This window comes from Pseudomonas sp. 22082 (genome assembly GCF_052046055.1).
Classification (GTDB): Bacteria; Pseudomonadota; Gammaproteobacteria; order Pseudomonadales; family Pseudomonadaceae; genus Aquipseudomonas; species Aquipseudomonas pharyngis.
Genome location: NZ_JBQEQB010000013.1, coordinates 1 through 54,936, shown reverse-complemented (window position 1 = coordinate 54,936; position 54,936 = coordinate 1). Strand labels below are relative to the sequence as shown.

The 54,936-nt window shown below is 61.9% G+C and carries 55 protein-coding genes and 1 pseudogene (1 of these 56 only partly in view); 29 read left to right on the top strand and 27 right to left on the bottom strand.

Annotation, left to right across the window (positions count from 1 at the left end):
* Positions 1-353, top strand: the end of a protein-coding gene (locus tag ACTJK9_RS16550; protein ID WP_440814894.1) for a CAP domain-containing protein. The gene continues 514 nt to the left of window position 1, outside the view; only the last 353 of its 867 coding nucleotides appear in the window; its start codon lies beyond the left edge, outside the window; it ends in the stop codon at positions 351-353.
* A gap of 403 nt (positions 354-756) precedes the next feature.
* Complete coding sequence (locus ACTJK9_RS16545; RefSeq protein WP_440814892.1) at positions 757-1,185, top strand: nuclear transport factor 2 family protein; 429 nt, start codon at positions 757-759, stop codon at positions 1,183-1,185.
* A 66-nt stretch (positions 1,186-1,251) separates the two neighbouring features.
* Here the strand turns inward: ACTJK9_RS16545 and mqo are convergent, their stop codons facing one another.
* Positions 1,252-2,901 (bottom strand): malate dehydrogenase (quinone), encoded by a 1,650-nt coding sequence (gene mqo, locus ACTJK9_RS16540; protein WP_064595368.1) that lies wholly within the window; start codon positions 2,899-2,901, stop codon positions 1,252-1,254.
* A 432-nt stretch (positions 2,902-3,333) separates the two neighbouring features.
* On the opposite strand from mqo, the gene ACTJK9_RS16535 reads away from it, so the two are divergent.
* Complete coding sequence (locus tag ACTJK9_RS16535; protein ID WP_085613009.1) at positions 3,334-3,759, top strand: nuclear transport factor 2 family protein; 426 nt, start codon at positions 3,334-3,336, stop codon at positions 3,757-3,759.
* 40 nt (positions 3,760-3,799) lie between these two features.
* Here ACTJK9_RS16535 and ACTJK9_RS16530 read toward each other — a convergent pair whose 3' ends face one another.
* Both ACTJK9_RS16530 and ACTJK9_RS16525 read right to left on the bottom strand, forming a co-directional pair.
* A complete protein-coding gene (locus ACTJK9_RS16530) occupies positions 3,800-4,525 on the bottom strand; it encodes a methyl-accepting chemotaxis protein (RefSeq protein ID WP_408980477.1) in 726 nt (241 codons plus the stop codon).
* Between the two features lie 129 nt (positions 4,526-4,654).
* Positions 4,655-5,413 (bottom strand): annotated as a pseudogene (locus tag ACTJK9_RS16525) (MCP four helix bundle domain-containing protein); the annotation flags it as partial.
* Between the two features lie 247 nt (positions 5,414-5,660).
* Here ACTJK9_RS16525 and ACTJK9_RS16520 point away from each other — a divergent pair.
* Both ACTJK9_RS16520 and ACTJK9_RS16515 read left to right on the top strand, forming a co-directional pair.
* Complete coding sequence (locus tag ACTJK9_RS16520; protein WP_011333537.1) at positions 5,661-5,975, top strand: DUF2388 domain-containing protein; 315 nt, start codon at positions 5,661-5,663, stop codon at positions 5,973-5,975.
* A gap of 102 nt (positions 5,976-6,077) precedes the next feature.
* Positions 6,078-6,494 carry a hypothetical protein gene (locus tag ACTJK9_RS16515; protein WP_440814889.1) on the top strand — a complete coding sequence of 139 codons (417 nt, stop codon included), beginning with the start codon at positions 6,078-6,080 and terminating at the stop codon, positions 6,492-6,494.
* Here the strand turns inward: ACTJK9_RS16515 and ligD are convergent, their stop codons facing one another.
* The 4 genes from ligD to ACTJK9_RS16495 all read right to left on the bottom strand — a co-directional run bounded on the left by ligD (position 6,495) and on the right by ACTJK9_RS16495 (position 12,293).
* Positions 6,495-9,041, bottom strand: coding sequence for a DNA ligase D (gene ligD / locus ACTJK9_RS16510; protein WP_440814887.1), 2,547 nt, complete (start codon positions 9,039-9,041; stop codon positions 6,495-6,497).
* A 17-nt stretch (positions 9,042-9,058) separates the two neighbouring features.
* Entirely contained in the window at positions 9,059-10,012 is a 954-nt protein-coding gene (locus ACTJK9_RS16505; protein ID WP_039770963.1) for a methyltransferase, read from the bottom strand.
* A gap of 11 nt (positions 10,013-10,023) precedes the next feature.
* Entirely contained in the window at positions 10,024-11,400 is a 1,377-nt protein-coding gene (locus tag ACTJK9_RS16500) for an iron-containing redox enzyme family protein (RefSeq protein WP_085613004.1), read from the bottom strand.
* A 167-nt stretch (positions 11,401-11,567) separates the two neighbouring features.
* Positions 11,568-12,293 (bottom strand): tellurite resistance TerB family protein, encoded by a 726-nt coding sequence (locus tag ACTJK9_RS16495; RefSeq protein WP_414881184.1) that lies wholly within the window; start codon positions 12,291-12,293, stop codon positions 11,568-11,570.
* 259 nt (positions 12,294-12,552) lie between these two features.
* On the opposite strand from ACTJK9_RS16495, the gene pcsA reads away from it, so the two are divergent.
* Positions 12,553-13,275 carry a phosphatidylcholine synthase gene (gene pcsA, locus ACTJK9_RS16490; RefSeq protein WP_039767868.1) on the top strand — a complete coding sequence of 241 codons (723 nt, stop codon included), beginning with the start codon at positions 12,553-12,555 and terminating at the stop codon, positions 13,273-13,275.
* 63 nt (positions 13,276-13,338) lie between these two features.
* Here pcsA and ACTJK9_RS16485 read toward each other — a convergent pair whose 3' ends face one another.
* Positions 13,339-14,151: a class I SAM-dependent methyltransferase gene (locus ACTJK9_RS16485; RefSeq protein ID WP_103387128.1), complete on the bottom strand. Its 813-nt coding sequence runs from the start codon at positions 14,149-14,151 to the stop codon at positions 13,339-13,341.
* 32 nt (positions 14,152-14,183) lie between these two features.
* Complete coding sequence (locus ACTJK9_RS16480) at positions 14,184-14,456, bottom strand: DUF4242 domain-containing protein (RefSeq protein ID WP_064595343.1); 273 nt, start codon at positions 14,454-14,456, stop codon at positions 14,184-14,186.
* Between the two features lie 229 nt (positions 14,457-14,685).
* On the opposite strand from ACTJK9_RS16480, the gene ACTJK9_RS16475 reads away from it, so the two are divergent.
* Positions 14,686-15,147: a GNAT family N-acetyltransferase gene (locus ACTJK9_RS16475; RefSeq protein ID WP_085613546.1), complete on the top strand. Its 462-nt coding sequence runs from the start codon at positions 14,686-14,688 to the stop codon at positions 15,145-15,147.
* Positions 15,148-15,165: 18 nt separating this feature from the next.
* On the opposite strand, the gene ACTJK9_RS16470 is transcribed toward ACTJK9_RS16475, so the two are convergent.
* From ACTJK9_RS16470 to ACTJK9_RS16460, 3 genes are all read right to left on the bottom strand, one after another.
* Positions 15,166-16,380 (bottom strand): cytochrome c biogenesis protein DipZ, encoded by a 1,215-nt coding sequence (locus ACTJK9_RS16470; RefSeq protein ID WP_085613545.1) that lies wholly within the window; start codon positions 16,378-16,380, stop codon positions 15,166-15,168.
* Between the two features lie 76 nt (positions 16,381-16,456).
* Positions 16,457-16,795 carry a hypothetical protein gene (locus tag ACTJK9_RS16465; RefSeq protein WP_085648852.1) on the bottom strand — a complete coding sequence of 113 codons (339 nt, stop codon included), beginning with the start codon at positions 16,793-16,795 and terminating at the stop codon, positions 16,457-16,459.
* A 29-nt stretch (positions 16,796-16,824) separates the two neighbouring features.
* A complete protein-coding gene (locus ACTJK9_RS16460) occupies positions 16,825-17,094 on the bottom strand; it encodes a DUF2790 domain-containing protein (protein WP_039767844.1) in 270 nt (89 codons plus the stop codon).
* Between the two features lie 306 nt (positions 17,095-17,400).
* On the opposite strand from ACTJK9_RS16460, the gene ACTJK9_RS16455 reads away from it, so the two are divergent.
* Together ACTJK9_RS16455 and ACTJK9_RS16450 are read left to right on the top strand one after the other, a co-directional pair.
* Positions 17,401-18,141: a response regulator gene (locus ACTJK9_RS16455; RefSeq protein ID WP_007956289.1), complete on the top strand. Its 741-nt coding sequence runs from the start codon at positions 17,401-17,403 to the stop codon at positions 18,139-18,141.
* The gene (locus ACTJK9_RS16450) at positions 18,138-19,445 is read left to right on the top strand and encodes an ATP-binding protein (protein WP_440814882.1); all 1,308 of its coding nucleotides are present in this window, start codon (positions 18,138-18,140) and stop codon (positions 19,443-19,445) included. Before ACTJK9_RS16455 ends, ACTJK9_RS16450 begins: the two co-directional genes overlap by 4 nt.
* A gap of 141 nt (positions 19,446-19,586) precedes the next feature.
* Here ACTJK9_RS16450 and ACTJK9_RS16445 read toward each other — a convergent pair whose 3' ends face one another.
* From ACTJK9_RS16445 to ACTJK9_RS16435, 3 genes are all read right to left on the bottom strand, one after another.
* Positions 19,587-20,336 carry an HvfC family RiPP maturation protein gene (locus ACTJK9_RS16445; protein WP_221399360.1) on the bottom strand — a complete coding sequence of 250 codons (750 nt, stop codon included), beginning with the start codon at positions 20,334-20,336 and terminating at the stop codon, positions 19,587-19,589.
* Positions 20,329-21,168: an HvfB family MNIO-type RiPP peptide maturase gene (locus tag ACTJK9_RS16440; RefSeq protein ID WP_064595331.1), complete on the bottom strand. Its 840-nt coding sequence runs from the start codon at positions 21,166-21,168 to the stop codon at positions 20,329-20,331. The genes ACTJK9_RS16445 and ACTJK9_RS16440 overlap by 8 nt, the downstream gene beginning before the upstream one ends.
* 171 nt (positions 21,169-21,339) lie before the next feature.
* On the bottom strand, positions 21,340-22,656 hold the full coding sequence (locus ACTJK9_RS16435) for an acetamidase/formamidase family protein (protein ID WP_440814879.1): 1,317 nt from the start codon (positions 22,654-22,656) through the stop codon (positions 21,340-21,342).
* A gap of 308 nt (positions 22,657-22,964) precedes the next feature.
* Here ACTJK9_RS16435 and ACTJK9_RS16430 point away from each other — a divergent pair, with 308 nt between their 5' ends.
* Positions 22,965-24,011, top strand: a complete 1,047-nt coding sequence (locus tag ACTJK9_RS16430) for a class I SAM-dependent methyltransferase (protein WP_085613541.1) — start codon at positions 22,965-22,967, stop codon at positions 24,009-24,011.
* Positions 24,012-24,092: 81 nt separating this feature from the next.
* A complete protein-coding gene (locus tag ACTJK9_RS16425) occupies positions 24,093-24,932 on the top strand; it encodes an NAD-dependent protein deacetylase (RefSeq protein WP_440814876.1) in 840 nt (279 codons plus the stop codon).
* Between the two features lie 13 nt (positions 24,933-24,945).
* Here the strand turns inward: ACTJK9_RS16425 and ACTJK9_RS16420 are convergent, their stop codons facing one another.
* On the bottom strand, positions 24,946-25,824 hold the full coding sequence (locus tag ACTJK9_RS16420) for a LysR substrate-binding domain-containing protein (protein ID WP_440814874.1): 879 nt from the start codon (positions 25,822-25,824) through the stop codon (positions 24,946-24,948).
* Between the two features lie 173 nt (positions 25,825-25,997).
* Between ACTJK9_RS16420 and ACTJK9_RS16415 the strand changes: the two genes are divergently transcribed.
* The 3 genes from ACTJK9_RS16415 to ACTJK9_RS16405 are packed head-to-tail and all read left to right on the top strand — an operon-like array spanning position 25,998 to position 28,579.
* Positions 25,998-26,696 (top strand): CoA transferase subunit A, encoded by a 699-nt coding sequence (locus ACTJK9_RS16415; protein WP_007956274.1) that lies wholly within the window; start codon positions 25,998-26,000, stop codon positions 26,694-26,696.
* A 24-nt stretch (positions 26,697-26,720) separates the two neighbouring features.
* The gene (locus tag ACTJK9_RS16410) at positions 26,721-27,386 is read left to right on the top strand and encodes a CoA transferase subunit B (protein ID WP_011333516.1); all 666 of its coding nucleotides are present in this window, start codon (positions 26,721-26,723) and stop codon (positions 27,384-27,386) included.
* 11 nt (positions 27,387-27,397) lie between these two features.
* Complete coding sequence (locus tag ACTJK9_RS16405; protein ID WP_440814872.1) at positions 27,398-28,579, top strand: acetyl-CoA C-acetyltransferase; 1,182 nt, start codon at positions 27,398-27,400, stop codon at positions 28,577-28,579.
* A gap of 104 nt (positions 28,580-28,683) precedes the next feature.
* Here ACTJK9_RS16405 and ACTJK9_RS16400 read toward each other — a convergent pair whose 3' ends face one another.
* Positions 28,684-29,286 carry an NADPH-dependent F420 reductase gene (locus ACTJK9_RS16400; RefSeq protein WP_011333514.1) on the bottom strand — a complete coding sequence of 201 codons (603 nt, stop codon included), beginning with the start codon at positions 29,284-29,286 and terminating at the stop codon, positions 28,684-28,686.
* A 115-nt stretch (positions 29,287-29,401) separates the two neighbouring features.
* On the opposite strand from ACTJK9_RS16400, the gene ACTJK9_RS16395 reads away from it, so the two are divergent.
* Positions 29,402-30,295 (top strand): LysR family transcriptional regulator, encoded by an 894-nt coding sequence (locus tag ACTJK9_RS16395; protein WP_440814870.1) that lies wholly within the window; start codon positions 29,402-29,404, stop codon positions 30,293-30,295.
* Here the strand turns inward: ACTJK9_RS16395 and ACTJK9_RS16390 are convergent.
* Both ACTJK9_RS16390 and ACTJK9_RS16385 read right to left on the bottom strand, forming a co-directional pair.
* Positions 30,292-31,611 (bottom strand): Nramp family divalent metal transporter, encoded by a 1,320-nt coding sequence (locus ACTJK9_RS16390; protein WP_007956264.1) that lies wholly within the window; start codon positions 31,609-31,611, stop codon positions 30,292-30,294. The two genes, ACTJK9_RS16395 and ACTJK9_RS16390, sit on opposite strands and share 4 nt — an antisense overlap.
* 76 nt (positions 31,612-31,687) lie before the next feature.
* Complete coding sequence (locus tag ACTJK9_RS16385) at positions 31,688-32,227, bottom strand: chalcone isomerase family protein (protein WP_085613536.1); 540 nt, start codon at positions 32,225-32,227, stop codon at positions 31,688-31,690.
* Positions 32,228-32,374: 147 nt separating this feature from the next.
* Here ACTJK9_RS16385 and ACTJK9_RS16380 point away from each other — a divergent pair, with 147 nt between their 5' ends.
* Both ACTJK9_RS16380 and ACTJK9_RS16375 read left to right on the top strand, forming a co-directional pair.
* On the top strand, positions 32,375-33,148 hold the full coding sequence (locus tag ACTJK9_RS16380) for a hypothetical protein (RefSeq protein WP_440814867.1): 774 nt from the start codon (positions 32,375-32,377) through the stop codon (positions 33,146-33,148).
* 87 nt (positions 33,149-33,235) lie between these two features.
* On the top strand, positions 33,236-33,802 hold the full coding sequence (locus tag ACTJK9_RS16375; protein WP_221399352.1) for a hypothetical protein: 567 nt from the start codon (positions 33,236-33,238) through the stop codon (positions 33,800-33,802).
* Positions 33,803-33,805: 3 nt separating this feature from the next.
* Here ACTJK9_RS16375 and ACTJK9_RS16370 read toward each other — a convergent pair whose 3' ends face one another.
* The 4 genes from ACTJK9_RS16370 to ACTJK9_RS16355 form a co-directional block, all read right to left on the bottom strand.
* Entirely contained in the window at positions 33,806-34,522 is a 717-nt protein-coding gene (locus ACTJK9_RS16370; RefSeq protein WP_440814865.1) for an alpha/beta hydrolase, read from the bottom strand.
* Positions 34,523-34,588: 66 nt separating this feature from the next.
* Complete coding sequence (locus ACTJK9_RS16365; protein WP_440814863.1) at positions 34,589-35,701, bottom strand: succinylglutamate desuccinylase/aspartoacylase family protein; 1,113 nt, start codon at positions 35,699-35,701, stop codon at positions 34,589-34,591.
* Positions 35,702-35,829: 128 nt separating this feature from the next.
* Entirely contained in the window at positions 35,830-36,609 is a 780-nt protein-coding gene (locus ACTJK9_RS16360; RefSeq protein ID WP_085613532.1) for an ABC transporter substrate-binding protein, read from the bottom strand.
* A gap of 254 nt (positions 36,610-36,863) precedes the next feature.
* A complete protein-coding gene (locus ACTJK9_RS16355; RefSeq protein ID WP_085613531.1) occupies positions 36,864-37,298 on the bottom strand; it encodes a rhodanese-like domain-containing protein in 435 nt (144 codons plus the stop codon).
* A 100-nt stretch (positions 37,299-37,398) separates the two neighbouring features.
* Between ACTJK9_RS16355 and ftrA the strand changes: the two genes are divergently transcribed.
* Positions 37,399-38,388, top strand: a complete 990-nt coding sequence (gene ftrA, locus ACTJK9_RS16350; protein WP_085613530.1) for a transcriptional regulator FtrA — start codon at positions 37,399-37,401, stop codon at positions 38,386-38,388.
* On the opposite strand, the gene cobF is transcribed toward ftrA, so the two are convergent.
* Entirely contained in the window at positions 38,357-39,112 is a 756-nt protein-coding gene (cobF, locus tag ACTJK9_RS16345; protein WP_440814860.1) for a precorrin-6A synthase (deacetylating), read from the bottom strand. The two genes, ftrA and cobF, sit on opposite strands and share 32 nt — an antisense overlap.
* The gene (locus ACTJK9_RS16340; protein ID WP_440814858.1) at positions 39,109-39,681 is read right to left on the bottom strand and encodes a histidine phosphatase family protein; all 573 of its coding nucleotides are present in this window, start codon (positions 39,679-39,681) and stop codon (positions 39,109-39,111) included. Before ACTJK9_RS16340 ends, cobF begins: the two co-directional genes overlap by 4 nt.
* 320 nt (positions 39,682-40,001) lie before the next feature.
* On the opposite strand from ACTJK9_RS16340, the gene ACTJK9_RS16335 reads away from it, so the two are divergent.
* From ACTJK9_RS16335 to ACTJK9_RS16300, 8 genes are all read left to right on the top strand, one after another.
* Positions 40,002-40,856: a MurR/RpiR family transcriptional regulator gene (locus ACTJK9_RS16335; protein WP_007956246.1), complete on the top strand. Its 855-nt coding sequence runs from the start codon at positions 40,002-40,004 to the stop codon at positions 40,854-40,856.
* 2 nt (positions 40,857-40,858) lie between these two features.
* Positions 40,859-41,503: an isochorismatase family cysteine hydrolase gene (locus ACTJK9_RS16330; protein ID WP_440814856.1), complete on the top strand. Its 645-nt coding sequence runs from the start codon at positions 40,859-40,861 to the stop codon at positions 41,501-41,503.
* Positions 41,500-42,831, top strand: a complete 1,332-nt coding sequence (locus tag ACTJK9_RS16325; protein ID WP_440814854.1) for a glutamine synthetase — start codon at positions 41,500-41,502, stop codon at positions 42,829-42,831. The genes ACTJK9_RS16330 and ACTJK9_RS16325 overlap by 4 nt, the downstream gene beginning before the upstream one ends.
* Positions 42,815-43,567 carry an N-formylglutamate amidohydrolase gene (locus tag ACTJK9_RS16320; RefSeq protein WP_064595283.1) on the top strand — a complete coding sequence of 251 codons (753 nt, stop codon included), beginning with the start codon at positions 42,815-42,817 and terminating at the stop codon, positions 43,565-43,567. The genes ACTJK9_RS16325 and ACTJK9_RS16320 overlap by 17 nt, the downstream gene beginning before the upstream one ends.
* Before the next feature lie 87 nt (positions 43,568-43,654).
* A complete protein-coding gene (locus ACTJK9_RS16315; protein WP_011333496.1) occupies positions 43,655-45,004 on the top strand; it encodes an APC family permease in 1,350 nt (449 codons plus the stop codon).
* A gap of 118 nt (positions 45,005-45,122) precedes the next feature.
* Positions 45,123-46,139: an arginine N-succinyltransferase gene (locus tag ACTJK9_RS16310; protein ID WP_085613524.1), complete on the top strand. Its 1,017-nt coding sequence runs from the start codon at positions 45,123-45,125 to the stop codon at positions 46,137-46,139.
* Positions 46,140-46,194: 55 nt separating this feature from the next.
* Positions 46,195-47,229 carry an arginine N-succinyltransferase gene (gene astA / locus ACTJK9_RS16305; RefSeq protein ID WP_085613523.1) on the top strand — a complete coding sequence of 345 codons (1,035 nt, stop codon included), beginning with the start codon at positions 46,195-46,197 and terminating at the stop codon, positions 47,227-47,229.
* Positions 47,230-47,389: 160 nt separating this feature from the next.
* Positions 47,390-48,259, top strand: a complete 870-nt coding sequence (locus ACTJK9_RS16300; protein ID WP_007956238.1) for an isocitrate lyase/PEP mutase family protein — start codon at positions 47,390-47,392, stop codon at positions 48,257-48,259.
* A gap of 88 nt (positions 48,260-48,347) precedes the next feature.
* On the opposite strand, the gene ACTJK9_RS16295 is transcribed toward ACTJK9_RS16300, so the two are convergent.
* Both ACTJK9_RS16295 and ACTJK9_RS16290 read right to left on the bottom strand, forming a co-directional pair.
* Positions 48,348-49,574 carry a M20/M25/M40 family metallo-hydrolase gene (locus ACTJK9_RS16295; protein ID WP_440814850.1) on the bottom strand — a complete coding sequence of 409 codons (1,227 nt, stop codon included), beginning with the start codon at positions 49,572-49,574 and terminating at the stop codon, positions 48,348-48,350.
* Positions 49,575-49,658: 84 nt separating this feature from the next.
* Complete coding sequence (locus tag ACTJK9_RS16290) at positions 49,659-50,732, bottom strand: diguanylate cyclase (RefSeq protein ID WP_221399345.1); 1,074 nt, start codon at positions 50,730-50,732, stop codon at positions 49,659-49,661.
* Positions 50,733-50,922: 190 nt separating this feature from the next.
* Here ACTJK9_RS16290 and ACTJK9_RS16285 point away from each other — a divergent pair, with 190 nt between their 5' ends.
* The 3 genes from ACTJK9_RS16285 to hglS all read left to right on the top strand — a co-directional run bounded on the left by ACTJK9_RS16285 (position 50,923) and on the right by hglS (position 54,829).
* Positions 50,923-52,377, top strand: a complete 1,455-nt coding sequence (locus ACTJK9_RS16285) for a flavin-containing monooxygenase (RefSeq protein ID WP_440814847.1) — start codon at positions 50,923-50,925, stop codon at positions 52,375-52,377.
* Between the two features lie 16 nt (positions 52,378-52,393).
* Positions 52,394-53,332 carry an alpha/beta fold hydrolase gene (locus ACTJK9_RS16280; RefSeq protein WP_221399343.1) on the top strand — a complete coding sequence of 313 codons (939 nt, stop codon included), beginning with the start codon at positions 52,394-52,396 and terminating at the stop codon, positions 53,330-53,332.
* Between the two features lie 111 nt (positions 53,333-53,443).
* Positions 53,444-54,829, top strand: coding sequence for a 2-oxoadipate dioxygenase/decarboxylase HglS (gene hglS, locus ACTJK9_RS16275; RefSeq protein WP_085613519.1), 1,386 nt, complete (start codon positions 53,444-53,446; stop codon positions 54,827-54,829).
* Positions 54,830-54,936: the final 107 nt, after the last annotated feature.

Genomic DNA, 54,936 nt, shown 5'->3' with positions numbered 1-54,936 from the left:
GTCGCCAGCGCTTCGCCGCCGCCCGGCCCTTGAGCTGGAATCCGGCGCTCGGAGCCGCCGCCCAGGGGCACAGCAAGGCCATGGCCTACGGCAACTACTTCGCTCACCGCGACCCGGATGGCGACGGCCCGGCAGATCGCGCCCGGGCGGCCGGCTACCGTGGCCGGCAGATCGGCGAAAACATCGCTGCAGGGCAAAGCTCACCGGGCAAGGCCATGGCCGGCTGGCTAGCCAGCCCCGGACACTGCGCCAACCTGATGAACCCGATGTTCACCCAGGTCGGCGCCGGGTTTGCCAGTGAGGCGCGCAGTGATGAAGGGGTTTACTGGACGATGCTGTTCGGGGCGCCTTGATCCGGTGTTATCCGAAAACGTTGAAGAGCGCTGCAAGTCGCAACTCGACGGCTGATCGTCAGACCGGAGAAATCGTGGCAAGAACGCCAATCATGATGGTCAACACAAGAAAGCCGCCGAGGAAAATCGCCATCTTAGCCATGAAGGCCTCCTGAATACTGAATGTCCGGCGCACCGGGCGCTCCGGAATGAAGCGCGTCGCGTATGGCCGAACGGCAGGGCTATTTTGGGCCCGTGGCTGAGATGGTTACAGATGCAGATTCGACAGGAAAAAGCGGATCAGATGGATCGGGCTGACGCATGGGTCGATATTCAGATCGGGACAGAGGGTTTCCATTGCGCCGCTTTGATCTAGAGTCATGGGCGCCGCGCCAAAAACAACAAAAAATACAGGAGTGAAACCATGTCCGATTTGAACCTGCACCCAAACGCCGCCGAATCCCTGAACCGCTGGCACGAGATGATCCGCACCGGCAACCTCAAGGCCCTGCCAGAATTGCTCGATCCCAAAGCGGTTTTCCGCTCGCCGATGGCGCACACACCTTATCCAGGCGCGCCGGTGGTCGCGATGATCCTCAATACCGTGTTCGAAGTGTTTGAAGACTTCAAATACCACCGTGAACTGGCGACGGCGGATGGCTTGAATGTGGTGCTGGAATTCAGCGCCAAAGTGGGGACGAAAGAGCTCAAGGGCATTGACATGATCCGCTTCGATGAACAGGGCAAGATCGTCGAGTTCGAGGTAATGGTGCGGCCGCTGAGTGGGTTGCAGGCGTTGGGCGAAGAGATGGGACGGCGGTTGGGAGCTTATCTGGCGGCCGCCAAGGCCTGAAACCCGGACACAAAAAAGCCCACTGACCGTCACCGGTTCAGTGGGCTTCGTGTGTCTGGCGTCTAGTTACAGAGCCATGTCACGTGCAGCGCTTTCTTTCGGAGCCGGAGCTTTTTCAGCCGAGGCGTCCGCCGCTGGAGCTGCAACCTGGCCAATCACCGGAGGGGTTGGCAGTTGCAGGATCTTGGCGGTGTAGGCCCACTCTTCAGCCACTTTGGCTGGATCGTTGTTCAGCTGGGTGCCGTAGCTTGGAACGATCTGGTGCAGCTTGGCTTGCCACTCAGGGCTGGCGACTTTGTCTTTGAAGACTTTCTGCAGCACGCTCAGCATGATCGGCGCAGCGGTCGATGCGCCTGGGGATGCGCCCAGCAGACCGGCGATGGAGCCGTCCTTGGAAGCAACGATTTCGGTGCCCAGTTTCAGCACGCCGCCAGCGGCTTCATCACGCTTGATGATTTGCACGCGCTGGCCGGCTTGCCACAGGCGCCAGTCTTCGGCTTTGGCGTTCGGGAAGTATTCCTTCAGCGCGTTCAGACGGTCTTCATCCGACAGCATCAGTTGACCGGCCAGGTACTCGACCAGCGGGTATTCCTTGATGCCGACCCGGGTCATAGGCCAGATGTTGTGGGTGGTGGTGCTGGTCAGCAGGTCCAGGTACGAACCTTCTTTCAGGAACTTGGTGCTGAAAGTCGCGAACGGGCCAAACAGGATGACGCGCTTGCCGTCCAGGACACGGGTGTCCAGGTGCGGAACGGACATCGGAGGCGCGCCAACCGAAGCTTTACCGTAGGCCTTGGCCAGGTGCTGTTCGGCGATGGCCGGGTTATCGGTCACCAGGAACGAGCCGCCTACCGGGAAGCCAGCGTATTCCTTGGCTTCTTCGATACCGGACTTCTGCAGCAGGTGCAGGGCACCGCCGCCGGCGCCGATGAACACGAACTTGGCGTCGGTTTCAGTCTTGGTGCCGTCTTTCAGATTCTTGTAGCTGACGCGCCAGGTGCCATCGGCATTCTTGGTGATGTCTTGCACTTCGCTCGACAGCTTCAAGTTGAAGTTGGGCTTGGTCTGCAGGTAACCGGCGAACTGGCGGGTGATTTCGCCGAAGTTCATGTCGGTACCCAGCGGGCTCCAGGTGGCCGCGATTTTCTGGTTCGGGTCACGCCCTTCCATCATCAGCGGGACCCACTTCTTGATCACAGCCGGGTCTTCGGAGTACTGCATGCCGGCGAACAGCGGGCTCGCTTGCAGGGCTTCGTAGCGCTTTTTCAGGAACTTGATGTTGTCATCGCCCCACACGAAGCTCATGTGCGGAGTGGTGTTGATGAACGAACGAGGGTCCTTCAGGACGCCTTGACGAACCTGCCAGGCCCAGAACTGACGGGAGACCTGGAACGCTTCGTTGATCTCGACGGCTTTCGGGATGGTGACATTGCCCTTGTCGTCTTCCGGGGTGTAGTTCAGCTCGGCGAGCGCCGAGTGACCGGTACCGGCGTTGTTCCAGCCGTTGGAGCTTTCCAGGGCGACGCCATCGAGGCGCTCGACCATTTCCATCGACCAGGTCGGTTCCAGCTCATTGATCCACACACCCAGGGTGGTGCTCATGATGCCGCCGCCGATCAGCAGGACGTCGACTTTCTTTGCTTCCTCGGCATTGGCGGAAGACATCCCCATCGCCAAAGCCAGCCCCAGCAAGGCTGTGTTCACTTTTTTAAACATCCGTTGCACCTATGATAAAACGCCTTCCGCCCGCCGCTGTTGTATGTATGAGGTCCCCTCTTTCGCGACACTCAGGCCAGCGTCGCAGGTTCCGGCACACTTCAATTTTGACGGGTGGGCACACAAGGCCGACAGGCAGTGTCGACCTCAGTTATATGTCCCTTCTGAACTGACTTCTTATCATTATTGGCTTCAGCTACTTGAGCGACAGGGGTTCTGCCTGGCCCGCCGAAAAGCGCACCAGACTGAATTGGGTCAAAACAAGTGGCGCGAAGAATATCACGTCATGGCAAACCCGCGCGTCTGTTCGCGACCGGATAGTTTTCGATTGGTTCCTCAAGCGCTTTCAAACGCCGTACTGTTCCTGATAAGTTGTACGACGACTGACAAATAATCCAGTCGTTCCGAAACCTACAACAACAAGGAATCCTCATGAACAAAAGCAAAGTGCTGCTCGGTCTTTTCTGCGTTTTCAGCGGCTACGTCGCCGCCGCCCCGGCGGAACAGGATGTCGCCCAGGCCGTCGATCACCTGACCCAGGCGATGCTGCACAAGGACATCGCCGAACTGAACGCCCTGACCGCCGACAACCTCACCTACGGCCACTCCAGCGGCAAGATCCAGGACAAGAAAGCCTTCATCGCCGATATCGAAACCGGCAAGAGCGCGTTCAAGACCCTGGAGATGCAAAACCAGACCATCACCCTGTCCGGAGATACCGCGCTGGTACGCCATCACTTTTCGGCGCAGGCCCTCAAAGGCACCGAAGTCGTGCCGACGGAAATCGAGAACTTCCAGATCTGGCAGAAGCAGGCTGGCAAGTGGTTGCTGGTGGGGCGTCAGGCGTACAAGTTCTGATGCATGAGCTCTGCCGCCAATGCGGCGGCAGAGCCTGCTCTCACAACCGAAACCGGTCCACCGACTGCGCCAGCCGCCCCGCCAGACTCGACAGTTCGTCCGTGGTATTGGCCGTCTGGCCGATGACCTTGCTGTTGCCCTCCGACATGCCCGCGATCATCTCCACCTGATGGGCAATTTCGTTGCTGGCCTGGCTCTGTTCGCCGATGGTGCGGGTGATGTCGTTGACCAGCTGCGTGGTGCTGAGGGTGGCGTCGAGGATTTCGCGGATGGCGCGTTCGACGTCGGCGGTGACCGCCATGCCCTTGTCGACCTGGGCGACACCGGCCTCCATGCTGCTGACGGCCTCGCGGGTGCTGTTCTGGATGCGCGCGACCATCGCGGCGATTTCCTGAGTTGACGCACTGGTGCGCGCAGCCAGACTGCGCACCTCATCGGCCACCACCGCAAAGCCCCTGCCCTGCTCACCCGCCCGGGCCGCCTCGATGGCTGCGTTGAGCGCCAGCAGGTTGGTCTGGTCGGCGATGCTCTTGATCACCTGGATGATGTTGAAAATGCCTTCGGACTCCTGATCGAGGGTGCGGATCACCTGCGCCGATTGCTGGGCGGAACGGGCGATGTCGTCCATGTCGCTGACCACCTGATGGATCACCTGCCCGCCGTTTTTCGCCAGTGACTCGGCCTGGCTGGCCATGTCCAGTGCACGCTCGGCGTGCCGGGTGATTTCCTCGATGCTCGCGGTCATCTGGCTCGCGGCGGCGGCCATGGTGCCGGCGGCGGTGCTTTGCTGCTGACTGCTGTCGGCCACCTGATGGCAGCCGTGGCTCAGTTGTTCGCTCATGCCGCTGACGCCGTGGGCGTTGCGTCGCACCACGTCGATCATGTCCCGCAGGTCGCGCTGCATCGTGGCCAGCGTGCGGATCAGCGCACTGGCTTCGTCCTTGCCGGACGGTTCGGCGATCGGCTCGCTGAGGTTGCCATGGGCGATGCTTTCGGCGATGCGGCTGGCGGATTTCAGCGGCCCCATGATGCTCAGGATCACCCACCGGCCCTGGGCCAACAGCAGCAACAGACTGGCGACCAGAACAATGCCGAGAGCGATATTGGCATTGTGGATCGCCGCCTCGGTGCCTTCGCTGGTGTGCCGGGTATTGGTTTCGATCAGCTCGCTGAGGGCGGCCATCTGTTCTTCGAGCTGGCTGAACGCGGTATTGAAGGTCCCCAGTTGCTGCTGGGCGCTGTCCGGATTTTCCAGTGCAAGACCGACGATCTGCTCGCCGGCGCTGATGTAGGTGTCGAGGCTTGGCTTGATCTGCTCGAGCGCGGACTTGATCGTCAGATTGACCGGCAGCTTGAGGTTTTCACCCAGCACCTCGCGAAAATGCGCCGCATGCTCTTCGACCGAACTGCGCACCTCGTCCGCCGAACTGGTGCTTTTGCCCAGCCCCACCAGCATCGCCGAATACACGTCCGCGCGCAGGGCGTCGTGCATCATGTCGGCTTCCATGTGGTTGCGCAGCGCGCTCATGCTGACCGCGTTGTCACTGACCGCCGAAGCCATCCGCTGATTGCCGACGTAACTGACCAGGCTCACGATCAGCGCCGTCAGCAGACTGGTCGCAATCAGCAACACCAAACGCAGTTTGATCGACACCGTGATTTCCTCCCAGGTCGCGCCACGCGGCGCCGTTCAACGCTTCAGTTAAGCCTATTTCCATGAACCCGTTGCGTTAGAGCGTCTCAGCGTGTGTCGTTACATCCGGTAAAAATGCCGCACTGTGCGACGGTTCTCATTCCGCCCCCTACCGCCTGAGCCGACTTACGGAACTCCCGTGCCCGCCGACACCTCTCACATTATGTGGTACTTCCTTTTCGCTTTACGCTGCTGGAGGAACACCGTTATGCGTCGTTTACTACTGGTTTCGTCTCTTATGCTGTGCCTGCCTTTCGGGTCGGCTTTCGCCCGCGTGGATGCGGGGGATGTCGCCACTTCGGCCGGCGTTTCCGCCTCGCTGTATTCCACGTTCAAGGATCACAAAATGGTGATTCCGGCCCGTGACGACTTGTCGGCATTCGTCGCCAGCGGCGGAACGATCCGTGGCGTGTACCTGGAATCGGTACTGCAGCAGGTGCGTCAGGACAATCCTGGCCTGAACGCCAGCGATGAAGAGCTGGCCAACGCCATCCTGGTTCAGTACGAAGGTCTGTCGCAGTAACCACGGCAAGTTCGATGATGGTGGCTGACGGACTTGCCACCGTTACGCCCTGCCGATGGACGGCTGGCGAACGACCATGGGCAAAACCGTCGAACGGCCTCTATGATGGAGGCCATGACGATTTCCGCCTCACTCCGCTCCCCTTGCCCGCCGGGTCTGTGCATCTGCGGGCGTGATCCGCTGCTGGATACGCCCGGCGCGGATGTGCGCATCCTGTTGCTGACCCGCGAGGAAGAAAAGCGTCTGCTCGAGCGACTGGAAAACCTCAAAGACCTCGCCGACCTCCAGCGGCTGCAAGGCAAGATGTTCGATCAGCTAGGCATTCGTGTGCTGATCGCGCCAAAGTTCGGTGAAGTGCGGACTGTGCGAGGCGGCATCGAAATCGACGTCGAAGAGCTTCCAGGGCTCTGCCGCAAAACCCGAAAAACCATCCCGGCCGCCATCCGCCGTGGCCTGGAAAACAATCCGCAAGTCGCCTTCGATCTGCTCAACGCCCACGACTTGCTGCGCGACACCTGATCATTTCTTCATGCCCACCCGCTTGCGCATCTCCGCTGTGATGCTCTGCCGGGTTTTTTTCAGATCCGCCCAAGGTTCATCCCCCACTTCCGCCAGCCGTTCGTGAACGTTGTGCACGGTCCATTGATCGGCGCCTTTGATCTCGCCGACCTCTTCCCGAAACAGCGGCACCGACACCGGCAGCCCTTCACGGGTACGCGCCGCGTAGGCGCAGATGGTGGTGGCGCCCAGACCGTTGCGCAGGTAATCGATGAAGATCCGCCCTACGCGATTTTTCGGCCCGGACACCGCAGAAAAACGCTCCGGCAACAATTTCGCCATGTGCGTGACGATGGCGTGACTGAAATCCTTGACCTCGTCCCAGCCATGCTTGCGGGTCAGCGGCACCACCAGATGAATGCCCTTGCCGCCGCTGGTCTTGAGGAACGCCTTGAGGCCCAGTTCATCCAGCACGGTCAGGGTCAGCGCCGTGGCTTCGACCATGCTTTTCCACGGCAGCGCCGGGTCCGGGTCGAGGTCGAGGACAAAGCGGTCGGGCTTGTCCAGATCGGTGGTGGTGGCGTTCCAGGTGTGCAGTTCGACCGTGCTCATCTGCACCGCGCCGATCAAGGCTTCGGCGTTGTTGATCAGCATCACCGGCTGGCCGGTCAGTTCCTTGTCGAGCGTGCGGATGCCGGGGATCGCCAGGTTCTCGGCGTTTTTCTGGAAGAACAGCTCACCGGCGATACCGTCCGGGGCGCGCACCAGCGCTACCGGGCGATCCTTGAGCTGCGGCAGAATCCATTCGGCGACGCTGGCGTAATACTCGGCCAGCTGCATTTTGGTGGTGCCACTGCTGGCATCGATCACCCGATCGGGATGAGTGATCCGCACCTTGCCGTCGGCCAGGCCGGATTGCGACGGTGCAGTAGATTCAGTCTTTGAAGTCTTCATGGGTTTGGCGCGCTCCTCGGTGATGTCCTTGGCCGGTTTGTCGTCGCGCAAGCCATGAAAAACGGCGTGACGCACTGAGCCGTCCTGGGTCATTTCGGCGAAGGCCACTTCCGCCAGCAGACTCGGCTTGAGCCAGTGCACACCCTTGGCTTCGAACCCTGTAGGCGGGTTGGCCACCGCCGGCTTCTTCACCCGCAAGGGTTTGAGCTGCGCGAGGATGCTCTTGAGGGTGGTTTCATTAAATCCCGTGCCGACCTTGCCGGCGTACCGCAACTCGCCGCTGTCACGATCATGCAGACCCAGCAGCAACGCGCCGAACGAACTGCGCGCGCCTTTCGGATCGGTATAGCCGACGATCACGAATTCCTGGCGATGCTTGCACTTGAGCTTGATCCAGTCGCTACTGCGGCGCGACACGTAAGACGAGCCGAGGCGTTTACCGATCAGGCCTTCCATGCGCATCTGGCAGGCGCTGTTGAGCAAGGCCTGCGGGGTTTCGTCGAACGCTTCGGAGAAACGCAGCAGCGGGTCTTGATGGGTTTTCAGAACAGTGGCCAGCGCTGCGCGCCGTTCCTCCACGGGCACCTCGCGCAGGTCGACACCGTTCAGATACGGCAGATCAAACAGGTAATAGACGATGTTTTCGCTGCGTCCCGAATCGAACGCGTTTTGCAGGGCCTGAAAGTCCGGCACGCCGTCCGCGTCGGCGACCACCATCTCACCATCCAGCCACGCCGACTCCAGGCCCAGCGCCGCCAGGGCTTGCGCCTGTTTCGGCAATTTGTGCGTCCAGTCATGGCCATTGCGGGTGAACAACTGCACCTGGTCCTGATCGATACGCGCCATGATCCGATAGCCGTCGAACTTGATTTCGTATTGCCAATCCCCTTCCGGCGCGCTCTCCACCAGAGTCGCCAGTTGAGGTTTCAACTGCGCCGGGATACTCGCCTTGTGGGCGCCAGTGAGTTTGCCCGAAGCTGGCTTGCGCGGTGCTTTCGCCGGGCCTTTCAGTGGTTTGACCTGCTTCGCACTGAGCCGGGGTTTGTCGACGATCGTGCGCTCGCTGAGCACGCTGTCGGGTTCGGCGACCAGCACGTCGTAATCGCTTTGCGGGCGTGCGGCGCTGTCCTGATGCTTGATCAGAAACCACTGCTCTTTCTTGCCCGGCATGTGGGTGCGCACCAGGTTCCAAACCCCGGCGAGCTTCTCGCCGCGCAGTTCGAATTTGAGCTTGCCCTTGGCGTAGGCTTTCTCCGGGTCTTCCAGCGGAATCCACACGCCGCGATCCCAAACGATCACATCGCCGGCACCGTAATGCCCTTCGGGAATGCTGCCCTCGAACGTCGCGTAATCCAGCGGGTGATCCTCGACGTGCACCGCCAGCCGCTTGACCTTGGGATCCAGCGACGGGCCCTTGGGCACCGCCCAGCTCTTGAGCGCGCCGTCGAGTTCCAGGCGAAAGTCATAATGCAGGTGCGAGGCGTCATGCTTCTGGATGCAGAATTGCAAAGCCTGCTCACCGCCGGGCTTCTTGCCCCGCCGGTGGTCGGCTGCCGGCTCGGATGTCGCCGAGAAGTCGCGCATCCGGTTGTAGTCGTCGAGATTCCTGCTCATCCTGCACCTGCCTTGTTTCAACCTGTTCGAGTCACCGTCAGCGCGACCACGGCAATCCGGTCGACGCGCTGATAGCCGGGATTGAGCAACTCTTCGCCGAACACATCCGGATCGAGTTCGCGGTAGGTCCAGCCGAACCGTTTTTCATCCAGCCGTGGCAATACCGTGTCGAGGAAAGGATCGCGGCCATCGACCATCGCCACGCCGGTGTACAGCAGCAGCGAACCACCGGGCGTCAGGTGATTGAGCGCCTGTTCGACGATGCGCAACGACAGCCCCGCCCCCAGCGTCCCACCGCCATGGCGGTAAGCTCGTCCGGCCGGATCGGCCATGTACGGCGGGTTGGCGACGATCAGGTCGAATTCACCGTCCACGCCTTGCAATACATCACTGGCGCGCACCTCGACGTTGGCCACTTCGGCCAGCGCCGCGTTGATCGTGGTCAGGCGCAGCGCAGCAGGGTTGATATCCACCGCCAGCACTTGCGCTTCGCGCCGGGCACGGCCAATCAGGATCGCGCCGACTCCGGCGCCACAACCGATGTCCACCGCACGGTGGATAGGCGCAAAGTTCTGCTGCAAATGGCTGTGAATCAGTTGGGCAAAGCGATAGGTATCCGGGCCGAAGAACACCGAATCGGCGGCATCCGTGGGAAACCCGGAATGCACGAAAAGCAAGTCATCCAGGCTCGACCATCGCACCCGGCTCTTCAAGCGTCCGTCGAACGCATCAATCACCTGGGCGTCCTGCAATTGTCGCTGTTCATCGGCAGACAGCAGGCCCGGTTCGAACGGGCGCGACCATCCGAACACATCCCGCAGGCAATCGGCGGCCTGCCCTTCGTCGCGCTGGTTGACCCGTTGATGGGTCAGCGGCGTCGGGGTGATGAAACGATAGCCGTCGGCCTGCAGGCGCCTTCCCAGTTGCAGCAGCACCAGATCGTTGGCGGACAGTTGTTCTTCCTGATTCATTGATGATTTCCTTAACGCAGACCGGATTTGAGTTGGATGAAATGGCGAGTGGCAAGCAGCCCGGCCGGATGCGCGTGCCGGGCCGGCGCGAGCCAGGGGATCAACGTTGCGAACTTGCTGTGAGCGTCCTGCCCTTGCAGTGCCGCATTCAGGCGCTGCACATCGGGGTCCTGTTCGGGCACCTCGATCGGCGCAGGGACTGAGGGGCGGCGGCGGAACGCGACGGGTTTATCCGCAGAAATCCAGTCACCGGCAATCCAGTCGTGCACCAGTTGTTTTTCATAGGCGCTGAACACGCCGAACATCGCCGCACCATCGCCATCGATCAATTGCCAGAAGCGGCTGCCCTGTGGATCTTCGTGGCGCTTGATCCAGCCCTTGTCCTGCATGGCCTGCAGGAACCCGGACAGCTGCTGCGGATCGGCCAGCCACTGATTGACGGTCTTGCCTTCGAAGCGGCAATAGTCGGAGTGCATGTGTTGAGCGAACGGACACTTGCGCTCAAGCATCGCCAACAGTTCGCGCTCCAGATCGAACCCCTCGATGATTGCGCGGCTACCCTGCCCCAGGTCATTGAGCCGATAGCCCAGCGATACCCGGCGCAGGAAATCGCGGCGATCAGCCTCCAGAGGCAGCAGATCCAGAACGGCCTGCACGGCTTTTTGCGCATGACCGGTGCTGGCATTGTCGATGGTCACGTGCAGAGTGAAGTAGTAAGGATCGATCCCCAGTTCACTGAGTTCGTAACTGCTGATCAACAGGTGCAGGGGCAGTTGCTCGTAGCCAAGGTTGTAACCGATCACCTCCGGCAAAAAGTCCATGCCGCCGGCACCCAGGGCCAATTGCAGCGCGCCTTGCAGGTAGCGTTCGTCGGGCAGGGGACTGCTCGGCTCGAGGCCCTGTTCGGCGAGCAGCTGGCGGTAGATCACGACGTGGTTCTGGGCCGGATTGCCCTCGCCCAGTTCTTCCAGATAAGTGCTGATCAGGCTGCTGAAGCGCGGATCGCGCCACTGTCCGAGCAAGCCGTAGAGCCAGGCGCCATCGACCAGTTTGGTCGGCGCCACCGCTTGCAGGAAATACAGCGCATGAGCCTTGCAACTGAAGAACTGCCGCGCGCCTCCAGCCTTGCGTTGTTGCAGGTAGTCGGCGTATTGCCGGGCGACATCGGCACAGTGCTCAGCCACCCAGGCATGCCACTGCGCGGGGTCCGATGGCAGCTCATCCTTCAACTGCGCGGCTTGCAGCAGTTGATCTTCCAGAAAGGCGCGCGCCAGCGGCTGCGGATGCTCCTCGGCTAAAAGTGCTTCATGGATACGCCGCAACCCACCCAGAGAATCGAGCGGACGTGATGGGGCGGGGGCAGCTTGCAGGTGAGTCAGGACAGTCATGGCAATATTCTCGATCGATTGGCAGGACGCTCAGTCACTCGCCTCTAATGAAGCAGAGAGGCTTGGCGCGTCAAAAATTCAATCGGCTTGAAAATTGCCCTGACGGACGGAGCCTTCGGCTCGCTCCTTGCTTTAACGGAACGGTCGAAGGCTGTGAGGTGAGAGGGTCAGGCCGTGCCTTTGGCCTGCTGTTCGAGGTGAACCTGCAACTCGGGGTCGATCTGCAACGCCGCTGCCAGTTCATCCAGATAATTGCGCTCGGCGTCCTGCTGATCGTCCACCAGCATCACGCTGGCCAGGTACATCTCGGCGGCCATGGCTGGATCGTTCTGCGCCGCCTGCGCCACTTCGGTGGGATCCAGCGGTTTGGCGACCTCGTCGTCGAGCCATTGCTGCAGGTTCGGGTCATCGGTGTGCTTGCCGATTTCGCTGCTGATCAGGTGTTTTTCCGACTCATCGATCCGCCCGTCAGCCTTGGCCGCCGCGATCAATGCACGCAGAACGGCGTGACTGTGTTCTTCGACTTGCGGGCCGGACAACAGGTCCGCAGTCTGCGGAGTTTGCTGCGGCGCGGCGGACGCCTGGCTGCGTTGCCAGGCTTGATACGCCTGGAAAGCCATCATGCCCAGCGAGGCCAGCGCCGCGTAATTGGTGCCGCCGGACCGACGCTGCGTGCCGCCACCCAGCGCCCCGCCACCGCCGAGCAATCCGCCAAGCAACCCGCCCAGGCCGCCAAGCCCGCCAGCAGCAGAACCGCCGCCACTGCCGCCGCCCAGCAGACCGCCGAGCAACCCGCCAAGCCCACCCGCTCCCCCGCCGGCCGACGCGCCACCTGGTTGTCCCGCCGAGGCCTGGCCTCGCAGCAGTTGTTCGAGCAGATCGCTGGTGTTCATGACGTCGTCCTCAGGCAAAGGGGTATGACTGCGTCAGGCAACGATAGCCCTCCTGATGCGTTGCGCCAGCACCGTTGGGCTGACGTGGCCATGGGCGAGTGATTCTCCAGAGAAATTTTTCCCCGGCCAGCTAATCTTCACGAATGGGTGAACCTTGACCCGGCCCGACCGGTCGATAGCTGCAACCCGACCCGGTTGGTCGCCACCCTTGCTGCCCAAGGGTTTACGCGGCTTGCTGCACTTTCTGGAGAACGCCTTCGTGATATCGACCGTCCACATCGCCAGGCTCAAGGCCTGGGGCGCCCATGGTTTCACCGCGACCGGCGTGGTCACTGCCTTCCTGGCCACCCTTGCCCTGTTGGAAAACCAGCCGATCCACTGCCTGATGTGGCTGGGCGTGGCGCTGATCGTCGACGGCCTCGACGGAGCGCTGGCGCGCAAGGTCAACGTGCAGTCGGTGCTGCCGAGTTTCGACGGATCGATCCTCGATCTGGTGATCGACTACCTGACCTACGTGTTCATCCCGGCGCTGTTCATCTATCGCTACATTCCCCTGCCCGACTACACCCTGCTGCTGACCGTGTCGCTGATTCTGGTGTCGTCGCTGTTCTGCTTCTGCAACGTCAACATGAAGAGCAAGGACAACTACTTCGTCGGTTTCCCCGCCGCCTGGAACGTGGTTGCGTTGTGTCTGTACATCATCGATCCGGGGCCGTGGCTCACCTTCCTGACGGTGATTGGCCTGGCGCTGCTGACCGTGACCCGCATGAAGTTCCTCCACCCGTTCCGGGTACGCCGGTTCATGCCGATCAACATTGCGGTGACGGCGATCTGGTTGCTGTGCAGCCTGTCGCTGGTGCTGAACCACCCGGTGATCAACCCGCTGGTGATGGGCCTGTGGCTGCTGGCGTCGGCGTACTTTCTCGGCATCTGCATCTGGCGCACGGCGCTGGAGTGGTTTGACAGCGCGCATCTGAAATAGAAGCCCTGTCGGGATCCCTGTGGGAGCGAACCTGCTCGCTCCCACAGTTGTTTTGCATGACGCTCAGCGTTTAGTGATGACCACCTCCAGATACTCGCTCGGCACCACCATCGATTCCGCCCCCGCCCGGTTCAGCCCGTCGATCAGTAGCGTCAGATCCGTCTCCAGCGCCTGCCCGCTCTCCGGCGGCAACGCCGCGAACGCCTTGTGTACCGGGCCGTACCAGTGGCGAAACACATCAATGAAATGCGCCGCCGAGCGATAGCGGAAGTTGAAGTGGCGCCGAGTCACCTGCAACTGAAACTGGCGATCGTCGAAATGCGAATGCAGCCAGGCTTCCGCGCCCCAGTTCGAGGGCGGTTGCGCAACGGGTGGCGGTGGCAGGTAGCGACCGAGGGTCTTGAACATCTGGCCGACGAAGCCTTCCGGCGTCCAGTTGGCCAGGCCGATCCGTCCGCCACGGCGACAGACCCGCGCCAGCTCCTTGGCCGCTTTCGCCTGATCCGGGGCGAACATCACGCCGAAGGTCGACAGCACCGCATCGAAACTGGAATCGGCAAACGGCAGCGCTTCGGCATCGGCGACCTGAAAGGTCACCTCCAGATGCTCGGCGCGCGCCCGGTCCTGGCCGCGCTCCAGCAATGCCGCGACATAGTCGGTGGACGTCACCAGACAACCACGGCGTGCCGCCGCGAGCGTGGCATTGCCGTTGCCGGCGGCGACATCCAGCACTTCTTCATCGCAGCGCAGGTCGCAGGCTTCGGCGAGGGTTTCGCCGACGATTTGCAGCGTGGTGCCGATCACGGCGTAGTCGCCACTGGCCCAGGCGACTTTCTGGCGTTCCTTCAGGGCAGTGAGATCAATGGGGGTACTCATGAATGGGTGCTCCACGGCAGAAGGGTCAAACGTCACTCGGCGGTCGTCGGGTCGATGATGCTCGTCACCCGGGACACGCTGTTGGCCGGAAATCCCCCTTGCCTTGCGTGTTCGCGCACCAGTTCCTCGTTGGGTGCGATGTACACGCAATAGATCTTGTCGGCAGTCACATAACTCTGCAGCCACTGCACCTCTGGCCCGAGTTCACGCAGCACGTTGCAGGACGTTTGCGATACGGCCTTGAGTTCTTGCTCCGATAGCTTTCCGGCTCCTGGAATCTCGCGTTCAATCACGAACTTCGGCATGGCAACCTCGCATTCTTTTTATGGATGTCAGAGCCGTTGGCGGCCCTGCTCGCCCACTATCGCGCGGGCGCTGTCCGGCGTCCCTGCCAATCGTCCGGAGAGCCCGTAAAACCGGGCATTGGCCGATGAATGGCGGGATTTTGTAAAGGCCCCGAAACACTGTCGGGGGGTTGCCAACGCTCCGGCTGATCGGCTCTCATGCAGGCCCTCACCGGAACGGAATTCGATCATGTCCTTGCGCCTCGAATGGCTCGCCGATCACCTGCAGCACAGCGACACTTACGCGGCGTGGATCCACCGCCAGTTTCACTACGAATATGCCGAGCAACCTTTGGCCGAATGGCAGCGCGAATTTGCCGAGGGCCAGACCAATGGCGACTGGCGTTGCCTGATTGCGCTGGACGGAGATCGACTGCTGGGCGGTGCGGCACTGGCCCGGGCGGATCTGGCCCTTCGACCGGATCTCGGACCGTGGCTGGCCTGTGTGCTGGTCAGCCCCGAATCACGCGGTCAGGGTCTGGCAGCAAGGCTGATCGAGGGAATTGCTGAGGAGGCGAAAAAACGGGGCCTGCCGCGTTTCTATCTGCACACCCAGAGCAAACAGGACTATTACGCCAAACGCGGCTGGACGGTGCTGGAGCGTTTTCACGCCTGGGGTAACGAACAATGGCTCATGGTGCGCGACCTGTGAGCCATTGAGTTTCGCGGTTTACGCAGCAGGCGCCTTGGCCTCTTTGAGCAGCTGCTGAATCATCTGCTCCTGCGCCTGATAACTGCCTTCGCCAAAGTGGGTGTAACGCACCTGCCCCTTGGCGTCGACCAGATAATGCGCCGGCCAGTATTGGTTATCGAAGTTGCGCCAGATCGCGTAGTTGTTGTCGATGGCTACCGGGTAGGTGATGCCAAGCTTCTTCACCTGATCCTTGACGTTGTCGATGATCCGCTCATAGCCGTATTCCGGAGTGTGCACACCGATCACCACCAGGCCGTCCTTGCCGTACTTCTTCTCCCACTCTTTGACGTACGGCAGGGTGTGCTGGCAGTTGATGCAGTCATACGTCCAGAAGTCCACCAGCACCACTTTGCCGCGCAGGGACTCGGCTGTCAGTTCCGGCGAGTTCAGCCATTGCACCGCACCGGACAGCGACGGCATCGCGCCTTTGCTCGCCTCGTCTTCAGTCGAGTCCGCACGGACTTTGCTGACGAAGTAGTCCACCACTTTCGGCACGTTCTCCAGCACGCTTTTCTCGACCGATGCCACGCCTTGTGACGAGGTGTTGGCCAGCAGCACGTTGTCAGCACCGGTGGCGATCACCGCCGCCGTCGCCAGCACCGCAACACCCGCGCCGCGGCGGAACCAGCCAGTGAAAGGAATCGACGGTTTCAGTCGGTTGACCAGACCGCGACCGGCGAAGATCAGCGTTCCCAGCGACAGCGCGCTGCCCGCGCCGTAGGCCAGCAGCAACAGGCTGGTTTGGGCGTTGGCGCCTTGCAGCATGGCACCGGTGAGGATCACGCCGAGGATCGGACCGGCGCACGGCGCCCACAGCAGACCGGTGGCGACACCGATCATGATCGACGCCATGGGCCCGGTCTTTTTCCGGGCGTCGGGGTCGAGGCGATTGCCCAGCAGCACAAAGGGCCGCGCCAGCCAGTCACCGATGCGCGCGGAAATCAGCGACAGCGCAAACAGCACCATCACCGCCAGCGCGATATGGCGACCGGTGTTGCTGGCCTGGATCACCCACTCGCTGCTGACCACCGCCAGACTGGAGATCAGGGCGAAGGTCAGGGCCATGCCGCCGAGAGTCAGCAGGATCGAAGAACGGGTGCGGTCGGCTCCGGCGAACAGAAACGGCACCACCGGCAAAATGCACGGGCTGAGGACAGTCAACAGACCGCCCAGGAACGCGATGAGAAACATGAGGTTCACCTTTTGAATGAGGGGTGGTCTGTCGACTGGATCGGGGGCTGACCGTTACGGGCAGCCCCTTCAATCCTCAAGCCGTCTGGTTATCCAGCCATTGGCTTTGCGGCGTACGGCTGGCACCGTTCTCGGCCAGCGTCTGGCCTTGCGGCGTACGGCTGGAGCCGTCGGCGGCCAGTGTCTGGCCCTGTGGCGTGCGGCTGGAACCGTCGGCGGCCAGTGTCTGGCCCTGTGGCGTGCGGCTGGCGCCGTCGGCGGCGATCAAACCTTCGCTGCCCGGCTTGGCCACCGGAGCCAGTTGGAAGCAGGTGCTGCTGCCACAGCTGTTCTGTTCGACGGCAGCGTTGGCGTGGGCCGCGACACCGGCGAGGGAGAAGGCAACAGCGGTCAGATAGCGCGATACGTTGTTCATGGCGATGTTCCTTTTATAGAGGTGGGTAATCAGTTGTCTTCGTTGCAGCCGTCGGCGAATTTGCGGTAGTCGAGTACCTGGGTCTTGCCGGCCGAGTCGAGGTAGGTCAGGCGGGCGTCGACGATGCCGCAAGTCATCGAGTTGTCCTGTTTCAGCGACACCACTTTCTGGATGTCCAGGTGGCTGCCGTAGGAGTAGGTTTGCGGAGTGACATCGGCTTCGGCGCGGGCCGACAGGGTGCAGATGTTCAGAGCGGCAAACAGGCAAGCGGCAGCGATCGATTTGGTCTTGGCGTTCATGGCGTTTTCCTCGGGGCTTCAATGGTTGAATCGTTGAGTGGGCCGAGGCGTTCTGTGCTTGCCTCGATGGAGCTCATTTAAAGCTCGCGAGGTATCGCGCATGTGTCGGCAAATGCCGTGTATAAATCGCTACGTATCCGCGCGCGCCCGGGATACACAGCGATACAAAACCCTGTAAAAATCCGCTTTTTGCGTCGGCGTGTATCCGTCACAGCGCTGGATACACTGCAATACAAAGGCAGGCAGGCGGCCTCGCGCAGGCTCGATAGACTGCCCGGCAATCCCCTTTGATTGAGGTTTGGCCCCATGGAACATGTCGATCACATCCTGATCGTCGACGACGACCGCGAGATTCGCGAACTGGTCGGCAATTACCTGAAGAAAAACGGCCTGCGCACCACGGTGGTTGCCGATGGCCGGCAGATGCGCAGTTTTCTGGAAGCCAACACCGTCGACCTGATCGTGCTCGACATCATGATGCCCGGCGACGATGGCCTGCTGCTGTGCCGCGAGTTGCGCTCGGGCAAACACAGGGCCACGCCGATCCTGATGCTCACCGCACGCAATGATGAAACCGACCGCATCCTCGGCCTGGAAATGGGCGCCGACGACTACCTGACCAAACCCTTCGCCGCCCGCGAGCTGCTGGCGCGGATCAATGCCGTGCTGCGGCGTACACGGATGCTGCCGCCGAACCTGGTGGTGACGGAAAGCGGCCGGCTGCTGGCGTTCGGTCGTTGGCAGCTCGACACATCGGCTCGGCATCTGCTGGACAAGGACGGCACCATGGTCGCGCTCAGTGGCGCGGAGTACCGTTTGTTGCGCGTGTTCCTCGACCATCCGCAACGGGTGTTGAGCCGCGATCAACTGCTGAATCTGACCCAGGGCCGCGACGCCGATCTGTTCGACCGCTCCATCGATCTGCTGGTCAGCCGTCTGCGCCAGCGCCTGCTGGATGACGCCCGCGAACCGGCCTACATCAAGACCGTGCGCAGCGAAGGCTATGTGTTTTCGCTGCCGGTCGAAGTCCTCGGAGCCCCCGCATGAATCTCGCCCTGCACTGGCCGCGCACCCTCGCCTCACGGTTGTCGCTGATTTTCCTGATCGGGCTGATCCTCGCTCAGGCGCTGTCGTTCGGCGCGCAGTATTACGAGCGCTACGAAAGCGCGAAAAACACCATGCTCGGCAACCTCGAAACCGACGTTTCGACCTCGATTGCCATCCTCGACCGCCTGCCCGCCGAAGAACGCCCGATGTGGCTCAAACGCCTGGCTCGCAAGAATTATGGCTATCTGCTGAGCGAGGGCGAACCGGGCACACCGCTGGACCCGCAGGACGTGCCGATTGCCGTCACCTCGATTACCGATGCAATTGGCGACGCCTATCCGCTGACGTTCACCGATATTCCCGGCCCGAAAAAACACTTTCAGGGCCACCTGCGCCTGAGCGACGGCAGCCCGGTGACCATCGATGTGCGCCCGTCGATGGTGCCGCTGTCGCCATGGCTGCCGGTGGTATTGCTCGGGCAACTGGCGCTGATGCTCGCCTGCACCTGGCTGGCGGTGCGCATCGCCATCCGCCCCCTCACCCGCCTCGCCAACGCCGTGGAAACCCTCGACCCCAACGCCCACCCGATCAACCTCGACGAAAAAGGCCCGAACGAAGTGGCCTACGCCGCCCGCGCCTTCAACTCGATGCAGGCGCGCATCGCCGCGTACCTGAAAGAGCGCATGCAACTGCTCGCGGCAATCTCCCACGACCTGCAAACCCCGATCACCCGCATGAAACTGCGGGCGGAGTTCATGGACGATTCGGCCGAGAAAGACAAACTGTGGAACGACCTCGGCGAGATGGAACATCTGGTGCGCGAAGGCGTGGCCTATGCCCGCAGCATCCACGGCTCGACCGAGGAAAGCCGACGCACCAATCTGGATTCGTTCCTCGACAGCCTGGTGTTCGACTATCAGGACATGGGCAAGGAGGTGCAACTGAGCGGCAAGAGTGACGCAGTCATCGATACCCGCCCCCACGCCTTGCGCCGGGTGCTGGTCAACCTGACCGACAACGCGCTGAAGTTCGCCGGCGCTGCCGAACTGCTGATTCAACGCGACAAGAGCAGCCTCTCGATCAAGGTCATGGATCGCGGCCCGGGCATCGCCGAAGAAGAGCTGGCCCAGGTGATGGAGCCCTTCTACCGCGTGGAAAACTCACGCAACCGCAGCACCGGCGGCACCGGGCTGGGGCTGGCGATCGCCCAGCAACTGGCGCTGGCGCTGGGCGGTTCGCTGACCCTGAGCAATCGTGAAGGTGGCGGATTGTGTGCGGAGCTGAAGTTGCCGCTACACACCTGAAGCAAACATAAATCCATGTGGGAGCGGGCTTGCCGGCGAAGAGGCCAGTAGAGTCGATATATTCATCGACTGAACAAGCGCCTTCGTCGGATCGCCGCCAGGACCAAGCCCGCTCCCACAGGATTTGCGGTGTTTTCGAAATCATGTAATGCCTAACACACCGTCCTCATGCATCTGCCGCAACAACGCCAAACCACTGTCCATGAACGATGCCGTTACCGGCAAACCCGCCTCCATCGCCAGCCCTTCCAGTTGTTCACGACCGTTCAGCGCGGGGAACTCGCCAATGCGCTGCAACAACCGCCAGGCCAACGGGCTCAGCTCGGAAAACTTCACACTGAAATCTACCGCACGCCTTACCAGCAACAACGTTGGCTGGGCCGGTGGTGTAGACGGTTGATGGTCAGGGCTGAGGATTTGCACCGGCCAGGTGTACGCCAACGGCCAGGCTAACGCCGAAACCTGCAGTGGCCACTCCAGCAACTTCGCCGGATCACTCGCAGGCAAGGGCTCGGCGTCGGACTGCTGCAACACCATTTCCACCCACTCGTAATGCGCCAGCTCCACCAGGAACGCCGGCCAGTCACCCTCGCTCAACACGGCCGGTTCCGAGGCGAGGTAACCGACAAACTCCTCGGCGATCTCGCCGAATTTCGGCGTCTGCGCCCGGTAGTCCCGCAGGAAGCCACGAATCAATGTGCGCCAGCGTTCCTGGCCGATGATCCGGATCAGCACAGGAAACGTGCTGCCCAGCAGTTGCGAGACGTTGTTGAACACCAGATCGCGATAGACATTGACCCGCGCCGCGTTCATGTCGGCGGGCGGCATTTCATGCTCTGGATCGCGCAGGTAGCGGGTCAACGCCTGTTGTTGCCGCAGAAGATTATCCACGCGGGCCTCCTTCGATTTGCAGACGGCGAATGGTTTGCAGCTCGGCCACCAGTTCAGAGAACGCGGGGAAATTGAAATCCCGCTCCAGCAAGGTCGGCTGCGCGCCGAATCGGGCATAAGCGTCGGCCAGCAATGACCAGACCACCGGTTTGACCGAGGCGCCATGGGTGTCGATCTTCAGCGTGTCGGACTCGTCAAAGTGCCCAGCCACGTGCATCCCGACCACCCGGCCCGGCTCGATGGCGGCCAGGAACGTCTGCGGATCGAAACCGTGGTTGATCGAGTTGACGTAGACGTTGTTGACGTCCAGCAGCAGATCGCAATCGGCCTCGCGCAACACGGCGTTGGTGAAGGTCACTTCGTCCATGTCCTGCCGGGGCGCGGCGTAGTAGGAAACGTTTTCCACCGCCAGGCGCCGGCCTAGAATGTCCTGGGCCTGACGGATCCGTGCGGCGACGTGGTGCACCGCCTCTTCGGTGAACGGCAACGGCAGCAGGTCATAGAGATGACCGTCGTCGCTGCAATAGCTCAGGTGTTCGCTATACAGCGGCACTTTGTGATGATCGAGAAAGGTCCGCACTTCCCGGAGAAAATCGACGTCCAGCGGCGCCGAACCACCGAGCGACAACGATAACCCGTGACAGGACAACGGATAGCGCTCGGCCAGTTCGCGCAGCGCGGCGCCATGGGCACCGCCGACGCCGATCCAGTTTTCCGGCGCCACTTCGAGAAAGTCGAAATCGCCGGTGCGCGCGGCTTGCAGGTCTTTCATCAAGCCGCGACGCAAGCCGAGCCCGACGCTGGCCTGCAAGGTGGGGTGGGGAATCTGCATGGGCAAGATCTCTGCTGAGGAGTCGCCGGGCGTGGCGACTGACAGGCTCAGTTAAACCGCAGGGTGTATCGCGGCTGTGTGGGCAATGCGCGGGAAGTGGCGGGTTTTGTATCGGCGGCGGGTCTGTACACAGTGGGATACAGACCCGCTGCCGTCTTGGTGAGCGGCGAGTTACGCGAGGTCGTACTTCTCGCGGACCAGGTCGCCAATGCCGAGGCGATCGAGCACGTCCATCGGGCACAGGAACGTTACCCGCACCGTGCCAGGCAAACGGCTGATGTCGATCGAACCGTTGATGGTCGCGCGGTTGAGCACTTCATCGTATGGCAGGCCGGTGACGGCGGCGGCCCGATGCAGGCCGTTTTCCACCGCAACGTTGAGGTTTTCGCCGCTGCCGATGAAGGTGATCGGCCCGGTGGCCTGAATGTCGTGCTGACCCCACCGGGCGCCGAGTTCGCGGACATGGCGCAGTTTCTCGGCGTTCATCGGCCGGGCCATCGGTGGCAGATCATCGAGGTTCTGCAGCAGGATCGGCCCTTCCAGAGTCAGGCCCTTGATCACATGCACCTGTACCTCGGTTTCCCCCGAGCAATCGGTGGCGTGGCCGGCGATTTCGCCGTTGCCCTGCTGCGCGTGCATGTCGCCCATGTACACCCCGGCGCCCGGCACCTTGACCGGACAGATCAGCACGCAACCCTCGCGGATCGAGTTGGTGTCCATGTGGCCGTCGGTCTTGGCCGCGTGCAGTTCTTCGCGGGTCATGCCGAAGCGGTGCGGGGCGCCGATCAGGTACTGGCCGAAATCGGCGCAGTTATGCGAGTCCGGCAGATCCCGCGACGGAGTGGTGCCGATGTTGCCGAGAAACGGCCGCATGTGAGCCGCCACGCCGGGCATGTCGGCGCGTGCCAGGGACAGAATCGAGTGCTGCGCCGCCATTTCCGGCAATGCGGACATTTGCGACGCCTTGCCGGCCAGTCGATCCGCCACGTCCTGGTTGACCGTCAGGCTGACCTGATGCTCGGCGTCGAACACGATCACGTAACCGTGGCTGAAGCGAAACGCACTGACTTCGGCGCCGCAATGGTTGCAGCGAATCGCCTCCTCGCCGATCCCCTCCACATGGCTCGCCGGGTGTTCGGTGCCGCACTGGCTGCAGTATTTGGCGACGAACGGATCGCCGTGATATCGCCCTTCAACAAAACTCATCACTCCTGACGACGTGGCGTGGGACGTGACCTGCATGCGTTTGATCTTGATCGCTACCGCATCGCCGACCTCGGCGCCTTCGATGTACACCGGTTGCGTCACTTCATGGCCGCCCTCGAATGACGGCGTGATCATCGGCCCCCAGCACCCCGGCGGCGTCCCCGTGACCAGCGTGCCGCCGTCGGCCAGCGGGCCGCGCATCGTCTGGCCTGGGCCGATCAGGCCGTTGGTGTACTGGTTGACGTGCAGCCGTTCGACGGACAGCTGAATGGGAGCGCTCATGGAAATCACCTCGTTGGCAGGCTGGGCGGCTCAGTTCAACGCAGGTTTGTATCGGCGCTGTGTCCGGCCAACGCTGCAATGGTCGGTCTGTGTATCCACGCACCGTCGCGATACACAACGATACAAGCCTCGAAATCCACGCAGCCCGCTCCCACCGGCGCCAACAGCGGCTAGACTCAATCAGTACCCAGTCGAGGGGGACGCAGGACAGCAGTGTCGCCCTGCCCGTTTCCACGACCACCGCCCGGTGGTGAATGCCTCGACCCCCAACGCCACCGGACTGTGATCCTGTCAATGGAGCACATGAAATGGACGAGGCCAGACTCAACGAATTCATGGGCAAACTGGTCAACGACATGGGCGGCGCGGCGATGCTGGCCAATGTCATTGTCGGCGAAGAACTCGGCCTCTATCGGGCAATGGCCGACAGTCAGCCGATCAGCCCTGAATCCCTCGCTGCAAAAACCACCTGCAACCCGCGATTGGTGCGCGAATGGCTGAGCGCCCACGCGGCGTCCGGCTACATGGAACACCACGACGGCAAATTCCGTCTGCCGGAAGAACAGGCGCTGGCCCTGGCCAAGGAAGACTCGCCGGTGTACGTGGCCGGCGGGCTTGGCGTGGTGGCGTCGTTTTTCCATGACAAGGACAAACTGGTCAAAGCCATGCGCGGCAACGGCGCCCTGCCCTGGGGCGATCACCATCCGTGCATGTTCACCGGCACCGAGCGCTTCTTCCGCCCCGGCTACAAGGGGCATTTGATCGCCGAGTGGCTGCCGGCGCTGGACGGCGTGGTGGCCAAACTCGAAGCAGGCGCCAAGGTCGCCGACATCGGCTGCGGTCACGGTGCGTCCACGGTGATCATGGCCCAGGCCTATCCGAACTCGCGATTCGTCGGCTACGACTATCACGCGCCTTCGATCACCGTCGCCACCCAACGAGCCGAAGAAGGCGGCGTCAGCAGTCGCGCGCGGTTCTTCCAGGGCACGGCGAAAAGCTACCCCGGCGATGACTATGACCTGATCTGCTATTTCGACTGCCTGCACGACATGGGCGATCCGGTCGGTGCCGCCAAACACGCCTATGAATCCCTGAAAGAAGACGGCACGGTGCTGCTGGTCGAGCCGTTCGCCAACGACACCCTGGACGAAAACATCACGCCGGTCGGGCGCTTGTTCTACGCGGCGTCAACGTTCATCTGCACGCCAAATTCGCTGTCCCAGGAAGTGGGTCTCGGCCTCGGTGCCCAGGCGGGCGAGTTGCGTCTGCGTAAAGTGTTTACCGAAGCCGGCTTCAAACACTTCCGGCGGGCGACGCAGACGCCGTTCAACCTGATTCTGGAGGCGCGCAAGTAACCTCGGGCAGCGGACGCCTCTGAAGAGAGGCGTCCGTCGGTGCTAACCTGCAAGGCACTTACAGCCTGCGGAGCGCTGATCATGCTCGACCGTCCCCTCCCCGACCCGCTCGACTATCTGCAACAGGTCATGGCCGATGGCGACTTCATTGTGCTGACCGGCGCCGGCATCAGCACGCCGTCAGGCATCCCGGACTACCGCGACACCGACGGTGTGCGCCGGGGCCGGCAGCCGATGATGTACCAGGAATTCCTCGCCGCCCCGGAATCGCGCCGGCGCTATTGGGCCCGGGCGATGCTCGGCTGGCCACGGGTGCGCCAGGCGCGACCGAACGCTGCCCATGAGGCGCTGGCCAGTCTGCAAAGCCACGGCCGGATCGGAGGCCTGATTACCCAGAATGTCGACACCCTGCACGATCAGGCCGGCAGCCACGATGTCATCGAACTGCACGGCAGCCTGCACCGGGTGTTGTGCCTGGATTGCGGTCAGCGCAGCGAGCGGGATTCGATTCAGCAATTGATGGAAACGCAGAACCCGTATCTGGCGGGCGTCGATGCCGTGCAGGCACCGGACGGCGACACCCTGCTCGACCCGGCTTTCGAGGCGCGCTTCCAAGTGCCGCATTGCCCGCACTGCGCAGGCGAGCGGATGAAACCGGACGTAGTGTTTTTTGGTGAGAACGTGGCGCAACCGACTGCGGCGCGGGCCATGGCGCTGGCGGAAAATGCCGCCGGGATGCTGGTGGTGGGTTCGTCGTTGATGGCGTATTCGGCGTTTCGCCTGTGCCGGGTGATTGCGGATCGGGGCAAGCCGCTGATTGCGATCAACCTGGGGAAGACGCGGGCGGATGAGTTGCTGGAGTTGAAGATTGAAGCGTCGTGCGAACAGTTGCTGCCGCTACTGACAGAACGTCTGACTTAGCGACCTCCCAAAGTCAGTGTACAGCCTTGAGAATGTCAAAAAGCGCCTGTGCCGCCGCCGACAGTTCATTCCCCGGATCCGTCAGCACGCCAATCGCCCGCTCCACCACCGGCTCGTGCAAGGTCAGGCAATGCGCGCCCAACTCGCGCATCTGCCCGGCACACAAGGCTGGCACCGCACTCACGCCCAACCCGCTCGCCACCATCCGCCCGACCGTCGCCAGTTGATGGCTTTCAAATTCCACCGGCAGTTTCATGCCCCGGGCCTGCAAGTGTTCTTCCAGCATCACACGCACCGTGGACGGTCGTTGCAGGGTGATGAACGGCTCCTGCAGCAAGGTCTGCCAATCAATGTCACTGCGATCAGCCAGCGGCGAATCCTGCGGCACCACGGCGACGAAACGATCCCGGTAAAGCGGCGTGAACGTCAGCGAGGTGTTCTGCATCGGCTCGAAGGCCACGCCGAGTTCGACCTGGCGATCGCGGACCATTTCCAGCACTTGCTCGTTGATCACGTCGTTGACCGTGACGTTGACGTTCGGATAACGCGCGCGGAAGGTCTTGAGAATCGGCGGCAGCAGGTTGCCGGCAAACGACGGCATCGCCGCCAGCGTCACCCGCCCGCGCTGCAGGCTGAAGCGCTGGCGCATTTCGTCTTCGGCGTTGTCCCAATCGGCGATCAGGCGCCGGGCCAGCGGCAGCAGCGATTCGCCTTCCGGGGTTAGCGCCACGTTGCGCGTGTTGCGACTGAACAGGCGCCCGCCCAGGCCTTCTTCCAGCGCCTTGATGGTCAGGCTCAGTGCCGACTGCGACAGGTGCAGACGCTCGCAGGCCACGGCGAAGCTCAGGCTCTGGGCCACGGCGAGAAAGGCGCGGATCTGCTTGATGGTCATGGTTGTGTTACTCGACGGACTAAGCTGAACATCCGTCCGCCGACCAAGGCGGACATTTAATGAGCTTTATCAATCAATCAACCTTAAAAATCAACTTAACAAATATATCCTTCAGCGCGACACTCCAGTCACTCGGCTAGCCAGCCGCCCGACAAACATTAAAAGAGGTGCATATGGCAGGTTTCGACAAGCGCGTGTATTCCTACGAGGAAGCCATGGCAGGTCTTGAAGACGGCATGACCGTGATCGCCGGCGGCTTCGGCCTGTGCGGCATTCCGGAAAACCTGATCGCCGAGATCAAGCGCAAGGGCACCCGCGACCTCACCGTCGTCTCCAACAACTGCGGCGTCGATGGCTTCGGCCTCGGCGTGCTGCTGACCGACCGCCAGATCAGCAAGGTGGTCGCCTCCTACGTCGGCGAAAACAAACTGTTCGAAGAGCAACTGCTCAAAGGCGACATCGAAGTCGTCCTGACCCCGCAAGGCACCCTCGCCGAAAAAATGCGCGCCGGCGGCGCCGGCATTCCGGCGTTCTTCACCGCCACTGGCGTCGGCACCCCGGTCGCCGAAGGCAAGGAAGTGCGTGAGTTCCACGGTCGCAAGTACCTGATGGAAGAGTCCATCACCGGCGACTTCGCCATCGTCAAAGGCTGGAAAGCCGACCACTTCGGCAACGTCATCTATCGCCACACCGCGCAGAACTTCAACCCGCTGGCCGCCACCGCCGGCAAGATCACCGTGGTCGAAGTCGAAGAAATCGTCGAACCCGGCGAACTGGATCCGGCACACATCCACACGCCCGGCATCTACGTCGACCGGGTCATTTGCGGCACGTTCGAAAAACGCATCGAACAACGCACCATCCGCAAATAATCCAGGCTGACGGAGAACAAGAACATGGCACTTACCCGCGAACAAATGGCTCAACGCGTCGCCCGCGAAATGCAGGACGGCTACTACGTCAACCTCGGCATCGGCATCCCGACCCTGGTCGCCAACTACATCCCCGAAGGCATGGAAGTCATGCTGCAATCGGAAAACGGCCTGCTCGGCATGGGCCCTTTCCCGACTGAAGACACCATCGACGCCGACATGATCAACGCCGGCAAACAAACCGTGACCGCACGGATCGGCGCTTCGATCTTCAACTCGGCCGAGTCCTTCGCAATGATCCGCGGCGGTCACGTCGACCTGACCGTGCTCGGCGCGTTCGAAGTGGACGTGCAAGGCAACATCGCCTCGTGGATGATCCCCGGCAAGCTGGTCAAGGGCATGGGCGGCGCGATGGACCTGGTGGCCGGCGCCGACAACATCATCGTCATCATGACCCACGCGTCCAAGGACGGTGAGTCCAAGTTGCTGAGCCAGTGCAGCCTGCCGCTGACCGGCGCCGGTTGCATCAAGCGCGTGCTGACCGACCTGGCCTACCTGGAAATCGAAAATGGCGCTTTTGTCCTCAAGGAACGCGCACCTGGCGTCAGCGTCGAGGAAATCGTCGCCAAAACCGCTGGTAAGCTGATCGTCCCGGATCACGTACCAGAAATGCAGTTCGCTGCCGAGTGAGGAATTCGAAAATGCAAGACGTCGTCATTGTTGCCGCCACGCGTACCGCGATCGGCAGTTTCCAGGGATCGCTGGCCAGCGTCTCCGCCGTGGATCTGGGCGCAGCGGTCATCCGCCAGTTGCTTGAGCAGACCGGTCTGGACGGTGCTCAGGTCGATGAAGTGATCATGGGCCAGGTGCTGACCGCCGGCGCCGGCCAGAACCCGGCGCGCCAGTCGGCGATCAAGGCCGGCCTGCCACACGCCGTGCCGGCCATGACTTTGAACAAGGTCTGCGGTTCGGGCCTCAAGGCCCTGCACCTCGGCGCCCAGGCGATCCGTTGCGGCGACGCGGACGTGATCATCGCCGGGGGCCAGGAAAACATGAGCTTGGCCAACTATGTAATGCCGGGCGCGCGCACCGGTCTGCGCATGGGTCACGCACAAATGGTCGACACCATGATCAGCGATGGCCTGTGGGATGCGTTCAACGATTACCACATGGGCATCACCGCCGAGAATCTGGTCGAGAAATACGAGATCAGCCGCGAACAGCAGGACGCCTTCGCCGCTGCGTCGCAACAGAAAGCCGCCGCAGCCATCGAGGCCGGTCGTTTTGTCGATGAAATCACCCCGATCCTGATCCCGCAGCGCAAAGGCGATCCGGTGGCGTTCAAGGTCGACGAGCAACCACGCGGCGACACCACCGCCGAATCCCTGGCCAAACTGCGTCCGGCCTTCAAGAAGGACGGCAGCGTCACCGCCGGCAACGCTTCTTCGCTGAACGACGGCGCGGCTGCGGTCATTCTGATGAGCGCCGAAAAAGCCAAGGCCCTGGGCCTGCCGGTCCTGGCGAAAATCGCCGCCTACGCCAACGCCGGCGTCGACCCGGCGATCATGGGCATCGGCCCGGTTTCCGCCACTCGCCGCTGCCTGGACAAGGCCGGCTGGAGCATTGGCCAGCTCGACCTGATCGAAGCCAACGAAGCCTTCGCCGCACAATCGCTGGCGGTGGCCAAGGATCTGCAATGGGATCTGGACAAGGTCAACGTCAACGGCGGCGCCATTGCCCTCGGTCACCCGATCGGTGCGTCGGGCTGCCGTGTGCTGGTGACGTTGCTGCACGAAATGATCAAGCGTGATGCGAAAAAGGGTCTCGCGACCCTGTGCATCGGCGGCGGCCAAGGCGTGGCCCTGGCGCTGGAACGCGCGTAAGCGCAAAGAGGTTCAACAGCGGGCAGTGGATCCACGACATCCATGGCCCGTTGGCAACAAACCCGGTACGACTCACGTCGCACCGGGTATTTTTTGCCCGGCCGTCAGGCGAACTTCACCAGATTCAGCACCGGCAACGGCCCGCCCGGGAACTGCACCAGCCGCGCGCCCACGCTCAATTCGCCCAGATCGATACCGAAGAAGCCGAGCTGATCGATCAGCGCACCCACTTCCGCCTTGGCCTGCGCATCATCCCCGGACAGGAACAACACACGCTTGCCGCCCTCCGACGCCGGATCCGCTTCCAGCAAACGCGCCAGCAAATGGTTGAACGCCTTGACCACCCGCGCGCCCGGCACCCACTCGGCGAACACTTCGCTGGAAGGTCGACCCTGCAAGTCCACCGGTTTGAACGATGGCGCTTCAATCGAGTTGTTGGCGTCGATGACGATCCGCCCGCCGAAGTCCGGCAGCCCGGCCAGAGCCGTCGGCAGTTTCGACCAGTTCACCGCGACCAGCACGATGTCTTGGGCCGCCGCTTCTTCACGGGTAACGGCACGGGCAGTCGGGCCGAGTTCTGCGACCAGTTCAGCCAGGGTCTCCGGCCCGCGACTGTTGGCGATGACCAACGGGATGCCCTGACGCGACAAGGCTTTGGCAAACGCTGAACCGATGGCGCCAGCGCCGATGATTCCGATAGTGCTCATGGTGTTCTCCTCAAAGTGGGGTAAGACTCGAAAAGAATCTTGCGCTTGCCATTCCCACTTGATTAGCCGGTAATGCCTTGAATGATCTTCAAGTATCACTATCAGGTCGAAATCCATGGAAACCCTCGCCAATCTCGAATCCTTCGTTCGCAGCGCCGAGACCGGCAGCTTCTCCGCCGCCGCTCGGTTACTGGCGCTGACTCCGGCGGCGGTCAGTCGCAACGTGGCGATCCTTGAGCGCAACCTCGGCGTGCGGCTGTTTCAGCGCTCGACCCGCAAGCTGTCGCTGACTGAGGCCGGTGAAGGTTTTCTGGCGAGCATCGGCGGCAACCTCGACGCCTTGCAGACAGCGATTGCCACGGTGGCGACCGAGCGCGGCGAACCGGCGGGTGTGCTCAAGATCAGCCTGCCGCCGACATTCGGCATCGATCACATGCTGCCGCTGCTGCCAGAGTTTCTGGCGCGTTATCCGCTGATTCGCCCGGAATGGCACTTCGAAAATCGTCAGGTGGATCTGATCGCTGAGGGTTATGACGTGGCGATTGGTGGCGGATTCGAGCTGACGCCCGGCGTGGTCGCCCGGCCATTGTCGTCCGCCGAAGTGCTGGCGGTGGCGTCGCCGGCGTATCTGGCGGGCCGCACACTGCCGCGACATCCGGCCGATCTCGCCGATCACCACGGCATCGTCATGCGCGGCCTGCGCACCGGGCGCCTGCGCCAATGGCAGATGCACAACGAAGCCGGCGAACAGGCCAGCGCCCTGCTCAACCCGAACATCGTGCTGAATGATCCGATGGCCATGCGCAAGGCTGCGCTGCTGGGCTTGGGCGTGACGATGCTGGTGCTGCCGGATGTCAGCGCGCAGATCGAACGCGGTGAACTGGTGCGGCTGTTGCCCGACTGGCAATGCGATGCCGGCGCGATTTCGCTGTACTACCCGAGCCGTACCTTGCTGCCGGCCAAGACCCGGGTGTTCATTGATTTTGTGGTCGAAGCGTTTGGCCGCTAGGCCGCTAGCTGCAGAATCAGCCACGCATTCGCGCCGCTGATCACCACAAACAATCCCCACGCGAGAACCTTGGTTGGCAACCGATTCACAAACGGCCCCATCAGTTGTTTGTCGTTGGTCATGCGAATCAACGGATACAGCGCAAACGGCAATTGCAGGCTCAGCACCACTTGGCTCAACACCAGCAACTTGCCCACCGCGCCGTCGCCCATCAGCCACACGCCAATGAACGCCGGGATCAGCGCCAGCCCACGGGTGATCAGACGTCGCTGCCAGCAAGGGATCCGCAGGTTCAGATAGCCTTCCATGATCACTTGCCCGGCGATGGTGCCGGTGAAGGTCGAACTCTGCCCCGAAGCCAGCAGCGCCACGCCGAACAGCACACTGGCCAACGCGCCGCCCACCAGCGGATCGAGCAAGTGATAGGCGTCCTGGATGTCGACCACGTCGGTGTGTCCGGACTGATGAAAGGCGGCCGCCGCGAGAATCAGGATCGCCGCGTTGACCAGTAATGCCAGCGCCAGCGAACCGATGGTGTCGATGCGCGCCAGTTTTACCGCGTCCTGTTTGCTGGCCAGATCCTTGCCGATCAGCCGTGTCTGCACGATCGAGGTGTGCAGGTACAGGTTGTGCGGCATCACCGTGGCGCCAAGGATGCCAATGGCCAGGTACAACGGCGCGGCATCGCTGATCGCCGACAGCGACGGTTTGAAGCCTTGGGCGACGTCCGGCCAGTAGGGTTTGATCAACAGTAATTCAACGAAGAAACACGCGCCGATAGTGCCCACCAGCACCAGCATGATCGCTTCCAGCCGGCGGAAACCGCGGTTTTGCAGGGCCAGCACCAGCAGCGTATCGAATGCGGTCAGGGCGATGCCGAACGTCAGCGAACAGCCGAGCAACAGGTGAAATGCCAGGGCACAGCCGAGCACTTCTGCCAGGTCGGTGGCGATGATCGAGATTTCCGCCAGCACCCATTGCAGCCGCGCCGTCGGAGTGCTGTAGCGTTCGCGGGAAAGCTGCGCCAGATCGCGCCCGGTGGCGATGCCCAGCCGCGAGCACAGGCATTGCACGACCATGCCCGCCAGACTCGCCAGCAACACCACGAACAGCAAGCTGTAACCGAAACGCGAACCGGCCTCGATGGCGGTGGCCCAGTTGCCCGGATCCATGTAGCCGATCGACACCAGCAAACCGGGGCCGGCAAAGCGCAGCACGCGCTTGAAGAACGAGGCGTTGGGATCGACCGGGACACTTCCGGCCACTTCCGGCGGGCAGAACGGCGCCGTGGCGATTTTGGGCAAGCTGAACTTCACAAACACATCCAGAAACAAGTCGAAAGGCGCAGCTTAGACGTTTCAGTCGGCAGGCCCAAGCGCCGATGTGCTGCGTTCAGGGTTGGGCAGTACCCAGCAATTGCCGGCGCAGTTCGGGATTGCGTGTGCGTGGATCCAGCCAGATGTTGAAAAAAGCCTGGGCGAACAACGGGTCGTTGATCTCGTGCTGCAACTGTTGGCCAACAAAGAACCGCGCGCCCTGCCCCGGCAGATACACCCCGGTGATCCGCGTGCCGGCCTGCACGTCGACGAACGATTGCTGCATCTGGGCCTGCCACACCGCCAGTTGCGCAGAACTGATGGAGGCGCCTGCCAGGCGTTTGATCTCGTCGACGCTGGCTTTGACCAAATCTTCGCGGGACACGCTGCGCCGGTAGATCAGCTCCAGGGCGAAGGGCTGACCATCGGCCAATGGACGCGCGGCGCTCCACAACCGGGCGTTGTAAACGTCGAAACCGAAAATGCTGAAATCGCCGGTGCCAATGATTTGCGCACCGGGCACCACGTCTTGCCAACTGGCCCAGGTGGGGGTCAGCAACAACGCCCACAAGCCTATCCCGCAGCATCCACGCAACACCTTCGGTGTACTGCTCATCGCGGCATCGACTCCGGTAAACCCTGATACCCAGAGCATAGTCGGCAATCACACCCATGATTTTGTATACATTTATTGCATGCATATGCAGCAATCCGCTAATGACAATGCTAACGTGGCCCTCATTGACCCGACGGAGACACCTGCGTGCTGATCCTCAAACTGCTGCTGATTCCCGGTTTCCTGCTGCTGATTTCCCTCGCGGGCAAGCGCTGGGGCCCCAGCGTCGCCGGGTGGCTGTCGGGATTGCCGGTGGTGGTCGGGCCGATTCTGTTTTTCCTCGCCATCGAGCAAGGGCCGTCGTTTGCCGCGCAATCGGCGGTCGCGGCGCTGTCGGCCATGTTTGCGATGATCGCGTTTTGTGTCACTTATGCGCAGGTGGCGCAGCGGGCGAACTGGCCGCTGGCATTGATAGTTTCTTTATCGGTCTGGGCCGTGCTGGCGCTGATTCTGTCGCTGACTCCGGCGTCGTTACCCTTCTCGGTCGCCGCTGCTGCGACCGCCCTACTTTCCGCGCCGTACCTGTTTCCCAAGGTGCAACCGGTGGTCAGGGGTCCGGCGCCGAAATCGGACAAACTGGTCTGGCGGATGATTGCCGGCGCGGCGCTGACGCTGGTGGTAACCATGCTGGCCAGCACCGTCGGCGAACGCTGGAGCGGTTTGCTCGCCGTGTTTCCGGTGCTCGGCAGCGTGATGGCGGTGTTTTCCCAACAGACCCGTGGCCCAGCGTTTACCGCCGCGTTGTTACGCGCGACGGCGACGGGGATGTATTCGTTTTCGGCGTTTTGTCTGGTGTTGGCGCTGACCGTTCCGAACCTGGGCTTCGGCGGTTTCGTGGTGGCGGTGGCCGTTTCGGTGGCGATGCTCGGCGTCACTCGGCAGCTGTTGGCCAAACCGGCGCCGGCGCCATCGCCGAACTGAACCCGACCGGACAAACCGCGCTGGAGTGCCAGGCACCCTCCATGGGATGATCGCCGCCCAAGCGCGACCCATCCCTCGGAGATTCGAATGTCATTGCTTTGCAAGAAAGCCGCCGTCCTGTTGTTGGCGGCGGTGGCCGGTTTCGGCGCCATCAATGCTCAAGCGGCCAAGGCCAAAGAGAAGGCTGTCACCGAGAAGGTCTCGATGCTCGACGGCAAATTCAGTTTTGTCCTTCCCAAGGGCTTTGTCGCCGACCCGCTGCCCGCCGGCCCGACCGGTGCCAAGGGCACGATGTACACCAACCAAACGACAAAGACCGTGGTCATCACCGCCGAAAACCAGATTCCCGAAGGCAACAACGTCAAGGACAACGACAGTGCGTTCCTCGACGGTACGGTGTCCGACTTCATCGACGCCCAGCGCAAGGCCCTGCCGGACTTCAACAAGCTCAGCGAAAAGAGCCTGACCCAGAAAGGCAACGGCTTGGGCCTGCGCCAAGTCGACAGCACCGCCACCCAGGGCGGCGGCCAGACCCTAAACACCACGTTGCTGGCCGGTTCCGGCACGCGCATGGCGCTGGTCCAGGTGATTTCCCGGGCCAGCGACAAGAGCGGTCACGAAGCGCTGGTGAAAACCATCCTCAAGGAAAAGTGATGCTCAGGGATTGAGTTGCTGCAACCAGTCGTTCAAATCCCGAAGCTCGGCCGCACTGATGTTGTGGCCGACGCCGGGATAGGCATGAAATTGCGGTTTGTACGACAGCTTCTGCAACAACGCATCGGCCTCGGTGGCACCGCTGTAAGGCACACGGTCATCCGCCGTGCCGTGGCCGATGAAGATGTCCAGCGGCGGATGCTGTTGCTCTGACTTCAGCTCGCTCTTGAGCACAGGCAACAGCCGCCCGCTCAACGCCGCGATGCCACCCACCGCCGCCGGCTGCCGCAGTCCGACCTCATAGGTCATCATCGCGCCCTGGCTGAAACCGATCAGGTACACCTTCTCCGGTTGGGCGTGATATTTCTGCGCCGCAGCGGCGATAAAGGCCCGCAGTTTCTGGCTGCTGGCCTTCAGATCATCGGTCTCGCCGTTGTAGGCGCCTTCGCCTTTCTTGCGAAACCACTGGAAACGCCCTTCTCCCAACGCCATCGGTGCCTGCACCGACAGGTAGTTGTACTGCTGGGGCAGTTGAAATTTCATACCGATCAAGTCTGCTTCGTTGCTGCCATAGCCATGCAGGAAAATCACCAGCGGACGCTGTTCGGCGTCCGGGTGCACCTGGGCCAGGTAGTTGAGCGGCAGATCGTTTTGCAGCGAGGCCTGAGCCTGGACGGCCGTGAACGCCAGCAGCGTCAACAGCGCAAACACCTTCAACATAAGCCTTCCTTCACACAGTGCAGGGTTCGGGGCAGAGCCTAACACTGTGATCGGGAGGACGGGATATCAGTCGTTGCTCAGCTTGCCCACCCGAATCGGCTCGCGCCCCGCCACTTTCGCCTGCCAGATGCCCGACTGGGTGTAGCGCCCGCGATCGATGGCGAACAACAAGCCGCTGGTGCCGGCGCGCACGGTGGTCACGCGGTCGTTCAGCGGATCGACCACTTCAAACAGCGCATCGCCGCGCTCGACCCACTCACCGGCATCGCGCAGGAAACTCACCACGCCGTGGTGCGGGGCGAACAGGTATTCGGTGCCTTCGAACGGCATGCCTTCGCAGCATTCTTCCGGCGCTTTCGGCCATTCGCCGCTGATGAAGCCCTGCTCGGCCAAGAAGCCGAGGATCGCCTCGCAATTGGCCTGAGCCTGATCGACGCGGGTGTCGCCCATACTGCCCAGTTCCAGGGTGGTGGCGAGGTTGGCCGGTGGAATCGCCGCGCCCGGGAACATACGTGTCAGGCGCAGCCACGGTGTGGAGCAGGACTCATCGAACGAGTTGCCACCGGAATCTTCACACAACAGCGCCACGCCAGCTTTCAGTCGAGCGGCCAGGGATTGCCACTGCGGCCAGTGTTGCGGTAATGCGTAAATATGAATCGCCGCGTCGAAATCGCAATGCAGATCGAGAGTGATGTCGGCCTCACAGGCGTGGCGCAGCAACAGGCGGTGCAGCGCCTCCAGTTGCGAAGCCGGGGCCGGCAGTTCGTCGAGTACCTGACCCATGGTCTGGCGGATCAGCGTGATATTGGCTTCGGCATCGCTGCCCAGCTGATCGCCGATGCGTTCGGCCACCGGCGCGCTGAGTTCAACGAAGGAGCGGTTGAAGTTCTTGCCGCTGCCCAGCTCGAAACGCCCCATGTGGCTGCCTTGCAGGTGCTGATCGAGACCGATCGGGTTGGCCACCGGCACCAGTTCGATCACGCCTTGCAACTGGCCGTTGCTCTCCAGCTCGGCCAGGCGTTTTTTCAGTTCCCATGCGGTGCGCATGCCCGGTAGTTCATCGGCGTGCAGGCTGGCCTGGATGTAAACCTTGCGCGGGCCGGCGCCGTAACGGAACACGCTCAGGGAACGTTCGCTGCCCAGGTGGCTCCAGGGCAGAAGATGGTCGATGCGTTGCATGGGGAACTCCGGAAATTCTGTGGTCGCTGCCAACGCAGTGACCGCATTGAAATGTGCTGACAGGATAAATCACGGGCGAAAAAAAAGTGGCCACCGCGCAAACGGGGCCACTTTCTTCTTACGGCGTATTAATGGCCGTATACGTCAAAGTCGAAGTACTTGTCCTGCACTTGCTTGTACTTGCCGTTGGCGCGGATTTCGTTGATGGCGGCGTTGAATTTCTCCGCCAGCGCGGTATCGCCTTTACGCACCGCAATACCGGCGCCACCGCCGAAGTACTTGGCGTCTTCGTAGGTCGGGCCGACGAATTCGAAGCCTTTGCCGGCGTCGGTTTTCAGGAAACCGTCGCTCAGGTTGACCGAGTCGGCCAGCATTGCGTCGATACGACCGGACACCATGTCCAGGTTGGCTTCCTGCTGCGAGCCGTAACGCACCAGCTCGATCCCGGCCGGCACCAGCACTTCGGTGGCGTAACGGTCGTGGGTACTGGCACGCAGCACGCCGACTTTCTTGCCTTTGAGCTCGACCAGCGGGTCTTTCACGCCCGAGCCGGCCTTCATCACGAAGCGCGCCGGGGTGTGGTAGTACTTGATGGTGAAATCGACGTTTTTCTTGCGGTCGTCAGTGATGGTCATCGAGGACAGGATCGCGTCGATCTTCTTCACTTTCAGCGCCGGGATCAGGCCGTCGAACTCTTGCTCGACCCAGGTGCATTTGACTTTCATCTGCTCACACAGCGCGTCGCCGATGTCCACGTCGAAACCGGCCAGTTTGCCGTCAGGGGTTTTCATCGAGAATGGCGGGTAACCGGCTTCGATACCGATACGGATCGGTTTGGCGTCTTCGGCCACGGCGGTCAGGGACAACATCGACAGTGCCAGGGCACCGAACATAACCAGCTTTTTCATTTATTACTCCCGTGTGCGGAGGCTTTTATTGGCAGCTTTCGATTGTCAGGTTCGGCCTTGGGCTGAGTAGCGCAAAGAAACCGACGTGGCCGGCAGTCTATGGCGGCGCGCACGGGGCAAATTGTTTTTAAGCGACAAATACTTACAGAAAATCGGCGAGTGCCATCACATGGGAAAAGTGTGCGCCGGAGCGGTGCAAGGGTTGTAGGACAAAGCCGACAAAAGCTGCCGCCGAAGCGGCAACCCTCCGGCTATCAGCAGTCGCAAGCGATCGGTGCGGCGGTGACGCGCGGTGTCGCGACACTCAACTGAAAGCCTTCATCCAGCCACCCGGTCACTCCACCGATCATCTCCTTGACCGGATAGCCCAACGCCGCCAGCTTCACCGCGGCCTTGTTGGCGCCATTGCAGTGAGGGCCGGCGCAATAAACCACGAACAGTGTGTTTTTCGAGTAGTCCGCCAGCCCTTCCGCTGTAAGCAAACGCCCCGGAATATTGATCGCTCCCGGCACATGCCCACGCTCGAAGGCCAGCGGCCCGCGCACGTCCACCAGCACAAAGTCGACTTCGCCGGCTTCCTGGCTGCTGAAGACGTCGGAACAATCGGTTTCGAAGGTCAGACGGTTGCTGAAATGCATCAGGGCAATGGCCGAAGGGGCGGCAGGAATTTCGCGAACCAGGCTGGGCATGTTGAATCACTCCTTTGTCTGTGGGGATGAACGGACTTTATCGAGCCGCCGCTGGCCGCTACAGTGGCGCACAAGACACTCACCGGGAATTTTCCGCCAAATGCCTGATTCACCTGGATTGGTCGCGATCCTGGCCTACGACGGCCTCTGCACCTTCGAGTTCGGCATCGCCGTGGAGATCTTCGGCCTGGCCCGGCCGGAGTTCGATTTCCCGTGGTACGAGCACTGCATCGCCGCCGTCGATCAAGGCCCGATGCGCGCCATGGGCGGGATTCAGGTGCTCGCCGACGGTGGGCTGGAGTTGTTGGCGCAGGCGCGCACCATCATTATTCCCGGCTGGCGCGACCGAAATGCGCCGGTGCCGGAAGCCTTGCTTGAAGCATTGCATGGTGCCCATTCACGCGGCGCCCGGTTACTGTCGATCTGCTCGGGCGTGTTTGTGCTGGCCGCCAGCGGATTGCTCGACGGGCACGGCGCCACCACTCACTGGCGATACACCACAGAACTGGCCGAGCGCTTCCCGGCCATTGATGTCGACCCGGACGTGCTTTACGTCGATTCCGGCCAATTGATTACCTCGGCCGGCAGTGCAGCGGGGATCGACGCCTGCCTGCACCTGGTGGCGCGAGACTTTGGCACCCAGATCGCCAACTCGGTGGCGCGACGGCTGGTGATGTCACCGCAACGCACCGGCGGTCAGGCGCAATTCATTCCGACGCCGGTCAGCCCGACCCCGCGCAGCGATCTGTCGCGTGTGATGCAGTGGGCCCGCGAGCGCCTGCACGAACCGCTGGAAGTGCGCGATCTGGCCAGCGAAGCGGCGATGAGCGAGCGCACCTTCCTGCGCAAATTCAGCGAAGCCAGCGGCCAGTCACCCAAGGCCTGGTTGCAACACGAACGCCTGGCCCGAGCCCGGGAATTGCTGGAAAGCACGCCGCAGAACACCGAGCAGATCGCCTTGCGCTGCGGTTATCGCTCGGTGGAAAGCTTTCGTGTGGCGTTTCGCAGCGTGGTCGGGGTGCCGCCGTCGGTGTATCGCGAGCGCTTTGGTCGTGAGATCAAGGCTTGCGCAACAGATAGGTGTCCATGATCCAGCCATGCTCGGACCGGGCAGCCTTGCGCACCCGCTTGATCTCATCGGCAACATCGTCGAGCTTGCCATGGATGAGGATTTCGTCCGGCGTGCCGAGGTAGGCGCCCCAGTAAATCTCGGTCTCCTGATCTGCCACTTGGTGGTAGGAATCTTCAGCATCAAGCATCACCACCAGGCTGTCCGTGTCACTCACCTGCCCCGCCGCCAGGCGTCGGCCGGTGGTGATTTCAATCGAGCGGCCGATGGTGTTCAACGGCACCTTGTGTTGTGCCGCCAAGGCCTGAACGCTGGTAATGCCGGGAATGACGTCGAATTCAAACTCACATTGCCCCGTGGCCAGGATCGCCTGCAGGATACGAATCGTGCTGTCGTACAACGCAGGATCCCCCCACACCAGAAAACCGCCGCACTGCCCGTCAGACAATTCGTCATTGATCAGCCGTTCGAAGGTTTTTTGCTTGGCGCGGTTAAGATCATCGACGCTGGCGCTGTAGTCCACATCGCCGCGCTCGCGCTCCGGGCTGTGGGCCTCGGCGAAACGGTAGGTACGATCGGTGATGTAGCGCTCGCAAATTTCGCGACGCAGGTCGATCAGCTTGTCCTTGGTCTGGCCCTTGTCCATCAGGAAAAACACGTCCACCCGATTCAGCGCCTTCACCGCCTGCATCGTGATGTAGTCCGGGTTGCCGGCACCGATGCCGATCACCAGCAATCGCTTCATTGCTCTGCTCCTTCCAGATTCATGCCGGACAAGCGTAGCCGCCAGCGCCCGGTAAACCGCAGATCGACCACCGCCAGCGGCTCGACATCGAGGCTGTGAAACGCCTCGCCCTGCACGACCTGCATCAATGCCGCACGAATCACGAACGGATGGGTAACCGCCACCACGTGCCCCGGGGTGGCTTGCAGTGAAAACAGCCACGCCGCCACTCGCTCGCGCAGTTGCGCCACCGACTCACCGCCATGGGGGGCGGCGTGCGGATCGTCGAGCCAGGCTTGCAAGGCCTCGGGTTCGTTGCGTTGCAAGTCCTTGATCGACTGACCTTGCCAGCGTCCCCAGTCGCAATCACGCAAAGCCTGATCAATGTGCGCTTCACGGCCAAACCACGACGCCGTCTGGCGAGTGCGCAGTTCCGGGCCGCAAATCAGACGGGATGCCGTGTCGAAACGCGAGGCCAGCGAGCAGGACGCCAGCGCGGTTTCTTCAACAGGTTCGTTCGTAGGAAAACACGCCAATTTTTGTGCGACGGTTCTGGTATGGCAGATCAATGTCAAACGGGTGGTCTGCACGGGAAGTCACTCGGCTGGAAGACAGGACGGTCATCGACGTAATCGCTGATGGAGCGGCAATTGTGCCGTAAACCGGGATGCTCCGGGCAAGTCGATTGGGTGATCCGAGCGCGTGAAAGCGGCAATGTCTGACACCACTATGGGCAATGGACTACAAGACTGATCGACATCCGTGTAACCCTTGCGTTACGGGCTTTCCGCCCCATTTTGGGGCTTGGTTTAAACGGCGAAAAATTCGCTAGACATGTAGCGTCAGTTACATAAATACTGTTTTAACGGATTATGAAGCGAATTCAACACCCCATCCAGCAGGAGCCCGGATGCCCCCTTTAAGAGACCTGATCACCGACCCCGGCCTTGACCTGACGCCGTCGGAGCGCAAAGTCGTTCGCGCCTTGCTCGATCAGTATCCACGCAACGGGCTTGGCCCGATGGCGCGCCTGGCCGAACATGCCGGCGTCAGCGATCCGACCATCGTGCGGCTGGTAAAAAAGCTCGGTTTCGGCGGTTATGCCGAATTCCAGGACGCCCTGCTCAGCGACATGGACCACCGCCTGCGCTCGCCGCGTACCCTGTTGCAGCCGCGCTCGCATCAGAACAAGGACGACGCCTGGAGTCACTATCTGGCTCACAGCCACAATTTATTGGCCGAAACCCAGGCCCTGACCCAGCCGGAAGACGTGCGGATCCTCGCCGACTGGCTGCTCGACACCCGGCATCAGGTCTACTGCTTCGGCGGGCGCTTCAGCAGCCTGATGGCAACTTACCTGCTCAATCACTTGCGCCTGCTGCGCCCCGGCTGCTTTGCGCTGGAAGACAACGCGCAACTGCCGGATCGTCTGTTCGACCTGCAACGTCAGGACGTGGTGCTGGTGTTCGACTATCGCCGTTACCAGACCCAGGCCTTGCGCGTGGCCAGCGCCGCGAAAAACAACAATGCTCGCGTCGTGCTGTTCACCGACATCTATGCCTCGCCGCTGCGCGAACTGGCCGACATGATCATCAGCGCCCCGGTGGAGTCGGCCTCGCCGTTCGACACCATGGTCCCGGCGCTGGCTCAGGTTGAAGCACTGATCGCTTGCCTGACCTTGCGCTGCCCGGACCTGGCCGATCGCCTGGAAGGCATCGATGCCCTGCGCAACGACTTCGACACCCACTTGCTGGAGGATAAATAAGGATGTTCAGCCTTCCCCATCGCTCGCCACGGGACCTGCCGTTTGTCACCGACCACTCCGCCCTGTTGCTGGTCGACATGCAGCGTGCCTGGCTCGAGCCACAGTTCGACCCGCGCCTCGAAGGCCCGGACGCCGCGTACTTCCTCAACCGCACGCGCTCGCAAGTGGTGCCCAATCAAGTCCGCCTGCTCAAGGCCTTCCGCGACGCTCGGCAGAACGTGCTGCACACCCTGATCGAAAGCCTGACCGTCGACGGCCGCGACCGCTCGCTGGATCACAAGCTGTCGGACATGCACCTGCCCAAGGGCAGCCCGCAGGCACAGGTCATCGCTGAACTGACCCCGGCAGAAAACGAAATCGTGCTGCCCAAGACCTCGTCCGGGGTCTTTAACTCGACCAACATCGACTACGTGCTGCGCAATCTGGAAACCCGTCACCTGATCATCGCCGGCATCGTCACCGACCAGTGCGTGGACATGGCCGTGCGCGATGCAGCCGACCGTGGCTACCTCGTCACTCTGGTGGCGGACGCCTGCGCGACCTACACCGAAGCACGCCACGACGCCTGCCTGAACGCGATCAAGGGCTACTGCTGGATCACCGACACCGACACCGTGCTCGGCCGGTTGCAGGAGATGCAGCCATGAGCGAACGCCTGTCGCCGTTGCCGATGACCACCATCGTCACCACCGACCTGATCGGCGTCACCCGTGGCCGCTCGTTTCCCACCGATGAGCTGGAGCATTATCAGGCCGCCGGTTGCGGCTGGGTGCCAGCCAACAGCGCGCTGACGCCGCAGGACATCATCGCTTCGACCAGTCCGTGGGGCGCGTATGGCGACCTGCGGCTGATTCCCGATCTGGCCAGCCGCGTCACCGTCGGCAACGGCCCGGACGCCACAGCACCTGCGCTGGATTTCATTCACGGCGATATCCGCGAAACCGATGGCCGGCCGTGGGCCACCTGCCCGCGCACGCTGCTGCGCAACGAGGTCGAGCGCTACCGCGATGAGCTCGGCTTGCAGGTCAACGCCGCGTTCGAACACGAATTCAACCTGCACGCCGGGTTTGCCGAACATCTGGCGTTCTCGCTCGAAGCCCAGCGCCAGGGCGCCGAATTCGGTGGCTGGCTGCTCAGTGCGTTGCGCGCCGGTGGCGTCGAGCCGGAAATGTTCCTGCCCGAATACGGCAAGCATCAATACGAAATCACCTGCCGCCCTACCCTTGGCGTGGCGGCGGCGGATCGCGCGGTCAACGTGCGCGAGATTACCCGCGAAATCGCCCGGCAGATGGGCCTGGATCTGAGTTTTGCGCCGAAGACCGCCGCCGACGCGGTGTGCAACGGCGTACACCTGCACGTCAGCCTGCTCGATCTGGCCGGGCAGCCGATGTTCTACGACGCTGGCACCAGCAATGGTCTGTCGACCCTCGGCCAGCACTGGGCGGCGGGCGTGCTGCATTACTTGCCGGCACTGTGCGCGTTCACTGCACCGACGCCGGTGTCCTATGAACGCTTGCAGCCGCACCACTGGAGCGCGTCCTACGCCTGCCTCGGCCAGCAGAATCGCGAAGCGGCGCTGCGCATCTGCCCGACCGTGAGCCTGGGCGACAAACCTGTGGCGAAGCAATACAACCTGGAATTCCGCGCCATGGACGCCACCGCCTCACCGCATCTGGCAATGGCTGCGCTGCTGATCGCCGGACGCCTGGGCATCGAGCAGCGTCTGGCGCTGAACGCGATCACCGATGAAATCCCCGATTCACTCAACGACGAACAACGCAAGGCCCGGGGCATCGTAGCCCTGCCCGCCTCCCTGGCCCAGGCACTGGATTGCCTGCGTCGCAGTGAAGCGCTGGTCGAAGCGCTGCCAAGCGCGTTGCTCGATACTTTTTTCGCCCTTAAAACCGAGGAACTGGCGCTGACGGAACAGCTCTCGCCCGCTGATCTTTGTGAGCACTATGCACGCCTGTACTGAATCCGTTGAGCTTGGGTTGTACACCCGACCGGTCTACAACCTGAGCCGTGAAGATTCGACGCACCCGCTGATTCTGGTGTGCGAACACGCCAGCCGCTACATCCCCGAGGCCCTGAACAATCTGGGCCTGGCTGATACGGCGGCGCGCGAACACATTGCCTGGGACATCGGCGCCCTGGCGCTGGCCGAGCAACTGTCGGAGCAATTGGGGGCCACGCTGTTGAGCGCCAACTATTCGCGCCTGCTGATCGACCTCAATCGCCCCCGGCATGCGCCCGACAGCATCCCGGCGCAGAGCGAGATCTACCAGGTGCCGGGCAACCGCGAGCTCGACGAGGCCACCCGCGAATACCGTCGCCAGTGCCTGTTCAAGCCGTTTCACACGCGCCTGCAACAACTGATCGATGCACGTCTGGCCGAAGGTCGACCGGTGCGGGTGGTAGGGATTCACAGTTTCACCCCGGTGTATTACGGCCAGCCGCGGGAGCTGGAAGTCGGCGTGCTGTTCGGTCAGGCCCGGGCCTATGCCCAGCGGATGCTCGACGGTCTGGAGCGACATCCGCTGAAAGTCGCCGGCAACCAGCCGTACAGGATCGACCCGCTGGGCGACATGACCGTGCCAGTGCATGGCGATGCCCGGGGCCTCGATTCGGTGTTGATCGAAGTGCGCAACGACCTTCTGCGCAGCCCGGAAGCGGTTTCTCGCTGGGCGAATTATCTGGCACCACTGCTGTAAACAATGTTGTAACCACTGCTGATGCTGTAAACGACGGACCGATATAACAACTAAAACGACCGATTGGCTGACAAGGAGTTGCGCTTCATGGAAATAGAAGAGTTCGGCTACAAACAGGAGTTGAAACGTAGCCTGACACTGACCGATCTGGTGGTGTACGGGATGATCTTCATGATCCCCATCGCCCCGTTCGGCGTGTATGGCTACGTCAACGCCGAGGCACCGGGGATGGTGCCTCTGGCGTACATCATCGGCATGGTGGCGATGGTCTTCACCGCGCTCAGCTACGGCAGCATGGCCCGAGCCTTTCCGATTGCCGGATCGGTGTATTCCTACGCGCAACGGGGCCTGAATCAACACGTCGGTTTCATCGCCGGCTGGCTGATGCTGCTCGATTACCTGCTGATTCCGCCGCTGCTTTACGTCTACGCGGCGATGGCGCTCAACCACCTCTACCCGGACATCCCGAAAGTCGGTTTCATTCTGGCGTTTTTGGTCAGCGCGACCTTCGTCAACCTGCGTGGTATCACCTTCACCGCTCGCATGAACATTGTGTTCCTGCTGGCACAGCTTGTTGTCCTGGGGATTTTCCTGTTCTACGCCTGGAACGCCCTGCATAACGGTGGCGGCAACGGCCAGTTGACCCTGGCGCCGCTGTATCACCCGGAAACCTTCAACTTCGCCCTGCTGATGCAAGCGGTGTCGATTGCGGTGCTGTCGTTCCTCGGCTTCGATGCGATCTCCACCCTTGCCGAAGAGATCAAGGGCGATCCGGGCCGCAGCGTCGGCAAAGCGGCGCTGATCACCCTGGTGGTGATGGGTGTGATTTTCGTTGCGCAAACCTGGATCGCGACCGATCTGGCAGCGGGCATGGGCTTCAAGTCCGCCGACACCGCGTTCTATGAAATCGCCGAAATCGCCGCTGGCAGCTGGCTCGCAACCCTGACCGGTGTGGCCACGGCGCTGGCCTGGGGCGTGGCGGTGGCAATCACTTCGCAAGCGGCGGTCTCGCGCCTGCTGTTCGGCATGGCCCGCGACGGCAAGCTGCCGAAAGTGCTGGCCAAGGTGCACCCGAAACACAACACGCCCTACCTGAGCATTTATCTGGTGGCCGTGCTGTCGCTGGTGATCTGCTACCTGTTCATCAATTCGGTGGACACCCTGACTTCGCTGGTCAACTTCGGTGCCCTGAGCGGCTTCATGCTGCTGCACCTGACCGTGATCAACTACTACTGGCGCCGGCAGAAGTCCGGACAGGTGATCCGTCACCTGATCTGCCCGGTGATCGGCTTCATCATCGTCGCGGCCATCATGTACAACATGGGCGTCGATGCCCAGAAACTCGGCCTGATCTGGATCGCATTGGGTCTGGTGTACCTGTTCTTCCTGAACAAGCTCGGCGCCAGTACCGCGCTGCCTGACCCGAGCAATGGCTGACAAGAAAAAGAGCGGCGTCTGACAACAAATCAGGCGACCGCCGCTTTAACGCGTGGAAACCGACAGTGATAGTCAGGTTCGGCGAATGGGCCGAACCTTTTGATACAGGAGTGCATCCATGCTGGTCTTACGTCCAGTCGAGCCAAACGACCTGCCTCAATTGCAACAATTGGCGCGCGACAGCCTGGTAGGCGTCACGTCCCTGCCGGACGACAGCGAACGCCTGGGCGAAAAAATCGCCGCGTCCTGCGCCTCGTTCGACAGCGATGCGGCCGCTCAGGGCCCGGAGAACTACTTCTTCGTGCTGGAAGACATCGACAGCCATCGACTGGTCGGCTGTTCGGAAATTCTCGCCACCGCAGGTTTCAACGAGCCGTTCTACAGCCTGCGCAACCGCCACTTCACCAGTGCCTCGCGGGAGCTGAATATCGAGCACGGCGTGCCGGCGCTGTCGCTGTGTCACGACCTGAGCGGGCACACGCTGCTGCGCGGTTTCCACATCGACGCGGCACTGGTGCGCACGCCGTTTTCCGAATTGCTGTCGCGGGCACGCCTGCTGTTCATCGCCGCCCATGCGCCACGTTTTGCCGAAGCGGTGATCACCGAAATCGTCGGTTACAGCGACGAGCAAGGGCATTCACCGTTCTGGGATGCGCTGGGCAAACATTTCTTCGACCTGCCCTACGTCGAGGCCGAGCGCCTTTGCGGCTTGCAGAGCCGTACGTTTCTCGCCGAGCTGATGCCGCAATACCCGATCTACGTGCCAATGCTGCCGCAAGCGGCGCAGGACTGCATCGGCCGCATTCACCCGGACGGCCAGGAAGCCTTCGACATCCTCGAGCGCGAAGGTTTTGAAACCAACAGCTACATCGACCTGTTCGATGCCGGCCCGACCTTGTATGCACGCACCGCCAACATCCGTTCGATCGCGCAGAGCCAGACCGCCACGGTTCAGGAGCAATCCCTGATTGATGCCCGCGGTCGCTATCTGGTGAGCAATGAGGCCCTGCATGGCTTCCGGGCGGTGGTTGCCGAGCTGGATTTCCAGCCCGGTCAGCCCCTGGCGCTTGACCCGGCCCTGTGCGCGGCGCTCAACGTCCGTGCTGGCGGTACGATCCGGATGATCGCTCTGTGAACCGCGCCCCTACCCAACGACAGTGCCCGAGCAGGCGCGCAAAAGGAGTTGCAGCATGATTGTTCGTCCGGTCCAAGTCAGCGACCTGCCAGCGTTGATGACGCTGGTGCAACAGGCCGGCCCGGGGTTCACCACCCTGCCCGCCAACGAAGATCGCCTGGCCCACCGGGTGCGCTGGGCACAACGGGCGTTCGCCGAGCAGGTCGAGCGGGCCGATGCTGATTACCTGTTCGTGCTTGAAGACGACGAACAACGCGTGGTCGGCGTCAGCGCCCTGGCCGGGGCCGTCGGCCTGCGCGAGCCGTGGTACAACTATCGGGTCGGGCTGACCGTCAGTTCGGCGCCGGACCTGGGCATTCAGCGGCAGATCCCGACGCTGTTCCTCAACAATGAACTGACCGGCCAATCGGAACTGTGCTCGCTGTTCCTGCGCCACGACCAGCGCCACGGCAGCAATGGACGTCTGCTATCGCTGGGGCGCTTGCTGTTTGTTGCCGAATTCCCGCACCTGTTCGGCGAGAAGATGATCGCCGAACTGCGCGGCAGTGCCGACGAGCAAGGCTGTTCGCCGTTCTGGGACAGTCTGGGCCGGCACTTCTTCCAGATGGACTTCAGCCACGCCGACCACTTGTCCGGGCTGGGCAACAAGGCCTTCATCGCCGAACTGATGCCGCGCCAGCCACTGTACACCTGCCTGCTCACCGAACAGGCCCAGGCCGTGATCGGCCAGGCCCACCCCAACACCGAGCCGGCGCTGAAGATCCTCCAGGCCGAGGGTTTTGCCCATAAAGGCTATATCGATATCTTCGACGGCGGCCCGGTCATCGAGGCGCCGATCCGCAATATCCGCACCGTACGCGACAGCCTGGAACTGAGCCTGAGCATCGGCACGCCGGACGATCAGGCGCCGCTGTGGCTGATCCACAACCGGCGCCTGGAAAACTGCCGCATCACCGTGGCGGCGGGACGCCGGGTCGGCAGCAGTCTGGTGATCGACCGCCTGACCGCCAAACGCCTGCAATTGCAGCCGGGCAACTCGGTGCGGGCAGTGCCGTTGCCCAACCGACAGCAGCAGGCGGTAGCGGCCTGAGCGCCTCTGCCTGCAGCAAGAAAGCCTGAACAGGATTTTCCTGGTTAACTTCCTCGTTAATTCGTCATGATCCTTGACCCATTGGCGTGATAGCCTTTTCACCTTCGGCGTTGACACCTTTGCTCAAGCCTTTCCATTCCTTTGTATTGGTGGAACTCGTATGACCAGGCTTTCTCATCAAGATTTGCGCCGTAACTTCCGTCAGCTGCTGGCTTCCGACACCTGCTATCACACCGCCTCGGTGTTCGATCCGATGTCTGCCCGCATCGCCGCTGACCTGGGTTTTGAAGTTGGGATTCTCGGCGGCTCGGTCGCCTCGTTGCAGGTGCTGGGCGCTCCGGACTTTGCCCTGATCACCCTCAGCGAATTCGCTGAACAGGCCACCCGCATCGGTCGCGTCGCCCAATTGCCGGTGATCGCCGACGCCGACCACGGCTACGGCAACGCCCTCAACGTGATGCGCACCATCGTTGAACTGGAACGCGCCGGCGTCGCCGCGCTGACCATCGAAGACACCCTGCTGCCAGCACAATTCGGCCGCAAATCCACCGACCTGATCACCGTCGCCGAAGGCGTCGGCAAGATCCGCGCCGCACTGGAAGCCCGGGTCGATTCGGAAATGGCAATCATCGCCCGGACCAACGCCGGCATCCTGCCGAACCAGGAAATCATCAGCCGCACCAAGCAGTACCAGGCTGCCGGTGCCGACGGTATCTGCATGGTGGGTATTCAGGACTTCGATCAGCTTGAGCAAATCGCCGAACACCTGACCGTTCCGCTGATGCTGGTGACCTACGGCAACCCGGCGCTGCGCGACGACAAACGCCTGGCCGAATTGGGTGTGCGCGTGACCATCGACGGCCACGGTGCCTACTTCGCAGCGATCAAGGCGACCTACGACAGCCTTCGCGAACAGCGCCAGATATTCACCCAGGCTTCCGACCTGAGCGCCACCGAACTGACCCACACCTACACCCAGCCTGAGGAATACATCCTCTGGGCCAAGGAATACATGAGCGTCAAAGAGTAACCTCGCACCACGCTACAAAGAGGCAGAGCGGCCCGACGCCATCACGAGTCCACTCGCATGGCGCCCGCCGCGAAACCGCTGCCTGCCGTTACCGTTTCGCCAACTCCATAATCATCCGCGACAACAGATAAATCCGCGGCGCCACGCTCTCCACCTCCGCGTATTCCTCCGGCGTATGAATGTTGCCGCCGACAATCCCGAACCCGTCCAGCGTCGGTGTCCCCACCCCGGCCGACAAACTGGCATCCGCCGCCCCGCCGCTGCCTTCTTCGGTCAACTTGCGGCCAATCTCACCGTAAATCCCCTGAGCCATCGCCATCAAACGATCCGACTCCGCCGTCTGCGGCATCGGTGGCAAGCCTCGCTGCAATGAGGTCTTCACTTCGGTGTCAGGAATCAGTTTGTCCTGGGACACCCGCGCCAGATCCTTCTCGATCCGGTCGAACTCTTCCGGCACCGCCGCCCGCACGTCAGCCTTGGCCGTGGCCTGATCCGGGATCACGTTGGTGCGATCACCGGCCTTGAGCACGGTGAAGTTGATGGTGGTTTTCCTGGCTTCGTCGCCGAGTTTGCCGAGTTGCAGGATCTGGTGCGCCGCCTCCATCGCCGCGTTGCGCCCCAGTTCCGGCGCGACGCCGGCGTGAGCCGCCTTGCCCTTGACCTCGACCAGCGCCGTGGCGCTGCCCTTGCGCCACACCACCAGACCATCCGCCGGACGGCCCGGCTCGAGATTGAGGGTGACGTCGTGAAGTTTGGCGGTTTTCTTGATCAGGTCGGTGGCGACGTCCGAGCCGGTTTCTTCGCTGGCATCGAGCAGGAAGGTGATTTGCGCGTAGTCCTTGAAGTCGAGGTTCTTCAGAATTTTCAGCGCGTAGATGCCGGCGACGATCCCGCCCTTGTCGTCCATCACCCCCGGCCCGTAGGCGCGGCCGTCCTTGATGTGGAACGGTCGCTCGGCGGCGGAGCCTTCCTTGAACACCGTGTCCATGTGCGCCATCAGCAGGATTTTCGCCTTGCCGGTGCCTTTGAGCGTGGCGAGCACGTGGTTGGTTTTTTCCGGCGTATTGGGCACCAGCTCGATGGTGGCGCCGAGCTTTTTCAGCTCGTCGATGGCGATTTCGCTGACTTGCTTGAGCCCCGGCTCATACCCTGAACCGGAGTCGATATTGACCAGGCGCTCGAGCAACTTCAGGGCTTCGGGCTTGTATTGCTCGGCATCGGCCAGCACTTGTTTGTGCGGTTCGGCAAAGACACCGGAGGCTGCAAAAGTGAGGGACAGACCGGCCAGCAGAGAACGACGGAATTTAAACGTCATGAATCAATCCTTGTTTCGTGTCGGGTACTGAACCGTACCTGACATCGCCCCAAGGCTCCATCCCGGATGCGACACCCGATCCGTTCAAACCGAATCGAATACCTCGCGCCGCGGCTTGTCGTCGCTGCAGCAAATCACCCGGTTACGCCCGCCGGCCTTGGCTTCGTACAGCGCCTGGTCGGCGTCATCGAGCCAGCGTGTCGCGTCGCCTTGGGCCGGATCGAGTGCCGCCAGACCGATGCTCAAGCTGACTTTCAGCGCCGGGTTCTGTTCGTACACCAGAAAGGAAAAACGCTCACGCAAGGCTTCCATCGCCTGCACCGCATTGAACAGCGGCAAGTCCGGCAGGATCACGCAAAATTCGTCACCGCCGTAGCGCCCCGCCACATCGGCCATGCGCAGGTTCTGCTTGAGCATCTTGCTCAGCTGGCGCAGGACGATATCGCCGGCCACATGGCCGTAGGTGTCGTTGATCGCCTTGAAATGGTCGATGTCGATCAGCGCAATCGCCGCACCGCTCTGCTGGCGTTTGCAGCGTTGAAACTCGACTTCCAGTTGATCCTTCCAGGCGCCGTGATTGAGCAGACCGGTGAGGCTGTCGGTGCGGCTCAGGGCCAGCAATTCGCGTTTATGCAAGCCGAGGGTGTAGGCCTGGCGAAAGCAGATCCAGCCCAGCGCCAGCGGATACAGCATCAACAAAGGAAGACAGGCAAAGAGCTGTGCCGACGTGGTCATCGGGACGAACGCGGGGGCAAATACCACCAGCCCGACGCCGACGCCAAGCAACTGCGCCGCCGCGCCGGCCAGCAGAAAACGCAGGCCGCCGATGGCGACGTTGTTCATCGCCATCATCGAAATGGTCGTGGCACTGGGCAAGGGATTGAAGTGCATGGCGGCGACCCAGAAGCCACCGAGAAAGGCGTCGATCAACAAATTACGGTGTTCGGCGTGGTACGGAACCTTCGCCCGGCGCGCCCATTGATACGCGAGGTGCGGCCAGACCAGGGCGTTGAACAGCATCACCGCCCAGACCCAGGCCGGCGGATCGAGTGGATACATCGCGACGCTCACGCACAAAAGCCCCAGAACCAGCCCGAGGATTCGCGATGTATAGAGCCTCCTGGCCAGTGAAAGTCCCTTTCCTCCCGTTCTTCCCATAGGGGCCTCGACCACTCGACGGCACTGCGCAGACCGCAGACCCGATGTATTGGGAGTCTATCAGGGCAACGTCAAATAGCCATCACCGGCCAGCGGGCCGAATACCCCGTCATCAGCACCACACGGCGAGCAAATGATTGGCTATACATGAAAGTAAGAAAATGGAAAAAAGACTCTAAGAAGGAGGCCCATGCAGACCTATCAAGTGTTGATCATCGGCAGCGGTTTTGGCGGCCAGTGCGCGGCGGTCAACCTGCTCAAGGTCGGTATCGACGACTTTCGCTTGCTGGAGCGCCGCGACTTCTTCGGCGGCACCTGGTGCCAGAACACCTACCCCGGCGCGGCGGTGGATGTGCCGTCGCCGCTGTATTCCCTGTCGTTTGCGCCTTACCGCTGGACGCAGATGTTCGCCGAACAGGCGGAACTGCACCGCTACACCGACCATGTGGTCGAGCGGTTTGGCCTGCGCGACCGAGTGGAACTGCAGGCCAACGTCGAGCGCGTCGAATGGGACGACGCAGAAAAACGCTGGGCCGTACACACCGGCACCAAAGGCACTTTTTATGCGCAGTTCCTGATCAATGCCACCGGGCCGCTGAGCCAGCCGGTTATCCCACACTTTCCCGGCCAGGATCGCTTTCAGGGCAAGACCTTTCATACAAACAATTGGGATCACAGCTACGACTATCACGGTAAACGCGTGGCGATTGTCGGCAGCGGTGCCAGTGCGGCTCAGGTGATTCCGGCCATTGCACCGAAGGTCGCCCAATTGCACGTGTTTCAGCGCACAGCGCATTGGGTGCTGCCCCGTGCCGATCGTACGTTCGGGCGAATCCAGCGCTGGCTGCTGGGTCTGAAACCGGCCTACAAGCTGCTGCGCTGGATGATCTACTGGCAGTTCGAAACCCGGGTTATCGCCTTCAAATATTCGAAACCGGCGATTCACATGGTGCAGAGCCAGGCCCTGAAGTTTCTCAAGCGCCAGGTGACTGACCCCGAGTTGCGGAAAAAACTGACACCGGACTTCACCATCGGCTGCAAACGAGTATTGCTTTCGAGCACCTATTACCCGGCGCTGACCCGGCCCAACGTCACGTTGCACAGCCGCGAGCAAGGCATCGCCAGCCTAGACGAAACCGGCATCCTCACCACGGACGGCCAGCACATCGACGTCGATTTGATCGTCTGGTCGACCGGTTACGACGCCACCGACGGCGTGATTTCCTACCCGGTCAGCGGAAAAAACGCCGTGCAACTGCGCGATGTCTGGGCGCAGTACCCGCGCGCCTACCTCGGCACCAGCCTGCCGGACTTTCCCAATCTGTTTATCGTCACCGGGCCGAACACCGGCATCGGCCACACCTCGGCGCTGTTCATCATCGAATCGCAGATGAACTACATCCTCGACTGCATCCGCACCTTGCAGGCCAATGGTCTGCGCAGCATCGAGGTTCGCCCCGAAGCAGAACGTACCTACACTCAGATGATTCACCGGGAGATGGAGCGCACGGTCTGGAAAACCGGCGGCTGCCACAGTTGGTATCAAAGCAAAAGCGGTCATGTGATCGCGATGTTCCCCGGCTTCAGTTTCAGCTATCACCGGTTGACCCGGGCGCTGAAACCGGCCGACCACATTCTGTCTTGAACAAGGAAGACCCACGATGCTTTTGCTGTTTATCGCCCTCGCGGTTTTCGTGGCCTGGAGCTGGTTGAGTTACCCGGCGGTCGGCCACTGGCTCTACGATCTGAGCGCGGCCCTGGAGGCCAGGCTGTACCGGTTGCACAAGATTGAAGTGCCGATTGCCGAAATGACCGTGTCGACCTGGCAAGGCGGGCCTTATGAAGCGTCGAGCAGCATTTTGATGCTGCACGGCTACAGCGCTGAAAAAAACCTGTGGCTGCGCTTCGCCCGGCACTTTGTCGGGCAGTACCGGGTAATCATCCCGGACTTGGCCGGCCACGGCGAAACCGGCTTCAAGGCCGGCGGTGGCTACGACATTCCGGTGCAGGCCAAGCGCATGATCCAGTTGCTCGACGTTTGCGGCGTCGAGAAAGTCCATGTGATCGGCAACTCCATGGGCGGCTACATCGCCGCGTGGCTGGCAGCGACCTACCCGGATCGCATTGCTTCGGTGGCGCTGATCGACCCGGCGGGTGTCACAGCGCCCGAGCCCAGCGACATGGAGCGCCACCTCGCCCGTGGGCACAATCCGTTTCTGATCAATTCCCGGGAAGAATTCCGACGTTTCTATGCCATGACCATGGCCTCGCCACCGTGGGTGCCCGGTCTGGTGCTCGACGCGATCGCCCAGCGCTACGAACAATGCCGCGACGAACTGGAAGAGATCTTCCGGGATTTTCGCGCCAGCCCGCCGATGGAACCGAAACTGCCGGACATCAAATGCCCGGCGCTGTTGCTCTGGGGCCGCAAGGACCGGCTGATCGACGTCAGCAGCGTGCCGGTGTGGAGCAAAGGCATCAGCAATTTGCGGGTCGATGTCTGGGACGGCGTCGGCCATATGCCGATGGTCGAACAGCCGTCGAACACGGCACGTCTATATCGGGAGTTTCTGGGGGAAAACTCGCGCCAGGACAGGTAAACGGTCAGTCGTTGGCAGAATGAAGTTCGTAGGATTCTTCGTTTGCCCGCGTCGGCGAAGGCTGCGATCTTTTCCGACATCCTTTACGTGACCGTGCCAGGAATTTTTTTCATGACCGTGCAGCCTTTCGTCAGCCCCGACCTGATCCGCCAGCGCTTCTCCAAAGCGATGTCCGACATGTACCGCGAAGAAGTGCCACTGTACGGCGCGTTGATGGAACTGGTGGAACAGACCAACCGCGACGTGCTGGCACGCGAGCCGCAAGTCGCCAGTCAACTGCACAGCACCGGCGAAATCGAACGGCTGGACATGGAGCGCCACGGCGCCATCCGCGTCGGCACCGCCACTGAACTGGCCACCCTCGCCCGTTTGTTCGCAGTGATGGGCATGCAACCGGTGGGCTATTACGACCTCACCCCTGCCGGGGTGCCGGTGCATTCCACGGCGTTCCGGGCGGTGCATGAAGATGCGCTGCAGGTCAGCCCGTTCCGGGTGTTCACTTCGTTGCTGCGACTGGAGTTGATTGAAGATCCTGAGCTGCGGGACTTCGCGCAATCGGTGCTGGATAAGCGTTCGATCTTTACGCCATTGGCGCTAAGGCTGATCGAACAGGCTGAATCTGCTGGCGGCCTGAATGAGTCCGAGGCCGGGGAGTTTGTCCTGCAAGCGCTGGAGACTTTTCGCTGGCACCACAGCGCCACCGTCACCGCCGCGCAATACCAGACGCTCAGCGCCCAGCATCGCCTGATCGCCGATGTCGTCGCGTTCAAGGGCCCGCACATCAACCACCTGACCCCACGCACGCTGGACATCGACATCGTCCAGGCGCAGATGCCGCTGCACGGCATCACGCCCAAAGCGGTGATCGAAGGCCCGCCGCGTCGGCAGCATCCGATCCTGTTGCGTCAGACCAGTTTCAAGGCGCTGGACGAACCGATTGCCTTCACCGACCAGACGCAAACCCGCGGCAGCCACAGCGCCCGCTTCGGCGAAATCGAACAGCGTGGCGCGGCGCTGACCCCCAAGGGCCGTGCGTTGTACGACCGGCTGCTGAACGCGGCGCGCGATGAATTGGGCGATTTCCCCAACGAAGCCAACGCCTCACGCTACAACGCGCTGATGGCCCGGCATTTCAGCGAATTCCCTGACAGCCTCGAGGGCATGCGCGAGCAGGAATTGGCGTATTTCCGTTATTTCCTGACAGACAAAGGTCTGGCGGCGAGTCGTCCCGCTGATGCTTCGCTGCAAGGGTTATTACGCGACGGCTATGTGAAAGCCGAACCGCTGGTGTACGAAGATTTCCTGCCAGTCAGTGCGGCAGGGATTTTTCAGTCGAACCTGGGGGACGCGGCGCAGACGCACTATGGCGAGCATTCCAATCGACAGGCGTTCGAGCTGGCCCTGGGGCGTTCGACCATTGATGAGTTGGGCCTGTATGCCGAAACCCAGCAACGTTCGATTGAGGAATGCCTCGCTACAATCGCCCGATCCGCGTGAAAAGCGGCGATTGGCCATACTGCGCAAGAAGTTGCGCACTTGTTTCGTAAAAATGCTCACCGATTCCGCTGGAGGCCATGTGTTTAAAGGCCTCCAGCCAAGTGCGC

What these genes read in the sequence shown, in the direction of transcription:
- ACTJK9_RS16475 (WP_085613546.1), top strand. Translation starts at nt 14,686, where the DNA reads ATGTCCTTGCGCCTCGAATGGCTCGCCGATCACCTGCAGCACAGCGAC.
- ACTJK9_RS16425 (WP_440814876.1), top strand. Translation starts at nt 24,093, where the DNA reads ATGCTCGACCGTCCCCTCCCCGACCCGCTCGACTATCTGCAACAGGTC.
- ACTJK9_RS16325 (WP_440814854.1), top strand. Translation starts at nt 41,500, where the DNA reads ATGAGCGAACGCCTGTCGCCGTTGCCGATGACCACCATCGTCACCACC.
- astA (WP_085613523.1), top strand. Translation starts at nt 46,195, where the DNA reads ATGATTGTTCGTCCGGTCCAAGTCAGCGACCTGCCAGCGTTGATGACG.
- ACTJK9_RS16290 (WP_221399345.1), bottom strand. Translation starts at nt 50,732, where the DNA reads ATGGGAAGAACGGGAGGAAAGGGACTTTCACTGGCCAGGAGGCTCTAT.
- ACTJK9_RS16415 (WP_007956274.1), top strand. Translation starts at nt 25,998, where the DNA reads ATGGCAGGTTTCGACAAGCGCGTGTATTCCTACGAGGAAGCCATGGCA.
- ACTJK9_RS16495 (WP_414881184.1), bottom strand. Translation starts at nt 12,293, where the DNA reads ATGAACACCAGCGATCTGCTCGAACAACTGCTGCGAGGCCAGGCCTCG.
- ACTJK9_RS16395 (WP_440814870.1), top strand. Translation starts at nt 29,402, where the DNA reads ATGGAAACCCTCGCCAATCTCGAATCCTTCGTTCGCAGCGCCGAGACC.
- ACTJK9_RS16430 (WP_085613541.1), top strand. Translation starts at nt 22,965, where the DNA reads ATGGACGAGGCCAGACTCAACGAATTCATGGGCAAACTGGTCAACGAC.
- ACTJK9_RS16335 (WP_007956246.1), top strand. Translation starts at nt 40,002, where the DNA reads ATGCCCCCTTTAAGAGACCTGATCACCGACCCCGGCCTTGACCTGACG.
- ftrA (WP_085613530.1), top strand. Translation starts at nt 37,399, where the DNA reads ATGCCTGATTCACCTGGATTGGTCGCGATCCTGGCCTACGACGGCCTC.
- ACTJK9_RS16500 (WP_085613004.1), bottom strand. Translation starts at nt 11,400, where the DNA reads ATGACTGTCCTGACTCACCTGCAAGCTGCCCCCGCCCCATCACGTCCG.
- ACTJK9_RS16400 (WP_011333514.1), bottom strand. Translation starts at nt 29,286, where the DNA reads ATGAGCACTATCGGAATCATCGGCGCTGGCGCCATCGGTTCAGCGTTT.
- ACTJK9_RS16310 (WP_085613524.1), top strand. Translation starts at nt 45,123, where the DNA reads ATGCTGGTCTTACGTCCAGTCGAGCCAAACGACCTGCCTCAATTGCAA.
- ACTJK9_RS16485 (WP_103387128.1), bottom strand. Translation starts at nt 14,151, where the DNA reads ATGAGTACCCCCATTGATCTCACTGCCCTGAAGGAACGCCAGAAAGTC.
- ACTJK9_RS16480 (WP_064595343.1), bottom strand. Translation starts at nt 14,456, where the DNA reads ATGCCGAAGTTCGTGATTGAACGCGAGATTCCAGGAGCCGGAAAGCTA.
- ACTJK9_RS16295 (WP_440814850.1), bottom strand. Translation starts at nt 49,574, where the DNA reads ATGACGTTTAAATTCCGTCGTTCTCTGCTGGCCGGTCTGTCCCTCACT.
- ACTJK9_RS16360 (WP_085613532.1), bottom strand. Translation starts at nt 36,609, where the DNA reads ATGAAAAAGCTGGTTATGTTCGGTGCCCTGGCACTGTCGATGTTGTCC.
- ACTJK9_RS16435 (WP_440814879.1), bottom strand. Translation starts at nt 22,656, where the DNA reads ATGAGCGCTCCCATTCAGCTGTCCGTCGAACGGCTGCACGTCAACCAG.
- ACTJK9_RS16370 (WP_440814865.1), bottom strand. Translation starts at nt 34,522, where the DNA reads ATGTTGAAGGTGTTTGCGCTGTTGACGCTGCTGGCGTTCACGGCCGTC.
- ACTJK9_RS16330 (WP_440814856.1), top strand. Translation starts at nt 40,859, where the DNA reads ATGTTCAGCCTTCCCCATCGCTCGCCACGGGACCTGCCGTTTGTCACC.
- ACTJK9_RS16375 (WP_221399352.1), top strand. Translation starts at nt 33,236, where the DNA reads ATGTCATTGCTTTGCAAGAAAGCCGCCGTCCTGTTGTTGGCGGCGGTG.
- ligD (WP_440814887.1), bottom strand. Translation starts at nt 9,041, where the DNA reads ATGAGCAGGAATCTCGACGACTACAACCGGATGCGCGACTTCTCGGCG.
- cobF (WP_440814860.1), bottom strand. Translation starts at nt 39,112, where the DNA reads ATGAAGCGATTGCTGGTGATCGGCATCGGTGCCGGCAACCCGGACTAC.
- ACTJK9_RS16420 (WP_440814874.1), bottom strand. Translation starts at nt 25,824, where the DNA reads ATGACCATCAAGCAGATCCGCGCCTTTCTCGCCGTGGCCCAGAGCCTG.
- ACTJK9_RS16440 (WP_064595331.1), bottom strand. Translation starts at nt 21,168, where the DNA reads ATGCAGATTCCCCACCCCACCTTGCAGGCCAGCGTCGGGCTCGGCTTG.
- ACTJK9_RS16385 (WP_085613536.1), bottom strand. Translation starts at nt 32,227, where the DNA reads ATGAGCAGTACACCGAAGGTGTTGCGTGGATGCTGCGGGATAGGCTTG.
- ACTJK9_RS16285 (WP_440814847.1), top strand. Translation starts at nt 50,923, where the DNA reads ATGCAGACCTATCAAGTGTTGATCATCGGCAGCGGTTTTGGCGGCCAG.
- ACTJK9_RS16300 (WP_007956238.1), top strand. Translation starts at nt 47,390, where the DNA reads ATGACCAGGCTTTCTCATCAAGATTTGCGCCGTAACTTCCGTCAGCTG.
- ACTJK9_RS16520 (WP_011333537.1), top strand. Translation starts at nt 5,661, where the DNA reads ATGCGTCGTTTACTACTGGTTTCGTCTCTTATGCTGTGCCTGCCTTTC.
- ACTJK9_RS16405 (WP_440814872.1), top strand. Translation starts at nt 27,398, where the DNA reads ATGCAAGACGTCGTCATTGTTGCCGCCACGCGTACCGCGATCGGCAGT.
- ACTJK9_RS16280 (WP_221399343.1), top strand. Translation starts at nt 52,394, where the DNA reads ATGCTTTTGCTGTTTATCGCCCTCGCGGTTTTCGTGGCCTGGAGCTGG.
- ACTJK9_RS16535 (WP_085613009.1), top strand. Translation starts at nt 3,334, where the DNA reads ATGAACAAAAGCAAAGTGCTGCTCGGTCTTTTCTGCGTTTTCAGCGGC.
- ACTJK9_RS16355 (WP_085613531.1), bottom strand. Translation starts at nt 37,298, where the DNA reads ATGCCCAGCCTGGTTCGCGAAATTCCTGCCGCCCCTTCGGCCATTGCC.
- ACTJK9_RS16470 (WP_085613545.1), bottom strand. Translation starts at nt 16,380, where the DNA reads ATGTTTCTCATCGCGTTCCTGGGCGGTCTGTTGACTGTCCTCAGCCCG.
- ACTJK9_RS16545 (WP_440814892.1), top strand. Translation starts at nt 757, where the DNA reads ATGTCCGATTTGAACCTGCACCCAAACGCCGCCGAATCCCTGAACCGC.
- hglS (WP_085613519.1), top strand. Translation starts at nt 53,444, where the DNA reads ATGACCGTGCAGCCTTTCGTCAGCCCCGACCTGATCCGCCAGCGCTTC.
- ACTJK9_RS16450 (WP_440814882.1), top strand. Translation starts at nt 18,138, where the DNA reads ATGAATCTCGCCCTGCACTGGCCGCGCACCCTCGCCTCACGGTTGTCG.
- ACTJK9_RS16320 (WP_064595283.1), top strand. Translation starts at nt 42,815, where the DNA reads ATGCACGCCTGTACTGAATCCGTTGAGCTTGGGTTGTACACCCGACCG.
- ACTJK9_RS16460 (WP_039767844.1), bottom strand. Translation starts at nt 17,094, where the DNA reads ATGAACGCCAAGACCAAATCGATCGCTGCCGCTTGCCTGTTTGCCGCT.
- ACTJK9_RS16465 (WP_085648852.1), bottom strand. Translation starts at nt 16,795, where the DNA reads ATGAACAACGTATCGCGCTATCTGACCGCTGTTGCCTTCTCCCTCGCC.
- ACTJK9_RS16515 (WP_440814889.1), top strand. Translation starts at nt 6,078, where the DNA reads ATGATGGAGGCCATGACGATTTCCGCCTCACTCCGCTCCCCTTGCCCG.
- ACTJK9_RS16505 (WP_039770963.1), bottom strand. Translation starts at nt 10,012, where the DNA reads ATGAATCAGGAAGAACAACTGTCCGCCAACGATCTGGTGCTGCTGCAA.
- ACTJK9_RS16455 (WP_007956289.1), top strand. Translation starts at nt 17,401, where the DNA reads ATGGAACATGTCGATCACATCCTGATCGTCGACGACGACCGCGAGATT.
- ACTJK9_RS16365 (WP_440814863.1), bottom strand. Translation starts at nt 35,701, where the DNA reads ATGCAACGCATCGACCATCTTCTGCCCTGGAGCCACCTGGGCAGCGAA.
- mqo (WP_064595368.1), bottom strand. Translation starts at nt 2,901, where the DNA reads ATGTTTAAAAAAGTGAACACAGCCTTGCTGGGGCTGGCTTTGGCGATG.
- ACTJK9_RS16530 (WP_408980477.1), bottom strand. Translation starts at nt 4,525, where the DNA reads ATGGCCGCCGCCGCGAGCCAGATGACCGCGAGCATCGAGGAAATCACC.
- ACTJK9_RS16315 (WP_011333496.1), top strand. Translation starts at nt 43,655, where the DNA reads ATGGAAATAGAAGAGTTCGGCTACAAACAGGAGTTGAAACGTAGCCTG.
- ACTJK9_RS16410 (WP_011333516.1), top strand. Translation starts at nt 26,721, where the DNA reads ATGGCACTTACCCGCGAACAAATGGCTCAACGCGTCGCCCGCGAAATG.